Consider the following 42,634-nt stretch of genomic DNA (forward strand, 5'->3'; position numbering starts at 1 on the left):
GCCGCCTTTGACATGATGCGGACGAAACTGCTCCGTCTCCTCAGGGAGAATAACTGGACTTCGGTCGCCATCACGTCTGCCACACCGGCGTGCGGCAAGACGTGCATTGCGCTCAACCTTGCATTCAGCCTCGCCAATCAAAGTGATTGTCGAACTGTCCTCGTCGATCTTGATTTGCGGCGGCCGCAGATAGGCAAGTCCCTTGCCATCAAAAATCCAGGCTCGATCGAGAGCTTTCTGAAGGGCGATGCCGGCCTACGCGAGACGTTCTTCCGATACGGCGACAACCTGGCACTTGCGCCAAATCGACAGCCGGTCCAGTTTCCGGCGGAGCTTCTTCAAAGCGCCGTGGCAGCCCACTCAATACAAGACATGCGCCAGGAAATTGAACCAGACGTGGTTCTGTATGATTTGCCACCTATGCTGTCGACCGATGATGTGCTTGCGTTCCTGCCGAATGTCGACGGTGTCATCCTCGTTGCCGCTTCAGATCAAAGCACGATCAGTGAGGTGGACATTTGCGAGCAGACCCTGCGCGAGAAAACGAACGTCCTAGGCGTCGTCCTGAACAAGAGCCAGTATAGTCACGAACAGTATGGCTATTAGCAAAGAGGTTCTGGATAGTCCCGCCTCATCTCGTTGCTGGAGACCGCCTCGCCTCAACCGCCCTGTAATTTGAAAGGCGGCTCGGCCAGTCCGTTTGCTGCAAGCTCGTTGAGCCTTGAGGCAATTTCATCGGTTCCCCGCCCTTCAGCATAATGCATCAGACCACCGCGCCAGCGCGGAAAGCCATATCCATGGATTTCCACAAGGTCGATGTCCTCAGCTCTTAACGCCACCTTCTCGTCGAGGATCTTTGTGGCCTCGTTGACCATCGGCAGGACGATGCAGTCGATGATGCTGGCTTCATCCCACGCTCTCTGCGGCGTTTCCCGGGCTTCCCCGGCAATAATGTCGGCGACGATTTCCGAGTGTCTGGGCGTGCGATCGCCCTTCGCGTAGTCGTACCAGCCGCCACCGCTTTTCTGGCCAAAGCGTTCCAGAGCACAAAGCCGTTCGGCGATCGGCGCGAAGGGCGTCTCGCCGCGGGCACGCGCCGCCTTGCGTTGGAAAGCGGCAATATCAAGGCCGCCGAGGTCCTGGGCCTCGAAGGGGCCCATGGGCAGCCCGAAGCTGCGCATCGCTGCATCGACCGCCTGTGGTGTCGCACCCGCCAGCAACAGCCGTTCGGCCTGCGCGCGCGTAACTTTCAGGATCCGGTTGCCGATAAAGCCATCGCAGATGCCGGCGCGCACAGGAATCTTGTTCAGTATCCGGGCAAGTGCAAAGCCCGTTGCAAGGGTTGCGGGCGCGGTATGAGCGGTCGGTACGATCTCCAGCAGCTTCATGACATGTGCCGGACTGAAGAAGTGCAACCCGAGGAAGCGCTCCGGGTGCCTGATGCCTGCCGCGATCTGCTCGGGATCGAGGTAGGACGTATTCGTGGCAAGCACCGCATCGGCGCGACAAACCGTCGAAAGCCTGCTGAAGACCTCGCGCTTCACGTCGAGATCCTCAAACACTGCTTCGATGACCAGGTCGGTTGCAGAAAGCTGGCTGTAGTCAGTCGTGCCTGTTACGCCACCCAGGCGCTCGGCCGCAACGTCTGGACTGATCTTGCCGCGCTTGAGCGAGCCTTCGAAGATCGAACGCAGGTTGGAAAGGCCGCGTTCAATGGCAGCCTCGTCGCGCTCCACCAGCGTCACCGGCAGACCCGCATCGCGAAGGGCGGCCGCAATACCTGCGCCCATCGTGCCGCCGCCGATGACGGCGGCAGAACGGATCTTTCGGGGCTCGACCCCTGAAAGTTCAGGTGGCCTGGGCGCTGCCCGTTCTGCGAAGAAGACGTGGCGCAAGGCTGCAGCCTGGGGTGAGCCGCGCAATTCGAGAAATGTCTGCCGCTCGAATGCCATCGCAGTGTCGAAATCGGCCTCCGCCGCCTTCCTCACGCAGGCGAGCGCACGAAGCGGTGCGTCCTCGCGCCTGGCGCGGGTGGCGACCGCCTTTGAGGTCGTTTCCCAGAACGTCGCGTCGACGGCCGGCACGCCGCGCTGGCGCAGTGGAAGTGGCAGGGACTGATCCACGGCAGAACGGGCAAAGTCGACCGCCCCCTTTTCCAGATCACCCTCGACAATGGCATCGATCAGCCCCTGAGACCGCGCCTTCGGCGCTGCCACGGGCGTACCTGTCGTAATCATCTCGGTTGCAAGCGCCGGTCCGATCAGCCGTGGCAGACGCACGGTACCCCCGGCACCCGGAACAATGCCGAGGCGGACTTCGGGCAACCCGACGCTTGCCGACGGCACGGCTATGCGAAAGCGGCAGCCGAGCGCCACTTCGAAGCCGCCACCGAGCGCGCTGCCATGAATCGCAGCAACCCAAGGCTTGGCTGCCGTCTCGATACGAGCGACGAGGTCGGGAAGGTGAGGGGGCATCGGCGGCTTGCCGAATTCGTTGACATCGGCGCCGGCAATGAACGTCCGTCCGTCGCAGATCAGCACCACTGCGCGTACCGAAGGGTCGGCGTCCAGCGTCTCGGCCGCATTCCACAGGTCCTGCCGTACTGCCTGCGACAAGGCGTTCACGGGCGGGTTGTCGATGGTGACGACGGCAATGTCGCCGTTGCGTTCGATGGTTACGGTCATAATGTCAAATTCCCAGATAGGCTTCGCGAATTCGTTCGTCGGCAATCAGGTCCTGAGCTGGTCCCGACATTGTAATACGGCCGGTCTCCATCACATAGCCGCGGTCGGCAATCGACAGTGCGCCAAAGGCGTTCTGTTCGACGAGCAGCACAGTGACGTTGAGCGCACGCAGGCCCTTCACCACCTCGAAGATCTGGGCGACGAGGATCGGCGCCAGTCCCATGCTTGGCTCGTCGAGCAGCAGGCAGGAGGGGCGGGCCATCAGGGCACGCGCAATCGCAAGCATCTGCTGCTGACCGCCGGACAGGCCCCCGGCCGCCAGATTGCGTTTTTCGCGCAGCACCGGGAACATGACGAATGCCTCCTCCATGTCCCGTTCGACCTTGTCGTCGGAGAAAAGGAAGGCGCCGAGGCGCAGATTTTCCTCGACGGAGAGATTCGTGAAGATCTGCCGTCCCTCGGGCGATTGCGCGAGGCCGCGCGCCGGGCGGCGATAGGCTGGAACACTGTTCAGGCTCTCGCCGCGAAACACAATGGAACCTGACGACACCGGCTGTATGCCGGAAAGGCAACGCAGAAGCGTCGTCTTGCCAGCGCCGTTCGCACCCACAACAGTGACGATTTCGCCGGAGCCGACCTCAAGATCAATGCCGTGCAGGACCTCGATGCGGCCATAGCGAGAGCGCAATCCTTCAACCGTCAACATCAGCCGCCTCCACCGCTTGCGCGCCAAGATAGGCTTCGATGACCCGCGGGTTGCGGGCGACCGCTGCCGGTTCTCCTTCTGCAATCTTCTCGCCGTGATCGAGCACCACGATATGGTTCGAAATGCGCATCACCATCTTCATGTCGTGCTCCACAAGCAGAATGGAAACGCCCTCAGCCGCGACCTCGGCGATCAGGTGATCGATCTCATCCGTTTCCACGGCGTTGCAACCGGCCGCCGGCTCGTCGAGAAGCAGCACGCGTGGTTGCAAGGCAAGCGCGCGGGCGATCTCCAGCCGTTTCAGCGCTCCGTAGGACAGGGAGCCCGCGGTTCTCTCGGCTGCCTGGGCAAGGCCAACACGCTTAAGCAGTTCGCGGGCTCCGGCTTCCGAGGCCTGGCTTCTCAGGCGCGAGCCCGGGAGCCCGAGGAGATCGGCGAGAATTGATCCCCGTTCGTGCAGATGATGACCGACGGTGACATTCTCCAGCACCGTCATCGTCTGGAATATCTGCAGGTTCTGGAACGTGCGGGAGAGACCGCGTTCGGCGAGAAGATGCGGCCCGAGGCCAGTGACATCCTCCCCTGCGAGCAGGATTCGTCCGCGGCAAGGCAGGTAGACGCCCGAAATCATGTTGAAGAGGGTCGTCTTGCCGGCGCCGTTCGGTCCGATCACCGAGACGATTTCGCCCGCCTTCAGGGAAAAGCTCACATCATTGACGGCACGCAGGCCGCCAAAGTCGATCCCGAGGCCTTCGACTTGAAGCAGGCTCATTCTCCCCTCCCTCTGATCAGGCGCGCAAGGCTCGGAAGCAGGCCGTCGCGCATGAAGATCATCACGAGCATCATGATGAGGCCGAGCACGAGCTGCTCATATTCCTGAAAGACGGTCAGGACCTGAGGCAGCGTCGTCAGGATGGCGGCCCCGAGGATCGCCCCGACGACAGACCCCGCACCACCGAGAACCGCCATGGTGACCAACTCGATCGAATGCATGTAGCCGGCAACATCCGGGGTGATGAACTTGTTCTGCAGCGCCAGCAGGGAACCGGCAACCGACGCGTAGACTGCGGAGATCACGAAGGCCCTCAGCTTGTATTTGGCGACATCGACGCCGACGGTGCGGGCAGCGACCTCCGAGCCATGAAGGGCGCGCAGCGCACGCCCGGTCGGGCTGTGAAAGAGGTTGAGTGCGAGCCAGGCGCCGATCAGCATGATGAAACCGGTAAAGGCATACCAGAAGACCGGGTTCGACATGTCGAGACCGAGTGACTTCAGGAGCGGCCGCAATCCGAGGTCGGCAACGGCAATGCCGTCAGGACCACCGGTCAATCCCGCTTCATTGGCAAGCACCATGGCAACCAGGGCTCCAAGTCCGAGACTTGCGACGGCCAGGTAGTATCCCTTCAGCCGCAGGATAGGCCGTCCGACCAGCCAGGCAACAAGCGCGGAGAGCACGGCGCCAAGGATGACGGCGAGGGCTGGATGCAGACCGATGTGAAGAGGCGCAAGCGCACAGCTGTAGCCGCCGATCCCGACGAAGCCGGCATGGCCGAGGCTGATCTGGCCGGCATATCCGGTGAGGATGACAAGACCCGTCACCGCAAGTCCGTTGACGAAGATCAGCGAGCCGACGCGGAAATAGTAGGAGGAGGGAAACAGGAATGGCAGGGCGACGACGACGAGCGTCAGCACAAGCAGCGTGGTGGTTTTCGAGGAGAGCTTCATCGTCATACCCGATCCGTGACTTTGCGGCCGAAGATGCCCTGCGGCATGGCGAAGAGGACGGCAAGGATCACGATGAAGGCAGCCGCGTCCTTGTATTGTGAGCTTATGTAGCCGGCGGTCATTGCCTCGAGGACGCCGAGAAGCAGGCCGCCGACGAGTGCTCCCTTGGGGTTGCCCATGCCGCCCAGCATGGCGGCGGCAAAGCCCTTGAGTGCCAGCGAGATGCCGACATCGTAGCTGGTCAGGGTGATCGGCGTGACGAGCACACCTGCCAAGGCGCCGATCGCGGCCGAAAGCGCGAAGCTCAGCGTCATGATGTAGCGCGTGTTGATGCCGACCAGTTGCGCGGCGATGCGGTTATTGGCTGTCGCCAGCACCGCGCGGCCGGTCAGCGTCTTGGTGAAGAACAGCCAGAGGCCAATGAAGACCATGAGCGCGCCGGCAACGACCCACAGGCTCTGCGGCAGGATCGTCGCGCCGCCGATTGCGATCGGCGTATCACCCGAAAAGGCGGGGAAGCGATGCAATTGCTTGTCGAAGGCGATCTGCGTCAGGCCGCGGATGAAGATCGAGGCGCCAATCGTGATGATGATCAGGGACACCACGGGGGCACCGCGCGCGGGCTCGATGGCAAGCTTGTTGAGCGCGACCCCGATCGCTGCCGTCACGAGGATGGCAAGGATCGCCGCCAGCGGCAGTGGAATGCCCGCCTGATAGGAAAAGACGGTGATCATGCCGCCGAGCATGACGAATTCGCCCTGGGCGAAGTTCACGACATCGGATGCGTTGTAGATGATGGTGAAGCCGAGGGCCACCAGTGCGTAGACCGCACCGACCGTCACCCCGGACAGCAGAAATTGCATGAACTCGGCCATTGCTGCCTCCCTTTGCACCGCGCCTGATCGGGAGCGTCACACGCTCCCGAAAGCACGGTTCAGCACTTAGTCGACGATCTTCCAGCTACCGTCACGGATCTCCAGCATGCGGAAGGCCGTGAGATCGAGGCCGAGGTGATCGTCGGCAGTCATGGTGACGGTTCCGGTCGTTCCGACGAGGCCCTTCGTCTGCTCAATGGCTTCGCGAATGGCTGCGGGATCGGCTTTGCCCGCACGGTTGATCGCGTCGACGAGGATGCGCAGCGCGTCATGCGCATAGCCACCGAAGGTCGATACCGGCTTGCCCGTCGCTGTTTCGAAGCTCTTCTTGTAGGCGGCAACGACCGCGCGCTGCGGATCGTTTTCCGGCAGGAGGTCGGCCACCAGCAGGGCGGTACCCGGCAGGCGAATGCCTTCGGCCGCACTCGCGCCAGCCAGATCGATGAAGCCGTTGGAGGCGACACCATGCGACTGATAAAGCGGCAGACCGACGGCGAGCTGTGCGTAGTTGCGGGTGACAATTGCCGGACCCTGGCCGAAGCCCGGGTTGAGGATTGCCTGCACGCCTGACGTGTTCTTGATGTTGGTGAGCTGCGGGGTCATGTCCGCATCGCTCGGCCCATAGGTTTCGTCTGCAACGACCTCAATGCCATAGTCGCCAACGATGGCCAGGCACTGCTTGTGCATGGAGGCGCCGAAGCCGTCGGACCCGGAGATCATGCCGATCTTCGTGAAGCCCTTCTTCTTCATGTCGTCGAAGATCTTTGCGCAGGCCATACGATCGGTATGCGGCGTCTTGAAGGTATAGGGCTTTACCGGGTCGACGATTTCGATGGCGCCAGCAAGCGAAATGAAGGGGATCTCGGCATCTTCGGCAACCGGGATGATTGCCATCGAGGTGCCGGTGGTGGTGCCGCCAATGACCGCGGTGACTTCGTCGTCCTCGACCAGACGCGTTGCGAAGGTGCGTGCCTTGTTCGGATCGCCGCCATCGTCGTAGATGACGAGCTCGAGCTTCTCACCGAGAACGCCGCCGGCCGCATTGATCTCGTCGACCAAGAGCTTCAGCGTCTTGGCTTCAGGGTCGCCAAGGAACGAGGCGGGTCCTGTTTCCGAGACAGTCGCTCCGATGCGGATGTCGGCAAGGGCTTCCCCGGCAAAGCCAAGCCCAAGCGCAAGCGCAAGCGTACCCGCGAGCGCGGTGGTCATCGCAAATTTCATGTCAGTCTCCTCCCAAGAGAACAAAGGTTAGGTCAAAGTCGTCACGCCGCCTTCGGACGGCGCCACATGACGGTGCGGAAGCGGTTGGCCACGAAGGCCGCGTCTGTCAGGCTGGCATTGCCGGCCGGGTTGGCGCCCGTGACGTGGAAATCACTGAACGCAGCACTCTGATTGACGAAGATGCCGCCGGTCAGATTGATCGAGAGATTGACGCCCGCCCTGGCGAAGGCGTCGATAGCAGCGTCGATGCGGCTGTTGTCGGTGTCATAAAGTGCTGCGGTGATCGCACCCTTGCGACGGGCGAGGCTTGATGCCTTTTCAATGCCCCCGGCAACATCCGCAACGGCGACAATGAAGGCGATCGGACCGAAGCGCTCTTCCTCATGCGCATCCGTCTTGTCGGCATCGACGGCAAGGACGAGGGGCGTTGCCGTGCGCGCATCGCCTGTCGTGAGCGAGGCAGAATCGCGGACCAGGGTTCCGAGGCTGCGGGCGGTCTCAATGCGCGATAGAGTAGCCGGATTGGCAATCGCGCCACAGACTCCTGCGGCCCGTGCCGGATCGGCAAGAAGGTCGTCGATGGCAACGGCAATTCCCTTTGCCACGTCGTCGAAGCTCTTATGGCCCTCATCGGTCTTAATGCCGCTCCTTGGAACGAAGATGTTCTGCGGGGCGGTGCACATCTGGCCGCTATAGAGCGAGAGAGAAAAGGCGATATTGGCGCACATGCCGGCAAAGTCATCGGTGCCGGCGACGACAATCGAATTGACACCAGCCTCTTCGGTGTAGACCTGAGCGTCTCCGGCATGCTTGCGCACCCAATCGCCGAAGCTGTTCGAGCCGGTGTAGTCGATGAGCTGCACCGCATTGTCCAAAACGAGATCGCGGGTGATTTCGGCGCCCGGCGCATCGGCCGCAAGAAGTGCGATATTGGCGTCAAATCCCTCTTCGGCAAGCGCCTGGCGAATGACCGAAACCGTGATCGCCAATGGCAGGATTGCGCCCGGATGCGGCTTGACGATGACGGTGTTGCCGGTCGCGAGGCTGGCAAACAGGCCTGGATAGCTGTTCCAGGTCGGAAATGTCTGGCAACCGATCACCAGCGAGATCCCGCGCGGCACGATCCGCCAGTGTTTTTCCAGAACGATCGGCTCGGCCTTGCCCTGCGGTTTGGTCCAGATGGCCTGAGCCGGCGTGCGGGTCATCTCTGCGAAGGCGTAGGCAACGGCTTCGAGGCCGCGGTCCTGCGCATGCGGTCCGCCAGCCTGGAATGCCATGGCAAAGGCCTGTCCCGTCGTGTGCATGACGGCGTTAGCGATTTCGAAGCTGATGCGATTGAGGCGGGCCAGAACTTCGAGGCAGATGCCGATGCGGGTCTTGACCGCCGCATCCGCCCATGCGGGTGCCGCAGCCTGCGAGGCGGCGATCAGCGTGTCTGCATCTGCAGCCGGATAGGTGATGCCGAGCGTCGGGCCGAATGGGGAAACTTCCGCGCCGAACTTCGCCGTCTCGGGATGGCCAGGCAAGGCAAAAGGCTTGTCGAGCCGGGCATTGTAGGATGCCAGGCCATCGTCCTTGGCGGTTTCGCCATAGATCTTGCCGCTTGGGATTTCAGGATAGGCCGACCAATAACCGCGTTCCTGCGCAGCCTTCAGGGCTGCGGCAAGGGTTGGCTGGTGGCGGTCGAAAAGGGCATCCATTCACATGTTCCTCTCATGCTGTGGATTTATAATTGACCGGCCGGTCGGTTTATGCAAGAGTTTTTTCATGAACCGCCCGATCCTGGCGGAACTGGAGGAAACATGTCCGAATCCGACACCGTCCAATCGGCATTTGCCGATGGCGTCCTTACGTTGACGCTCAACCGTCCAGACAAGCTCAACGCCTTCAATGAAGAAATGCACCTGGCGCTCAGGGCAGGCTTCGAACGTGCGCATCACGATGCATCCGTTCGGGCTGTGCTTCTGACCGGCGCCGGTCGCGGCTTCTGCGCGGGGCAGGACCTCGGCGACCGCGATCCGCGCAAGGGTGGGGCGGCCCCGGACCTCGGACGCACGATCGAGCTTTTCTACAACCCGCTGATCCGGCTGATCAGGACACTGGAAAAGCCGGTCGTCTGTGCCGTCAACGGCGTTGCCGCGGGTGCAGGCGCCAATATCGCGCTTGCATGCGATATCACTCTGGCGGCGCGCTCGGCGCGTTTCATTCAGGCCTTTGCCAAGATCGGCCTCGTACCCGATTCCGGCGGCACCTGGAGCCTGCCGCGCCTGCTTGGCGAAGCGCGCGCCAAGGCGCTGGCACTGACCGCCGAGCCGCTCGACGCGGAAACGGCGGCAAGCTGGGGGCTGATCTGGAAGGCGGTCGACGATGCGGCACTCCTCGATGAAGCCAGGACCCTTGCCACCAAACTCGCTTCCGGACCGACAAAGGGTCTCGGCATGACCAAGCGCGCGATCCAGGCAGCGGCAACCAATTCGCTCGATGAGCAGCTTGAGCTTGAACGTGATCTGCAGCGCGAAGCTGGACGCAGTGCCGACTATGCCGAGGGCGTCGCCGCCTTCCTGGAAAAGCGCAAGCCGGAGTTCAAGGGACAATGACCGACAGGATCATTCTCACGGCCCAGGAGCTTGCGAACGCCTGCGCAGACGCCATGTGGCGCGACGACAATGCCTCCCGTCACCTTGGCATGGCGATGGATCGTGTGGCACCCGGCATGGCGGTCATTTCGATGGTCATAAAACCGGAGATGACCAACGGCCATGGAACCTGCCACGGCGGATACATCTTCACGCTGGCCGATTCCGCCTTCGCCTTTGCCTGCAATACCTACAATCAGCGGGCCGTCGCGCAGCATTGCTCGGTTACCTACATCGCACCGGCCTTTGCCGGTGACCGCTTGACGGCAACCGCGCGGGAGGTTTCACGGCGCGGGCGTGGCGGCATCTACGATATCAACGTGACCAATCAGAACGGCGAGCACATTGCCGAGTTCCGTGGCCATTCGCGCACCGTCAAGGGCACCCTTTTGCCGGAAGAGGCGTAAAGCCGCCGGTCATTCATCTCGGAGGAGAGACAGACATGGAAGACCTTTCACCCCGCCCTGGCGACCTCGACGCGATAGAAACAGCATCGCGTGACGAGATCGCCGCACTTCAGCTTGCCAGGATGAAGTGGTCACTGAGCCATTCCTATGAGAATTCGCCCTTCTACCGTGCGCGTTTCGACGAAGCGGGCGTCCATCCCTCGGATCTGAAGTCGCTGGCTGATCTCGCAAAGTTCCCCTTCACGACCAAGAAGGATCTTCGCGATACCTATCCCTTTGGCATGTTTGCCGTGCCGCGCGAGAAGCTGACGCGCATCCATGGATCTTCGGGCACCACAGGCAAGCCGACGGTCGTCGGCTATACGCAGAAGGACATCGACGTCTGGGCAGATATGGTGGCGCGCTCGATCCGTGCTGCCGGTGGCCGGCCTGGAGACATGGTCCACGTCGCCTACGGCTACGGTCTCTTCACGGGTGGCCTTGGCGCCCACTACGGCGCCGAACGGCTTGGCTGTACCGTCGTGCCGATGTCGGGCGGCATGACAGAACGTCAGGTCACGTTGATACAGGATTTCCGGCCGCGCATCATCATGGTGACGCCATCCTATATGCTTTCGATCCTCGACGAGTTCCACAGACAGGGCATCGACCCGCGCGAGAGCTCGCTGGCGGTCGGCATCTTCGGCGCCGAGCCCTGGACGAACGCGATGCGGCAGGAAATCGAGCAGTCGTTCGACATGCACGCGGTCGATATCTATGGCCTCTCCGAAGTCATGGGTCCCGGCGTTGCCAGTGAGTGCGTCGAGACCAAGGACGGGCTGCACATCTGGGAAGACCATTTCTATCCTGAAATCATCGACCCGGCGACGGGCGAGGTCCTTCCCGATGGCGAAATGGGCGAGCTCGTCTTCACGACTTTGACCAAGGAAGGCCTGCCGATCATCCGCTACCGCACGCGCGACCTGACACGGCTGCTGCCCGGCACGGCCCGCTCCATGCGGCGTATTGAGAAGATTACCGGCCGCTCCGACGACATGATGATCCTTCGCGGCGTCAACGTCTTCCCGACCCAGATCGAGGAGCAGATTCTGAAGTGTCAGGGGCTTGCTCCGCACTTCCAGATCGAGCTCAGCCGCGCCGGTCGCATGGATCAGATGACGGTTCATGTCGAGTGCACGCCTGAGGCTGCGGACGAAATTGCACGCGCCTCCTCGGCAAAATCCCTTGCCCACTACATCAAGAGCGTCGTTGGTGTTACCACGAAGATCGAGATTCGCGACCCTGGTGGAGTCGCACGATCCGAGGGCAAGGCAAAGCGGGTCGTCGACAACAGGCCAAAGGAATAAGGCTACTGCTTCCCGGCGTGACGATCATTCCGGGAAGCTGAAATTCACGAGCCCTTCGGCTCATCGCGTGGGGGCGCGGAGGACAAACAGGAACGCAGGATAATATGGCACGAACGCGCGCGATCGATTTTGAAGAGAAACAACGCAGCCTCTTGAGCAGCGCCGCTGCCGTCTTTGCGGAAATGGGAATGGAGAAAGCCTCCATGGCCCACATTGCCTCGCGCAGCAACGTTTCCAAAGCCCTCCTCTATCACTATTACCCGAGCAAGGATGCGTTGATTTTCGATATCATTCGCAACCATCTCGAGGAACTGGAAGCTGCCGTTGCTGCCGCAGACGAACCCAGTGTGACGCCTCAGGAGCGACTTCGGCTGCTGGTCCGGCAAGTCCTGGAGAATTATCGCGATGCGGACAACGAGCACAAGGTGCAGCTGAACGGCACGAGTGCGCTGTCGCAAGAACAGCTGGACGAGTTGCGCGCCATCGAGCGCCGGATCGTCAAGCGCTTCTCCAATACCATCATCGAGATCAACCCCGACCTCAACGCCAGCAAGCCTCTGCTGATGCCAGTGACGATGTCGCTCTTCGGCATGATGAACTGGGTCTACATGTGGTTTCGCCCAGGCGGCCAGGTCAGCCGTGACGAGTATGCAGATATCGCCACGACCCTGATCCTCGAGGGCGTCAAGGCGGTCCGCTAGGGCCCGCGGCGTTTCGCCTATTGCGCTTCGATCGCGCATAAGGCCCCTTGAGATGATCATGACCGGCGGGCCGAGCCTGAAGCTTGATCATTTCGGTTTGGGAGCAATGAGATTGCCGAACTCCATCGGAAAGGGGAACAGGATCGTCGAGCTCTTCTCGCTTGCGATGACGTTCAAGGTGTTCAGATAGCGCAGCTGCATGGCCTCTGGCTGCCTGGCAAGCACTTGGGCCGCTTCGAGGAGCTTTGCCGCCGCCTGCTGTTCACCCTCGGCATTGATGACTTTTGCGCGGCGCTCGCGCTCGGCTTCCGCCTGGCGGGCAATCGCGCGGATCATCGATTCGTTGATGTCGACATGCTTGATCTCGACAGTGGCGACTTTGATGCCCCAGGCATCCGTCTGGGCGTCAAGGATTTCCTGAATGTCCAGGTTGAGCCGGTCACGTTCCGCCAGCATCTCGTCGAGATCATGCTTGCCCAGGACCGAGCGCAATGTCGTCTGGGCAAGCTGGCTTGTCGCCATCATGAAGTCCTCGACCTGTATCGTCGACTTTCCGGGATCAATGACCCTGAAGTAGATCACCGCGCTGACACGGACCGAGACATTGTCATGAGAAATGACGTCCTGGCTCGGCACATCGAGTACTCGCGTGCGCAAGTCGACCCGGATCATTTGCTGGACGTAGGGGATCAGGAGTATCAGGCCGGGTCCCTTGACGCCTGTGAAGCGGCCAAGCGTGAAAACGACGCCGCGTTCGTATTCCCGCAGGATCTTGATCGCCGATGCAATGATCACGAGCAAGATAAGGATCGCCACAAGATAAAAGGCAAGATCTGCAAACATAGCCATGACGTTCTCCTGCTCTCTTCAGGCCGCTAGCTCTTGTCGGGGCGTCTCTCGACCTCGAGCGTCAGACCGTTGCGGGCGATTACCTCGACAGCGTCCCCGGCGGCGAGCACCTCGGTGGAAATCGCCTTCCAGCGCTCGCCATGCGTGATGACGTAGCCTGTAGGCCCGGCCCAACTCTCGACCTGGCCCGAAATACCGATCATCTGCTCAGAGCCCGTCGCGACTTTGCGCCACCGCGAGGCAAATGCCAGGCGTGCAACGAGCAGGCTGAAAACGAGGCTGGCAAGAGCGATTGCGCCAAGTAACGGGCGCGAAACCTGAAGGCCCGGCATATCCGTATCAAACAGAATGGTTGCGCCGAGGATCATGGCTACCCCGCCGCCGATGCCCAGAGCGCCGAAGCTTGGCGAATGCATCTCGGCCACCGTCAATCCGACGCCGAGGATGATGAGCCCAATGCCGGCAAAACTCACCGGAAGCAATGCCAGGGCATAGAGACCAAGAAGGAGTGAGATGCCGCCGATCGTTCCGGGAAACATCGTCCCAGGCGCAAGAAACTCGAAGATGAGGCCATAGATACCAACCATCATCAGGATGATTGCGATGTTTGGATCGGTAATCACCGAAAGCAGGCGTGTTCGCCAGTCCGGCTCGAATTCCTGCACCGCCAAACCGGCGGTATCAATTCGCATGTCTGTCTGACCGACCCGCACCACGCGCGCCTGTGTCTGCGCAAGGAGATCTTTGACATCCACCGCCGTGAAATCAATGACATGTTCGCGCACCGCAGCGGTCGATGAAAGGCTCGCGCCTTCCCGCACGGCCCGCTCTGCCCAGTCGGCGTTGCGATTGCGCAGTTCCGCAAGCCCGCGAATATACGCCACCGCGTCGTTGATGATCTTCTTTTCGCTGGCACTGGCTGGAGGCTCGACTTGCTTGTCATTTTGCTTGTTCGGTTCTTTCCCGGGGTTTGCATCGCCGCCAAAAGGGTTCACCCCGAGCGCGATCGGTGTCGCTGCTCCGAGGTTCGTGCCTGGCGCCATCGCCGCAATGTGGCTTGCATAGAGAATATAGGTACCCGCGCTGGCAGCCCTTGCGCCGCTCGGTGCGACGAAGCCGGCGACTGGGACGGGCGAGGCAAGGATGGCACGAATGATGTCCCGCATGGACGTGTCGAGGCCACCGGGCGTGTCCATCTCAAGGATAATCAGGCTGGCATGTCCGCCGGCACGCTGAAGGCCCCGTATGACATAATCTGCCGTTGCAGGTCCGATGGCGCCGTTCACCTTGAGGACGACCGCAGCGCGATTGGATTGCGCCGACGCCGCCAGCGTGAAGATGCCTGGAGCTAAGAGCAGCAAGAACAACGAGATCAGGATTGGCGGCACCCACCGCCAACGCTTCAAGCTCAGCGCTACCACTTGCGGAACGCTCATGATTTTCCAGTATATCCCAGAAATCACAAAGAGCCAGAAATCACAAAGAGAAAGAAAAGCGTCGCAGTCCGGGGCGAACAGCTTGAATGTCTTCGAGGGTATCGAGGATCGTTTTGCTCTCGATTTTCAAGGGTATCCGGATGTGAAAAACTTCCCGATCGGGGTGATTTTTATGCCGTCGGACACACGCTTCCCGATCGGTAAGGATTGCGTTGATCTAACGGAAATCTTCCTGTACGGTAAGCCACCTCAGGAGATGCTCGATGTTCAGGTCCGCACGCGATTTCGGCGCCGCCATCCGGGAAAATCGGAAGGCGCTTGGCTGGACACAGACCGAGCTTGCCGCCCGGTCCGGCACCGGCGAGCGCTTCATCGTCGAGCTCGAATCCGGCAAGCCAAGCTGCCAGCTTGAAAAGTCCTTGATCGTGGCGCGCACTGTCGGCATCGAGATCGGCGATCTCAGGACGGCCCAAGCCGCCCCGGCCTCGCCTGACGATGACCTGGACTTCCTGCCGACCTTCGGTGACGGTCGATGACGACGATCTTCTACGAAGCCCTCCCCGTCGCCCACCTGACCTTCGATGGCGAGTGGCGACTGGACTATGACCCGAGCTGGGAAGCGCGCCGCTCGGCCTTCCCAGTGTCGCTGACCATGTCGCTCCGTTCAGGCCCAGTCGGTGCTGAACGGCTCCTGCCCTGGCTTGCAAATCTGCTCCCGGAAACGCACCTCGCCGAAATCGGCCAGCGGCTGAAGGTCTCGCCCCAGGACATCGTTGGTCTGCTCGGCCACATCGGGCGGGACACTGCGGGTGCATTGTCGATTGGTGCGCCCCGTAAGCCGGGCATTCATCTGCAGCCCGTGCCGGATGCGACGGCACTGGAGCGCATCCTGGACGAGCTTCCGGCAAGACCCTTCCTGGTTGGAGAACGTGGCGTCTCCATGTCTCTTGCGGGCGTGCAAGAGAAGCTACCGGTCTTCGTGGATGAGGGTGGCGCCATCTCTATTCCGATCGATGGGACACCCTCAACCCATATTCTGAAGCCGGGTTCAAAACGGCTTGCGGGCAGTGTCGAGAACGAAGCCTTCTGCCTTACCCTCGCGCGCGCCTGTGGACTGGGGGCCGCCGAAGCAACGACCGGTGTCGCGGGTAACCGGCGCTATCTGCTTGTGAAGCGCTATGACCGCTTCACCGATCCGCAAGGCGAGACTCGTCGACTGCATCAGGAGGATCTTTGCCAGCTAACGGGCAACTTCCCATCGCAGAAATATGAGCGCTCCTCCACCGGACGCGGCGTGACCCTGAAAATGATGTTCGACACCGCCAGCGATCTGGTTTCGCCTGCCGAGCGCCTGACGCTGCTCGATGCAGTCATATTCAACGTGCTGATTTGCAATTCGGATTCCCATGCCAAGAACTATTCCATCCTGATCGGTGCTGGCGGGTCAGCGAAGATGGCGCCGCTCTATGACCTGATGTGCGCGGCTGTGTACCGCCAGGTTGACCAAAGTTTGCCGCAGGGGATCGCCGGCCGGTTCAACGCTCCGGACCTACGGCGAGCGGATTGGCAGGCCCTGGCAGACGAGGTTGGATTAAGCGGTGCATCGACGTTGAGGCGCGTTGTGGAACTTGCCGAGCGTGTCAGCGCCGCGTGCGACGACGTAGCGCCGCAAGTCGAGGCTCTGGCTGGCGATCCGGTGAGAGTCCTCGAGAAGATTATCAATTCCGTCCGAAAGCGGTGTCGGCGAATACGGGTCCAATGTCGCGGATAGCCAGTAAACCACGGAGGGCGGAAATTATTTCCGCTTCTCTTGCAAATATTGCGCTCACACAACTGCCGATTCTTCCGTAAATGAGACGGTACGGTCGCTGTTGCGGCAAGAGACTGTAATCGGGCCGTCAGCCGACTATCACTATCAAAGGATAGGTCCAGGAGGGAAACCAAGGACTATCCCGGCACTCTCGTCTTGGACTTCGTGGTGCGCTGGGGTAACGTCCGCGCGACACAAATCATCAAAGACCCATGGCAGCCAAGACGACACTTAATGCGAAGAACCTTGAAGCTCTCGGCGTGCAACGCCTCGCCGAGCTTCTCATGGAAATCAGCACCGGCAGCGCTGCGCACAAGCGTCGGCTTCGTATGGAGCTTGCTGGCAACCATAGCAGCGCCGAAGTTGCCAGGGAGGTTCGCAAGAGGCTTTCCAGCATTGCACGCGCCAAGACCTTCGTTGGTTGGCGAAAGGTGAAGGCGACCAGGACCGACCTGGAGACCCAGCGCAAGTCGATCGTCGAAACCGTCGCGCCCAACGATCCCGCAGGAGCGTTTGAGCTAATCTGGCAGTTTTTTAGCGGTTGCGGATTCTCTATTTCAGCGATCGGACGATGGCAGCGGCTCGTTGATCCAGAGCTTCCATCAAGCCTGCACCGACGCCGGCGCGATCGCCAAGGCGGCGAATATCGATGCCGATGTCCTGGCCGAGAAGATATTCAAGGCAGTTCCAAGCAATGCTTACGGCCAGTTCGACCGGCTGATTGCTGCAATGGTGGCGGCGCTGGCGAATGAAGGATTGGAGCGTCTCAAGGCTCTCTTTGTCGGCTGGTCGAACGAGCCCAAGGAGAAGCCGGCCAAGAAAGATCAGAAGGTCATCGGCTGGAGCAGCGCTGGCCCCATCTACGTGGACGAGGTTTACGGCAATCACCAGGATCTGATCATTCGTATCGCGCTCCATGAAATAGCCGACGCCCAGGGTGATGTGGATGCCAATATTGCGCAGCAGCCGGAAAGGGCACATGGAGCGCCGATGGTCGCGGCTGACATCGCCAACCGTCTGGTCTCGGCGGGACGGGCTGAGGAAGCACTGAAAGCCCTCGAGAAGGTTGATGCGAAAGGCCGGGCGGATGTCCCCTTCGAATGGCAGCTTGCCCGCGCCGAGGCACTGGAAGCGCTGGGGCGCAACGACGAAGCCCAGGCGTTTCGCTGGGGCCGAACTGACCGAACGTGGTGTGATGGTCCATCGAGCCACTATCGGTCGATTTCTCCAACGGCTTGGGCTGAGCAATAAAAAGAAGCCCACGACCTGAGAGCGCAACGCAGAGGGCCGGCGCTCCGCGGGATCAGCGCGATGCCCTAGCTATCTCGATACCAGCCAGTTGGCAGAACGGTGGCTTGAATAGCCCGGCAGTCGCTCGGCCACTGCGGGCGGTCAACTCCTCATAGAGCCCCCCGGCGCGCCACCTCCGCCTCGACGACTGATTGCACCGGGGGAATGGCCTCGTCTAACCGGTGAAGCCGTAATGCCGGCGAACCAGATACGCAGGACGCTGCTTCGATTCCATATAGATGCGACCGATGTATTCGCCCAGGATTCCCAACCCGATCAACTGGAGGCTGCCCATGAACAGAATGGCGACGAGCAGCGAGGCGTATCCGGGCACATCCACGCCATAGATGAGCGTCTTGAAGGTGATGTAGAGCGCGTAGAGCAAGGTGGTCAGCGTCCCGACACTTCCCACCCACGTCATCAGCCTGAGTGGCACGGTGCTGAAACTTGTGATGCCTTCCAGCGCGAAGTTCCAGAGCTTCCAAGCGGAGAACTTGGTCTCGCCTGTCTGGCGCGCAGCGCGCTTGTAGTCGATTACGGCGGTCCTGAATCCGACCCAGGCGAACAAACCCTTCATGAAGCGTTGCCGCTCCGGGAGACGTTTGATCGCAGCCACGACCGCGCGGTCCATCAAGCGGAAATCGCCGACATTCTCGGGAATCTTCGTGTCGGACATCCGGTTGTGAAACCGGTAGAACATTCCTGCGGTCTTCCGCTTCAAGTACGTGTCCATGGTGCGGTCCGCACGCCTCGCCAGCACGACCTCGTAGCCCGCTTCCCATTTTTCGATCATCTTCAAGATGAGTTCTGGAGGATCCTGAAGATCTGCATCGAAAGGAATGGCCGCGTCCCCGTTCGAGAAATCAATGGCGGCGGTCAACGCAGCCTCTTTTCCAAAGTTTCGGGAGAGCTCGATGACCCGAAAGCGATTGTCCTCCTGCGACAGCGCGATCAATTGTTCCAACGTATCGTCCTGGCTCCCGTCATCCACGCAAATGACTTCAAAGTCGTATGCCGGGGCTTTCGCCATGACGTCAGCAATTGCATTCCGAAATCGATTGATACCGTCCGCTTCATTATAGAACGGGACAATGATGGATACGCATTTTTTCCTATTCACAATTCCCTCCAGTTAAACCTCCCACACTCAGATATGCACGGGTCACTGCGTACGCATCACAGCCCGCGGCGCGTTTGTGCTCCTGAAATCACGCGACTCGACAACGCAACCGTACACTTCCATCGATCCGGGCAGAACTGATCTACACTCGTAGCGTTCTGATTCCGGCAAACGGCCGGTCGACAACCATCGAACAAAGCGATACGGAGGACTTATGAAGATCAGAAACAATCGGCCACATTTTATATTTCCTGCATGCTTTTTTGTTCTCATATGGTTGGCGACCTATAGCGTTGCCGTCATGAATGGTGACGATGTAGTTCACTATGCGTCGTCGCTGCAGAGCTCAATGCTTCCGAAATTCAGCGGCGGATGGACTCCAAATAGAGTCGTTGACAACTACGGAAGAAGCATCTTCGCCTCGACATTCAATTTTCTGTTCTTTGCCACGAATGGAGTTGCAAAGGTTAGCTTCTTTAGCTTCTACAAGCTTTTCTCAGCAAGCGTCTTTGCACTCTTCTCCACCGGAGTGCTTGCTTATTTCCTTCGATCATTGCCTCTCGACCCGAGAAACAAGGTTTTTTCATTTGTCTTTTCGCTGATCATTGCAGTTTGCATTTTCAAATTATTACCCTGGAAGAACCAAGTCCATTTTATCTGCTACCAGTTGCCGGCATTCTTGACATTCGTCCTGCTCGGGATGACAGCAGGCATCAAGGATGACGGCGCGAGCATCGAGAAAACCTCGTGCCTGTTGTTGCTGTCCTATGTCTGTTCGTTCTCGCTCGAAGCATTTTCCGCGGCAATTTTCATATTCAACGCAATGCTGCTCGGGTTGCATTTGCACAAGAACGGATGGCAGGCGCCTGCGGTCATGTCGCAGGTCAAAATTGGATCGCGATCGATGATCGTGCTGACCAACATACTCTTCAGCTTGCTTGCTCTTCTCGTCACGATCTTCTTTTCCGAAAGAGCAACGGTGGTGACCGGTGCGGGGCCCAGCGAAGGGTTCACGTTCGGTCCCGCTTCCAAGCTGGCACCGGTTGGGCTGGCACTTTTTCTTATTGGCGGGAGTGCCATTGCATTATGGCGTGGGAGAAAAAAGCTGGAAGATGCCGAGCATCGGAGCAGCGTGCTTTTTTGCATTCAGACAGCTCTGGTCGTGCTCGCGGTGACGTTTCTGATCTCTCTCAAGACACGGGTGAACTATCTGGCGATAACAGAATATCCCTGGGGCGACCTCATGCTGGTAGGGAAAATAGCTGTCCTGTATTTATTTGCACTCGTCGTTTCGCGTGTCGCCTCCAAGCACCGCACAGTTCAACCTATCCTGACGTTACTTCTCGTCGTCTTGTTTTCCAAGTTACAGCACGGCTCATTTCAGGAGATCGAAAAAGGGAATGCGTTTTCACGGCAGGTCGAGGCCGCCTATGCGAGGGCTACGCTGGGCGATAACGCCACGCTCAAGACAGGACTCCAGCTGGACGCAATTCCGATGCAGATCAGACCGCTTCCAACAGCTTCATCGCCGGAGTGGTTCATCAAAGGCTATGAAACGGTGTTCAAGAAATACTATGGGGTGAAGTCGCCGATGTTCGAGTAGATGCCGCTCGGCCGGTGACGGGCCGACTGCTCGCGATGGTCGTGCCGCAGCGCTCGCGCTCCTGTTCAATCGGCCTTTTGCATCTATGGAATACGACTGGTCTGCCCCTGCAAAGTGATCCTTCTTGAAGTCAGTCGAAGAAGGACATTGAAATGGCAGCGAAAAGACACAAGGCGGAAGAGATCGTCACCAAGTTGAGTCAGGTTGACGTGCTGAATGCTCAGGGCAAATCGATGGCGGAAGGCGATCCGCTCGATGTTGCACTAGCAAAGCCTTGTTCGAAGAACAAGGGTCGGCCCCTTGGGTCCTCCTCAAGATCCATTCCCGAGGGCATGGTGTCCGGGTTTGGACAACCGAGCGTTCCGCACTACGATTTGCACCAAGAGGCTCGCAATCAAAATGGCACGGCGAAGGATGCGGCCCCGGCATTTCCGTCGGAGGCTGAGATGAACGTACTCGGCGGGATCCATGCAGTATAACCGCAGTTTCTACAGGGTTATCTCTATCTCAAGTAGCGTTCGCACATCCGGCTGACATAACACACTGAGCGCCAAGTGCATCGCAATGTTTCAGGCTTCTGATTTCCTTGCCTTCGGCTGTGTTGGGGATGTCCTTATCCTGAAAATCCCTCGCCTTTTTGGGAAGCATTCCTGCTCAATCACCGAATTTCAGCCGTTCCAGGACCAATGGATCATATTCGGGTGCCTGGATCCGTCGCCGGTCTTCCTCCGGCTCGCTGAGTGGTTCGGCCGGTTGAAGCTTGTCTCTGGCCTCCAGGGCGAGGCGTTGGTAAACGCCGGTGCCCTGGCGCTTCCAGGCGATTTCCTTTTCACTGAGCTCGCGGATGACCCTGGCCGGCGAGCCGACCGCCAGGCTGTTTGCCGGGATGTCGGCCCCTGCCTTGACGAAAGCCATGGCGGCAACGATCGAATTTTCGCCGATGACAGCCTCGTCCATGACGACCGCATTCATCCCCACCATGGCATTGCGACCGATCCGGCAGCCGTGCAGCACGGCGCCGTGCCCGATGTGGCCTTCCTCGCCGATCACCACCTCGACATTTGGGAAACTGTGCACGACGCAGGTCTCCTGGACGTTCGAACCGCGTTCCATGACGATGCGCCCGAAATCGCCGCGCAGCACGGCGCAAGGCCCGACATAGCAGGCCGCTCCGATGATGACGTCGCCGATCACCACCGCGGCAGGATGGACGAAGGCCGCCCGATGGATAACAGGCACGACGCCATCATAGGAATAGACCATAGCCATCTGATCAGTCCCTTGTCTTAGTCTCTTGTCTTGGCGACCATTGTCAAAACATCGTATTGGGCGACCGTCGCACCGTTCTGATTGGTCACATTGCAGTCCCAGCGCACCTCGCCGTGCTCGGCGCCGATGCGCGGATTGATCTCCTTGCAGGTCAATTTCACCTGCAACGTATCGCCCGGATTGACCGGCGTGAGGAAGCGCAGGTTGTCGACGCCGTAATTGGCGAGAACCGGGCCTGGGGCCGGGTCGACGAAGAGGCCGGCAGCAAATGAGACGATCAGGTAGCCATGGGCAACGCGACCATCGAAGAACGGATTGGCGCGGGCGGCTTCCTCGTCCATATGGGCGTAGAAGGTGTCGCCGGTGAAGTTGGCGAAGTGCTCGATATCCTCAAGCGTGACGGTGCGTGTTCCGGTGACAAGCTGGTCGCCGATCCGCAGTTCGGCGAGCGACTTGCGGAAGGGATGTTCGCCATCCTTGCGGACCTCGGCATCCGCAACCCAGCGGCCGGTGACCGCGGAAAGAAGCGTGGGCGAGCCCTGGACCGCGGTACGCTGCATGTAATGCTTGACCCCACGAAGTCCGCCCAACTCCTCGCCGCCGCCGGCACGTCCCGGGCCGCCGTGCACGAGACCCGGCAGCGGTGAGCCATGGCCGGTCGAGGTCTTGGCGCTGACCCGGTTGCCGATCAGCACGCGGCCGTGGAAGGGCGCCATGCCGAGAACAACCTCTTCGGCAAAACCCGGATCATTGGTGAAGACCGACGATACCAGGCTTCCCTTGCCGCGACGGGCAAGGTCGACAGCCTCCTCGGCGCTGTCATAGGGCATGACCGTGCTGACCGGGCCGAAGGCTTCGACGTCGTGAACAGCCCGGGCGTCCCAGGGTTTGTCGCAGTATAGCAGCACTGGATTGAGGAAGGCTCCGGCCTCAGCGTCTCCGGAGACGACCCGGGGATTGTCCGGATCGCCGGCAACGATCTCTGCATCGGCAAGAAGATCGCGGATGCGGGCGCGGACCTCGTCGCGCTGGGCAAGGCTTGCGAGCGGGCCCATGCGGACGTTTTCATCGGCGGCATTGCCGAGCGCCGTCTTGCCAAGACGATCGCCAAGAGCGGCGACAAGAGCGTCGCAATAGGCGCGGGGTGCGATGACGCGGCGGATGGCCGTGCACTTCTGGCCGGCCTTCGCCGTCATCTCGCGGGAGACTTCCTTGACGAAAAGGTCGAACTCCTCGGTGCCAGGGGCCGCGTCGAGACCGAGGACAGAGGCATTGAGACTGTCGGCCTCCATGGTGAAGCGGACCGAATTCTCGATGATTGCCGGATGCGTCTTCAGCTTGCGGCCGGTCCAGGCCGAACCGGTAAAGGTGACGGCATCCTGTCCGTCGACATGATCAAGAAGATCTCCGACGGAGCCGCAGACAAGTTGCACGGCGCCTTCGGGAAGCAGGCCCGTCTCGACCATGCGGCGCACGACCAGTTCGGTCAGATAGGCCGTCTGGCTCGCCGGCTTGACGATAGCCGGCATGCCGGCAAGCAGGGTCGGCGCCAGCTTCTCCAGCATGCCCCAGACCGGAAAGTTGAAGGCATTGATGTGAATGGCGACGCCCTGCAGCGGCGACAGGATGTGCCGGGCGGCAAACGTGCCGTCGCGTGACAGGCTTTCAACGTCGCCATCGACAAGCACGCGCGTATTCGGCAACTCGCGCCGTCCCTTTGAGGCATAGGACAAGAGAGTGCCAATGCCGCCATCGATATCGATCCAGCTGTCTGCCTTCGTCGCACCGGTGGCCGAGGAAAGGGCGTAGAATTCTTCCTTCCTCTCCATCAGCGCCTGGCCAAGTGCCTTCAGCATGGCGGCACGCTCATGAAACGACATGCGACGCAGGGCCGGGCCAGCCTTCTTGCGGCCGTAGGCCAGAGATGCGGCAAAGTCGACGCCGGTGGAATCGATCAATGCAACCGGTACGCCTGTCGAAGCGTCGAGGAGTTCGGCGCCATCCTTCGTGCCGGGAACCCAGCGGCCATAAACATAGCTTTCGAGGCGGCGCGGCGGGTTTACCAGGACGTTCATCGTCTTATCCTTCCGGTCAGTTCAGATTGCGCGCAGCAAGCTGCGCATCAACGGCCGCCTGCCATTCGGATAGCAGCGTCTCGTTGGGTGTGTGGCGAAGGCCGAAGCGAGCCAGCGTTTCGTAGCGCGCCGAGCCGGAGAGCCCGAAGCTTGCCGCAACGCGCGGGCGCCAGTAGGCGATTGCCTTGCGCGCTGCCGTTGCTCCGTCTTCCGTCTCGGCAATTTTCTTCAGTCCCTCGATGCCGAGTTCGGTGTGATGCGCCTCGCTGGGTAGAATGGCGCGGAACACTTCGGCAAGTGGCTGGTAGGAAACGCGGGCAAGCTCGCGCAGCTGGATGGTGCTTGCGGTACCCATCAGCACGTTCATGACAACCGCGTCGATCCAGCCATGCAGGGGATAGTGGAAGACCGAAAGGCGCATGTCGCCGCCCTGACGCACCCCACCGATATCGGCGTCGCGCTCCAGCCGGGCGTCCCAGGGATGGTGGACGGCGTAACGGCCGGTGTCGGCGCCGAAGCTGCCCATGATCTCGAGGACCCGACCGGCATGGTCGGTCTTTTCAAGCACGATCTTGGCAGACGCGATGCGCTCCTTGATCCCTGGCGCGTCGTTGATCGTGTCGGCAAAGCCGGCTGCACCCGCAAGCTCGCTATCGACGAAACTTGCCATCAGGCGCAAAAGCTCGCCGCGATAGCGTGGGGTCACATTGTCAGGCGACGTCAGCACGCCACCTTTCAGCAGGTATTCCTCGATCGGCATCGTATCGGACATTGGCTAATCCTCCCTCGCTTTCGCGCCTTATTGGTCGTAGCTGACCACGACCCGGTCGCTCAGCGGATAACATTGGCAGGTCAGAACATAGCCCTGGCGCACTTCGTAATCCTCGAGCGCATGGTTGACCTCCATCTCGGTCTCGCCTTCGATCACCTTGGCCCGACACGTGGAACAGACACCTGCCTTGCAGGCGTAGGGCGCGTCCATGTTGTTCTCGAGCGCGGCTTCGAGCAGGGTTTGCCCCTGCTTAGGCATCTTGAAGACACGGGTTGCACCGTCGAGGGTGACGGTTGCCTCGCATGCCGCGTGGCGATCCGCAGAGGCAGCGCTTTCGCTCTTTCGGCGCGCCCGGCCTGGCTGCGAGGACGCAAAGAGCTCGAACTTGATCTGCTCTTCGCGCATTCCGTGGTCGCGAAGGGCCGCCGCGATCGTCAACATCATCGGTTCCGGACCGCAGATGAAAGCGGTGTCGACGGATTTCAGGTCGATCCAGTGCCTGAACAATGCTGCGCACTTTTCGGTATCAATGCGCCCCGTGAAGAGGTCGATATCCTGGGCTTCGCTTTCCAGCACGTGCAGGATGGACAGCCGACCGAGATAGCTATTCTTCAGATCGTCCAGCTCCTCGCGGAACATGATCGAGCTGATCTGCCGGTTTGCGTAGACGAGCGTGAAGCGCGAATGGGGCTCACGCGCCAAGGTGGTCTTGATGATGGAGAGCACCGGCGTGATGCCGCTGCCGGCGGCAAAACCGATGTAGCTCTTGGAAACCTCGGGCTCGATCGCCGTGAAGAACGCGCCCATCGGCGGCATCGCTTCCATCGTGTCGCCAATCTTGAGCTCTTCATTGGCCCAGGTCGAAAAGCAGCCGCCGTCGACCCGCTTGATGCCGACCCTCAAGATACCTTCGTCGCGGCCGGCACAGATCGAGTAGGAGCGGCGCAGTTCCTCGCCATCGAACTGGCGGCGAAATGTCAGATACTGGCCCTGCGTGAAATCGAACGCACCGCGGTCCTCGTCCAGCGGAGCAAGGGTGACGACCACGGCATCGCGCGTCTCGCGCTTGACGTCGGTGACCTGAAGGGAATGGAAACGTGCCATATTGCGGACCTCACTAGGCAAAGGGTCAGATGCACTTGAAATAATCGAATGGTTCCAGGCAGTCGGTGCAGCGATAGCTCGCCTTGCAGGGCGTCGAGCCGAACTGGCTGATCTTTTCTGTGTTTGCCGATCCGCAGCGCGGACAGGCGATCGTCAGATTGGAGCGGCCAGAGAGCCGATCGACACGCTGGCGCAGGATCCCGTCGATCGCGGTGCCATCGACAGGCGGCGCGATGCCATAGGCCTTGAGCTTTTCGCGACCTTCGGCGCTGATCCAGTCCGTCGTCCAGGCCGGCGAAAGCTGGCGTTCCAGCCGCAGCTTTTCGATGCCCTTCTCATGCAGCGCCCGCTCGATATCGAGATTGATGATCGCGGTTGCCGGACAGCCCGAATAGGTCGGCGTTACCGTCACAACCAGCGTGTCGTCATCGAAGGCGACATCCCTGATAATGCCGAGATCGACCAGGGAGATCACCGGAATCTCGGGATCCGGAACCTCTGCAAGCCACTGCCAGACGTCTGATGTCGAAGGCAAAGTTACGGCCGTCATGACCGCCTCCTTCCGTTACCAGGTCGCGCCCGGATAAGCGCGCTGCAGGAATTGCAGATCGGCCAGGATGAAGCCCATATGTTCGGTATGAAGGCCGCGCTTGCCGCCCTTGTGCATGAAGCCATCGGAAGGCTTCTTGAGCGTTGCCTCGGACAGGGCCTCGCCGACAAGCTCATCCCAGGCGGGCTTCAGGCTTTCCGGCTCCGGTGCAATGCCGGCAGCAACAAGCTCCGCGTCCAACGCGTCGCCGATGAAGAGTTCACCGGTATAGGCCCAGAGATCGTCAAGCGCTTCCTGCATGCGCCGATGGCTTTCGGCGGTACCGTCGCCAAGGCGGATGATCAGATCGCGGCTGCGATCGAGGTGATAGGCAACTTCCTTCGTGGCCTTTTCGGCAATCTCGGCAATGCGCTTGTCGGTCGAGCCGCAAAGCGCCTTCAGCATCAGGAAATGCCAGGCGTCGAACAGAAATTGACGCATCAGCGTCTTGCCAAAATCGCCATTCGGACGCTCGACCAGCAGGACGTTGCGGAAGTCGCGCGCATCACGCAGATAGGCAAGATTGTCGGCGCTGCGGCCCCGGCCTTCGACTTCGCCGGCAAGACCGAGCCAGAGTTGTGTCTGGCCGATCAGATCGAGCGCGGTGTTGGAAAGCGCAATGTCTTCCTCGAGCGCCGGTGAATGCCCGCACCATTCGGAAACGCGATGACCGAGGATCAGCGCATTGTCGCCCATGCGTGTCAGAAACTCGAAAAGTGCCGTCTGGCTGACGGCCGTGTTGGAGGCAGCGCTCATCACATATGCCCCACTTCTTCGGGAACGTCGAAGAACGTCGGATGACGATAGACCTTCGAATTCGAAGGATCAAACAGTGGTCCCTTGTCCGAAGGCGCGCTGGCGGTGATGTCGCTCGAGCGTACCACCCAGATGCTCACGCCTTCGTTTCGGCGGGTGTAGACATCACGTGCGTTGTTGACGGCCATTTCGGCGTCGGGCGCATGCAGGCTGCCGACATGCCGGTGATTGAGGCCGTGCTGGCCGCGGATGAAGACTTCCCAAAGAGGCCATTCGCTGGACATGGACATTTCTCCCGTCTTGCGTTTCTCACGGGCCATGGCCCGGAAATCGCGTATTGTTAAGACTTGCGACTGCTTGGAGCGGACGCCGAGGCGTCCGGACGCATCATTCGGCTGCGGTGCGCTGAGCGGCGCGACGCGATGTCATCTTCTCGGCGTGGGCAACGAGACCATCCCGAAACCATGCGCCATCGTTCCATGCCTTCTGCCGGGCGCCGAGGCGTTCGGCGTTGCACGGACCGTTGCCGGCGATGACGGCGAAGAACTCGGTCCAGTCAGGTTCGCCGAAGTCGTAACCGCCCTTTTCCTCGTTCCACTTCAGATCCGGGTCCGGAACCGTCAGGCCGAGATATTCCGCCTGCGGCACTGTCTGGTCGACGAACTTCTGGCGCAGCTCGTCGTTCGAATTCTGCTTGATCTTCCAGGACATGGACTGGGCTGAATGCACGGATGCGTCGTCTGACGGACCAAACATCATCAGCGATGGCCACCACCAGCGGTTCAAGGCGTCCTGGACCATGTCCTTCTGGGCGGGCGTGCCCTTGACCATCTTCATCAGGATGTCGAAGCCCTGGCGCTGATGGAAGCTTTCTTCCTTGCAGATGCGGACCATGGCGCGGGCGTAAGGCCCGTAGGAACAGCGTTGCAGCGGTACCTGGTTCATGATCGCCGCGCCATCGACCAGCCAGCCGATGGCGCCGATGTCGGCCCAGCTCAGCGTCGGGTAGTTGAAGATCGAGGAGTATTTCGCCTTGCCACTGTGCAGCTGCTCGTACATCTCGTCCCGGCTGATGCCGAGCGTTTCGGCCGCGCAGTAGAGGTAAAGCCCATGGCCGGCCTCGTCCTGAACCTTGGCGAGCAGGATCGCCTTGCGCTCGAGCGTCGGGGCACGGGTGATCCAGTTGCCTTCGGGCAGCTGGCCGACGATTTCGGAATGCGCATGCTGGCTGATCTGGCGCATCAGTGTCTTGCGATAGCCTTCCGGCATCCATTCCTTCGGCTCGATCTTCTGACCGGCGTCGATGCGCTCCTGGAAGGCGCGTTCAACCGGATCCATTTCATCGAGCGTCTTGACGCGGGCGCTGTCGGTCTTGACCATCTGTGCGTACATGGTTCGTCTCCTTTGCCTTGGCGCGTCAGACGCGCTCGAGAATGATCGCGATGCCCTGGCCGACGCCGATGCACATGGTGCAAAGCGCATAGCGACCGCCCTGGCGATGCAATTGGTAGGTTGCCGTCGTGACCAGCCGGGCACCGCTCATGCCGAGCGGATGGCCCATCGCGATGGCGCCGCCATTTGGATTGACATGGGGCGCATCATCCGGGAGGTCCAGATCGCGCAACACGGCGAGCGCCTGGGCGGCAAAAGCCTCGTTGAGCTCGATCACATCCATCTGGCCGATCGAAAGACCGGCACGCTCGAGCACCCGCCGCGCGGCCGGTGCCGGGCCGACGCCCATGATGCGCGGTTCGACGCCGGCGGCCGCCATTGCCACGATACGCGCCTTTGGCGTCAGGCCCTGTGCCTTCGCGGCCGCTTCGCTTGCAACGACAAGAGCGGCTGCACCGTCATTGACGCCTGATGCATTGCCGGCGGTAACACTGAGATCAGGGCCATTGACGCCCTTCAATCTGGAAAGCTGGTCGATCGTCGTGCCCGGACGCGGGTGCTCGTCGCGATCGACAATGATGGGGTCGCCCTTCTTTTGCGCGACCTTGACGGCGACCAGTTCGTCCGCGAAGAGGCCAGCCTCCTGAGCAGCCGCCCAGCGGGCCTGGCTGCGGGCCGCGAAAGCGTCCTGGTCGGTGCGGCTGACGCCAAAATCGGCTGCCACATTGTCGGCCGTCTGAGGCATCGAATCGACGCCAAAGCCCGCCTTCATCATCGGATTGACGAAGCGCCAGCCGATCGTCGTGTCGTAGATGGCGTTGGAGCGGGAAAAGGCGCTGTCTGCCTTCGGCATGACGAAAGGCGCCCGGCTCATGCTTTCAACGCCGCCGGCAATCACGAGGTCACAGTCGCCGGCGCGGATTGCTCTTGCTGCCATTCCGACGGCATCCATGCCGGAGCCGCACAGGCGGTTGACGGTTGTTGCGGGGACACTGACCGGCATGCCCGACAACAGCACGGCCATGCGGCCGACATTGCGATTGTCTTCGCCCGCCTGGTTGGCGCAGCCGTAGATCAGATCATCGACCTTGCTCCAGTCGACGTCAGGATTGCGTTCCATCAGCGCAGTGAGGGGGAGGGCGGCCAGATCGTCTGCGCGAACCGTCGCCAGCGCGCCGCCATAGCGACCGATGGGTGTGCGAACGGCATCACAGATGAATGCTTCCGACATGCGCGATTTCCTCCTGCTCTCGCAAAGCCGATCAATTCAGTATTGATTAACCGACCGATCGGTCATGTTATTAGCATGCGATATGTCACAGAGCAATGCATTTTTGTGGAAAGTTTGTGATATTTAATATTCTGCAGGAAAAACCTTAGCACGAAAGCCGCGCCGGCGGCCGAAAAGCTGATCGTAAGATTGCTAGAAAGCCTCGTGGGCCAGCATCTCCAGCCGTAGGACCGTCGCTGCGGTCGAGGCGGACAACGGGCCCGAAGCCGTGACGAAGGTGCGGGCCACGTGGGCATCTGCGGCCGGAGAAAGTTGTCTGTAGGCCCGCGCAAACAGCTGCCGCGCTGCCTTTCCCGGCCAATCGTCGGAGAGTGCGCCTGAGGGCAATCTTGGATCATGCAGATGAACGGCGCGGAAGCGATGCACGAGCAGGAGGCGGATGGTCAGCGCTAGGGAAGGCGAAAAACTGACGGAGGCAGCCGGGCTGAGCAGAGCGCCGAACTGCGCCAGAAAAACCGCATAGGCTTCCGCATGCACTGTCAGATCCCAGTACTCGGAGGCGAATTCTTGCAGGGCCTTTGGATCTTGTGGCGGTTCTGCGCGGAAAACCAGGGAAGGCACTGTCGCGGTCACCGCCCTTGCAGGGCCGACCGCCAGGCGGTCGTTGAGACGCGCGTGGCCAGCGCGCTTCAGCGCCTGCATGGCGTCTTCGACCGCTGGCCCCGTTACATGGACGAACTGCCACCCGCTATCCTCGGGAGCAGAAAACAGCACGCGGGCCGCTGCCGCGAACTCGCTACCGGCGGACCGTGACAGCCGGTAGTAGCTGCGCCGCCCCTCTCTTTCTCCCGTAAGCTGGCCGGCGGCAACGAGCCGGGAGACTGCGGTGCGCACCAGCGTCTCGCTGATGCCAACGTCCGCGCAGGTCTCGATCAGGTTGCCGATCCAGGCAATGCCGCCGCGCGGCTCGACGACGTCACCGTAGATGGTCACGATGAAGCTCGCTGCCTTCAGCGGGCTTTCATCCAGAATGCGTCGTATCAACTCGCTTGCCCGAGCATCTGCCGGATTGGTCGCTGCCGTCACCGATTCCTCCCTGGATGGTGACAGTGCGACTAGCATATTGTCGAGGCCGCTGCATCCCCACGGGACGCGAGGCGCTGAGGCGGAGCCATCAGGCATCCGCCAACAAGGAGACCGCTGACGTATTAGGGTTCTCTGATTGCGCTGTCGAGCCCTCGCAAGATGGGATAGAGGAAGTAGGAGATGACGGTGCGACGCCCCACCATGATCTCGGCTGAAACGGTCATGCCGGGAAGCAGTCGCACGGGCTCCTCCGAACCTTTGAGCCTTGGATCTGCAAGCGGTATGCGTGCCTTGAAGTAAGGCGCTGGCGACTGGGTCGCTGCCTCCTGCTGGGACGGGGTGAAAGCGTCACGGCTCACCGTCCTGACCGCTCCGGACGCGGTGCCGAACTTCTGGAACGGATAGGCGTCGAACTTGATCCGTGCATCCTTGCCCGCCGTGATACGTCCGATGTCACGCGTATTGACGTTGACCTCTGCCTCAAGCGGGACGTTGAGCGGAACAAGCGTCAAGATCGGCTCTGCCTCCCGAACGACGGAGCCGACGGAGCGCGCCGCAAGGTCAAGCACGACGGCATCAGCCGGCGCAGACAGGACCACCATGTCGCGGCGAAGCTCCATCTTCTTCAGTTCTTCGGCGGCAGTGTCGCGTTGGCTGCGCAGGTCGACAAGCTGCTCCATGGCTGCGCGCCTGAAGTCTTCGATAAATGCCTGTCGGTCCGCCTTGAGCTTGGCGAAGGTATGCTCGGCCTCATCGGCCCTGCCCTGGACGGCCGAAAGACTGGTCTCGACGTCAAGGCGGGCGTCACGCGACCCCAGAAGCGTTATCAGGGATCCGCTCTCGCGATTATAAAGCCGCTCCCTGGCGCCCTCGATCTGGGACAGCGTTTCGCGTCGATTGGTGAGGACTGCCTCCTGGTTTCGGCTGGAAGCAATCGTCGCCGCCTGGGCCGCGATCTGCTGATCGTAGTTCTGCAATTGAGCCATGTAATAGGCGCGGCGCTGTCCGAACAGCTGCATCTGAAGCAGCTCGTCGCGCGATCCGCCCGCCGTCTGGGTGTAGTCGGCACCGGCAAGCTCTGCTTCCAGACGCTTCACCTGGGCGTCGAGTGCAACAAATTTTGCCCGCTGCTGATCGGCGTCAGCCTGGCTGAACGTCGCGTCAAGCGTGGCAAGCACCTGGCCCTTCTGCACGATCGCGCCGGCCGCCACATTGATCGTTCGGATGATTGATGTTTCGAGCGGCTGCACGACGATGGTCGGCTCAGTCGTGATCAGTTTGCCCGGAGCAACGACGACCTCGTCAATCGATGACACCGACGCCCAGGTGATGGCCGCTGCAATCAATGCGGTGATGCCGTAGAGCGTCATGCGGGCGACCCTTGGCGGAGCGCGCTCTTCCAGTTCCACGGCATCCGACTGGAACTCCGCAATCGCTGATGGCAGCGAGCGCCTGAGGGCCGGCTGCGTGACCGGGGCGGTCGTTGGAACAGGCAGGTTCTCCCCTGGCTTTTGAGCGCGCGCGTTCATGCTACCTGCCTCATCTGCTGTGACCAAAGGTGACGATATGTCATGCAGCGTGTGACCAGCTGATCATGCCTGCCGATATCGGCGATCTTGCCGCGTTCGACGACGAGAATGGCATCGGCGTCGACCAGCGTGGAGAGCCGGTGAGACACGATGACGACCGTTCTTCCTGCCGCAATCTGGCTGAGGTTCTGACGAATGATCGTCTCGCTGTCAGGGTCGAGCGCGCTGGTGGCCTCGTCGAGAATCAAAAGTTTAGGGTCGGTGATAAGTGCTCTGGCGATTGCCAGACGCTGCTTCTGACCGCCAGACAGGTTCGACGCGTTTTCTTCCAGCATCGTGTCGAAACCCCGCGGAAGCCGCTCGATGAACTCCTCGGCGCCCGCAATGCGTGCCGCTTCCATGATTTCCTCGATGCTTGCATCGGGTTTTGCTGCCGCGATGTTTTCGCGAACGGTTCCGCGGAAGAGGAAGTTGTCCTGCAGCACGACGCCTGTACTCGTCCTCAGATGCACGAGGTCGATCTCGCGGCTGTCATAGCCGTCCATCCGCACAATGCCCTGCTGGTTCTGATAGAGACCCTGGATCAGCCTGGTGATCGTCGTCTTGCCCGAACCGCTCTTGCCAACGACACCGAAGACGGAGCCGGCGGGAATGCTGAAGGAGACGTTGTCGAGCGCCGGCGGGCCGTCCGGCCCGTAGCGGAACGTCACCTTGTCGAATTCGATGTTGCCTCGAAGGCGCGGGCGGATACCACGACCCCGACCGGCCTGTTCCGGGCGCTGGTTCATGATCTCGCCGAGCATACGCACCGAAAGTGCAACTTCCTGGTACTCGTGTACCATCGTCACGATCTGGACAAGCGGGCCAGAGACGCGACCAGCCAGCATGTTGAATGCAACCAGCGCACCAATCGTCATCGCGCCATTGAAGACATCGAGCGCGCCAAGCCCGATGATGGCGACACTCATCAGCTTCTCGAGAAGTCCGGTCATCGATTGAGCAGCCGTTGAGATCTTCTCGACACGGAACCGGACGGAGATCGATTGCGCCGAATAGTCGTCCCAGGCGCGTCGCTGGCGGGGTTCAAGCGCCAGCGACTTGACGGTGCGCATGCCGTGGACGGTTTCGACGAGCAAGGCCTGTCGGTCGCCTTCGGCCTTGTAGAGTGCCTGAAGGCGGCGCTGGAAGGGGCCGACAAGGAGCATGACCACGAGGCCGACAAGGGCTGCAAAGCCGATGACGACGAGCGTCAGCTTCACGCTGTAGAGAAGCAGGATCGGAATGAAGACCAGCAGCGAGACGCCGTCGAGAAGTGTCAGAAACAGGCGGCCGGTCAGAAACTCGCGGATCCTGCCGGTCTGCTGCATGTGCTTGACAAGGACACCTGCCGATGCCTGCTCGAACAAGGCAATGGGAAGATTGAGCAGATGGCCGAAGGTGCGCGTCGCAATGCGGATATCGATCCTGTTCGTGGCATAGAGCAACAGGTATCGGCGCAGGAAACTGAAGGCCGCATCGAAGACAAGCGCAATGGCGATGCCGATCGTCAGGACCGTCAGCGTTGCGTAGCTTTGATGGACGAGCACCTTGTCGATGACGAGCTGGAAGAAGATCGGCGTCATCAGGCCAAGGCCGTAAAGAACGATGGCGGCAAGGGCGACATCGCGGAAGAAACTGCGCTGCTTGATGATCTCAGGAATGAACCAGCGGAAGCCGAAGGGCTGGTCGGCATCATTGATGCCGAAGTTCCGCTTCATCATCACCACAGATCCGCACCAGGACCTGATGAACTGCTCCTGGTTCAGGAGAATGAAGTCAGGGCGCTCGGCGAGCGGGTCGAGAACCCTGATCTTTGCCTCTTCCTCACCCATGGCGGGGCCGGCAATGACGACCCAGTTGCCGTTGTCGAGTTCTGCCAGAACCGGGAAGGCTTCGCCCAACTGGAGCAGCGATGTCCAGGAGAGCTTGATCTGCCTTGCGCGCAGTCCGGCATCCTTGGCCATGCGCAGCAACTGCCGGATTTCGACCRGGCGTTCGTCGACTGCATAGTCGTGCTGCAGGCGCTCGGGCGACAGATCGACGCCGTGATGGCGTGCAACGAGAGCAAGGCAGTGTAGATTGGTGTGCAAAAAAGTACTCATGGCCCACCCGGGTGTCTGGGTTGAAGAAGTGGCGTTGGTCAGTTGAAGTTCGGCGATGCGTTTGCCGAGCTACCCGACGGCTGGATGATTTCGGCCTTCGGGCTTGATGGCAGATCGTTGATCCGGCGCACCGCACCGGCTTCGACCAATCCAACAAGGGCCTTCTGCATCAGATCGACTGCATTCGCGAAAGCGTCGACCGGCATGATGATGCGCTGACGGAAGACCGGCTTCGGGTTGTTGTTCTGATCGCGCTCTGTGGCCGACAGCGACATCAGATCGATGCGCACGATGGTGCCGGTGACAGTGATTTCGCCAATTCCGTCTGCATAGAGTTCATTGCTCATTGTCGTCTCCTCGTTTTGATGCGTGGTCATGGATGGTGATGCTGTGCCTGTTGCCAGGCCGGGAACGGATCCGTCAGATGTCTGCCGAGATCCGGGTCGAAGCTTGCTTCGTCTCCGATCAGGCAGTCGTCGAGCGCTGCGCTGATCGCCTTTTGATCAAAGCCCGCGCCGATGAAAACGAGTTCCTGGCGGCGGTCGCCCCACACGGCGTCCCAATACCGATCGAGCAACTGACGGAACTGCGGGTAGCGTGGCCAGTGCGCCCTGGATACGCTCGCCCACCAGAAGCCCTTGGTGTCCATCCGCCGCTGTGTGCCGGCAATCGAAAGAAGTCCGATTTCGCTCGGCCGTGTTGCCAGCCAGAAGTGCCCCTTGGCGCGAATGAGGCCCGGCCATTGCTGCGCGAGAAAGCGATCGAGTGCTGCCGGGTCAAAGGGGCGGCGTGCGCGATAGACGAAGCTCGTAATCCCGTATTCTTCGGTTTCCGGAACGTGATCGCCCCAGCCATAGAGCTCCTTGTGCCAGTACGGGTGCCGGGAGGACTTCGCCTCGCTGAAAAGCCCGGTATCGAGAATGGTGGAAAGCGGCAGGTGACCGAAGTCCGTCTCGATGACACGCGCATCGGGATTGAGCGCGGCAACGACCTGGCGCACCATCGCGCGTGTTTCCGCACTGACCTCCGAAACCTTGTTGATCACGACGACATCGGCAAATTCGATCTGCTCTACCAGAAGGTCGACGAGTGTCCGTTCGTCGTCCGCGTCGCGGCTTTCGCCACGATCACTCAGGAAGTCTGCGCTCGAATAATCGGCAAGAAGGTTGGCCGCATCGACGACGGAAACCATCGTATCGAGCCTGGCAACGTCGCAAAGCGCGCTGCCGTTTTCGTCACGGAAGGAGAATGTGGCGGCGATCGGCAGAGGTTCGGCAATCCCGGTCCCCTCGATCAGCAGGTAGTCGAAGCGATCGTCGGCGGCAAGCCGGCGCACTTCGCTCAGGAGGTCGTCACGCAACGTGCAACAGATGCAACCGTTGGTGAGTTCGACCAGCGTCTCATCGGTTCGCGACAGGTTGGCTCCGCCATCACGAACGAGCTCGGCATCGATGTTGATCTCGCTCATGTCGTTGACGATAACGGCAACCCGGCGTCCTTCCCGGTTACGCAATACATGGTTGAGGATGGTTGTCTTTCCCGCGCCGAGGAAACCCGCCAAAACCGTTACTGGGAGGCGCTTGTCGCCACCTGTCATTGATACTCCCCCACTCGCTGTTACGCTGCGAGCTGCTGCCTGAACGCCACGTCCACATAGTAGTTGGTGCTGTTGAATGAGCTCGTCGGGAACAACCCGCTGGAGCCATATGCATAGAGGCCGTTGCCACCGCTCAGCGCCGACGACATGGCCTGCAGATTGCCGTTGGTCGTGGTGTCACTGAAGTAGTTGCCCGTCGCCGAATAATTGCCGTTCGTGCTGTAGGAGACGACGTATGTCGTATCCGCATCGATTGCGACCTGCTGCGAAAGATTGACAGACTGCCAACCGCTTGCGCTCTCGTTGGTGAAGGTCGCGCTCGCCAGCAACGTGCCGCTTGCCGTCCAGAGATAGCCCGTGTGGGGTCCGGTATTGTCCTCACTCTTGTAGAAGCGAATACCGGTGATCCAGCCCGCTGCATCCGACTGGAACTTCATGCCGAGATTGACAGGGCTGTTGTCGTTGACTGAGATGATCGCAGGTGTCGTGCCGGGTGCAAAGACGTTCTGCTCGCTGCCCTGATTGGTCACGTTGAGCGAGACATTGGCCGTTGACGTCGCTCCTTGAGTATCTTGGACCGTGTAGTCAAAGCTTGCTGCACCGGTATAGCCGGCCAGCGGAGTGAAGGTGATCGCGCCGGATTGGTTGTCGAAAACGACCGTACCGTTGATCGCGTTGCCAACGCTTGCAACCGAGATCTGGTCGCCATCGGGATCGTTGTCATTGGCGAGCAGGCTTGATGCCTGGATGACAACAGGCGTTCCGACACTCGTCGAAATTCCATTGTCGTTGACGGCAACAGGCACAGCATTTTGCGACGACTGCTGATAAAGGACGTCCACCCAGTAGTTGGCCGAATTGTAGCTCGCGGTCGGGAACAGGCTTCCGTTCCCGTATGCGTAGACGCCATTTCCACCGCTCGTCGAACTGGACGGCGCAGTCAATACTCCGTTCGTATGGCTCGTCGTGAAGTAGTTTGGCGTTGCTGCATAGAAGCCGTTCGAATGATAGCTTGCGACATAGGTCACACCGGCAGAAATGGTCACCGGCTGCGAGAAGGTCACAGTTTGCCAGCCGCTTGCCGTTTCGTTGGTAAACGTCGCCGTTGCGAGAAGTTGACCGGTACTGCTCCACAGTGAACCGACGTGGGTACCGACGTCCTGAGCGCTCTTGTAGTAGCGTAGGCCGGTGATTTCACCGCGCTCGGATGCCACAAACTTGACGCCCAGTTCGACAGATGAAGGATCGTTGTCGGCGGCAATGCTTGGTGCATCGGAGCTGCTGAACAGACCCGCGCCGGTGGCCTGGGCTCCGACATTGAGAGAGACGGTCGCAGACGATGTTCCGCCACGACCATCAGAAATGGTGTAGCTGAAGCTTGCAGCACCGACATAGCCGGTCGTTGGCGTAAAGATGGCGGAGTTGGTTTGGCTATCAAACGTTACCGTGCCATTCGTCGCGCCATTTGCCCCCGTCACCGTCAAGGCATCGCCGTCAGGATCTGTGTCATTGGCAAGCAGACTTGCCGCGGCGATTGAAAGGGCTGTGTTGGAATAGGTCGTGAACCCGTTATCGTTGGCTGCAACTGGCGCGTTGTTGACCGTCGATTGGTTGAAGACGACATCCACCCAGTAGTTCGATGCCTGGTAGCTGGAGGTTGGGAACGTCGTGTTCGTTCCAAGGGAGTAGACGCCGTTGCCGCCGCTGCCTGCGCTCGACAAGCCGGTCAGCGCACCATTGGTATGATCAGTCGAGAAATAGTTGGTGGTTGCGACATAGCTGCCCGTCGTATGATAGGAAGCAACATAGGTCGTTCCGGCAGTAATCTGGATTGGCGAGGAGAACTTGGCTGTCTGCCAACCACTCAGGGACTCATTTGTGAATGTGACCGTGGCGATCAGCGTCCCGTCAGCAGTCCATATTGAACCGGTATGGGCGCCAGTATCGCCAGCGGCCTTGTAGAAGCGAATGCCAGTGAGCGTGCCGCTCGCCGAGGCGGCAAACTTCATGCCCAGTTCGATTGGAGCATTGTCGTTGTAGCTGGTATTGCCCGGACCTTCGCCGGCCTGGAACAGTGATTGGCCGACCGGTCCGTCCTCGACGGTCAGGCTGACATCGCCCTGATCAGTGCCGCCGCGGCCATCGGACAGCGTGTAGCTGAAGCTTGCCGGCCCTGTGTAGTTCGCATTGGGAGTGAAGATGACCGTGCCGTTCTGGCTATTCAGGGAAACCGTTCCGTTCAAGGCATTGCCAACGGCCGAGATGGTAAGCGCGTCACCGTTCGGATCGACATCGTTGGCGACGAGGGAAGCAATGGAAATCGTCAGTGTGCCATTGCGTGAGATCGAAAGGCCGCTGTCGTCGGTGGCAACGGGCACGCTGTTCGGCCCAGCATCGAAGACGACATCGACCCAATAGTTTGCCCCGCCAGAGTTGTTGCCGGGGAAGGTACTGGTGGAACCATATGTATAAACACCACCACCGTCGACCGCCTTCAGCGCGCCGTTGCTGTAGGTCGATCCCGTGGTGAAATAGTTCTCGGTGACAGAATAGAAGCCGTTGCTATGGTAGGAGGCGATATATGTCGTTCCAGCCGAGATATGAATCGGCGAGGAAAACATGACGGTTTGCCAGCCCGAGAGAGATTCGCCTGTCGATACGCCGGTTGCAAGCAGCGTTCCAGTGCTGGTCCAGAGACTGACCACATGTTCGCCGGTGTTATAAAAGCCCTTGTAGAATCGTATCCCTTCGATGGAGCCGCCCGTCGTGGACTGAAAGCGGACCCCGAGTTCGACGCCGTCGCGATCAATCGCAGTTTCCATCGCGGGTTTGGAGGCCAACGTCCAGAGGCTGTTTGTGTCCGGCAGGATGATGCTGACCTGCTTGCCAGCCGACGGTGTTTCCAGGTTGACACTGTCGTCCACGGCGCGTGACATGATCGTGTAGGTGCCGCTGGCCTGGACAACCCAGTTGTAGCTCCAGTTCTCGCGGCCGGTTGCCTTGAACCAATGCTGTCCGCCGTCGGTTGAGACTTCGATCCCGGCGATGATGCCTCCGCCGAAATCCTGGGCCGTTCCTGTTATGGTGACATGCTGCCCTTCGACGAAACTGGCACCGATGATTGGCGAAGTAATCGTCGATGTCGGCTTGATGTTGTCAGTGGATTGCGTGGCGAGGATAAGGCTTGCATCCAGCGTGGTTGGCTGGATCCCCATGTCTGCAAACATGTTGACCATGGCCTGCTGGACGTTGGGGTCGGTTGGTGTCTCTGCGCCCTCGTGTTGATCGTTCAGTCCCCACGACCAGAAGACGGTACCTGCGCCGAACACCAAAGCTCCGCTTTCGGCTCTGTACATCGTCAGGCTGTGGTTTACGACGGCATCGCCAACGCTAGTTCCATAGTCCCGGAGGTAGGTGTTCACTGCCACAGTGGAGAGCGAGAGGTTGATCAGCCCGTCCGGTCGGAACCCATTTTCGACGTCGGAATCCCATTCGTAGCCGAGCAGATTTTGTACGAGATTGTATGTTTCTCCGGGCTGCAGATTGGCAACATCGGTATTGCGCCAGAAGCGCAGGTTCGAATAGTCGTAAGGGATTGAAATGGTATCTGCGCGATAGCTGTCGACCGTGAACATGGTTCCGGTCAGCGAGTTTTCCGGTTCCTGACCAGGGTCGGCATAGCGTGGATCGCGCCAGGTGCCGGTGCCAATGTTGCTCGGATCGGTGCTGGTTCCCCAGGTCTCCTTGTAACAGACCATCGTCCGGTATGCCTGGCCATTGCCGTCAATGCTGCTTTCCCAACGCACCTTCCAATAGCACTCGTTGCCGCTCCAGAATGCAAGGTTGACGCCACTATCGCGTGCAGCCTCGACGTTGGCGCGCTGCTCGGCAGACCAGTATTCGTCATGACCGACCGACAGATAGGCCTGGTGGTTGAGCAGCAGGTTGCCATTTCGGGCAGCATCGACCCCCGTCACGTATGATACGTCGTAGCCGTTCTGCTCCAGCCATTGAATTGCTGAATGCTCGGCGCCGAAAATGTAGTCCCAGGTTCCGCCAACCGGGCTGGTATTGGTGATGATCGGCCGGTTGTAGCTGATCGCCGATGCACGCCCAATTGCGGTCAGGCCGCAACTGCAGTTTGGAGGCAGGTAACCGATCATGTCTGCTGGGTCGACGGGAACCTCTCCGTAGTAGAGGCTTGCTCCACCCCAGGCATTGTAGGCTTGCCAGGTCGTATCGGAGGTCTGGAAGAGAATGTCACTCGTCGAGGCGTCATCACGTACGACAAATGGAATGATGCTCGCGTCCTCGACGCCATCTTCACGGACCAGTTTGGCAATATAGACGCCGGAGACGGCGTCCGCTGGGATCTCCCAGCTTGCCGAGACCGACCAGTTGCCGCAGTCGATCAGACCGAGAGACATGTCGACGATCGGATGTGGCTGGATTTGCGCGGTCGTCAGCGACTTGTCGATCGACGCGACTTTGCGCGCGCCGTCTCCGCCGTAGTAACCGAGACGATAAATATCGATGCGGTAGTGGGTCGAATCCGTCGCTATCTTGAAGTCGACGGTCTGGCCGATATTGGAGCTGATTTCGGTTGCGAAGCCCTGAATGGTCCCGCCGCCGTCGCCATCAACGCCCCACTCACTTCTTGGGTTGCCCTGTTTCATGTTTTCGAGGGCGATCTTATTGAGCGTAGGAGCCGCGGCCACTGCAGCTGTGACGGCCAAAATCGTCGTCGTCGAAGCTGTTACGGCGAGGGTCGCCGGCGCATCCGAAGTCGCCGTTGCTGACGCAGATGACGTATCCTCAGCCGTTCCCACACTTGCGACCGAGAACCTCAGAACCGGAACACTCGACGTATCGCTCGCGTCCGAGACCGGAAGCACAACGTCAGGAGCAGCTGACAGAGCCGGCTCCAGCGACGTCGTGGTGATTGAAGTGGAAGGATCTGGTGGCAGCACGGTGCGTGGTTTGATCGTCTGCGGGTCGGGGGTGCCTTCGGTCGGCGTTGTGGCGGTGGTGAGCGCCAAGCTCGCTCCGCCGGTCGCGTCGACTGTGGAGGAGGCGCCTGAAGCCGGTGACGTTTGCGCCGCGCCTGGATCATTGGTCAAGGGAGACGCAGTGGTCGTCCCCGTGAGCGAGGTCACAGAGCCGACGGTGCTTAAATCGGCAACTGCGCTATCGCTGGCTGACGAACCAACTGTTGCGGTCACGAAAAGAGCGCTGCCGGTTGCTGTTGCGCTGTAAACATTCAACGAACCGCCATATCCGCTCAAATAGTCGCGGTCCTTGATGTTGATCCTCAGCATGACGAACGCCCTCACATTGCACTGCGACACATATTCAGGGAATTATCCTGTCACGTTTGCGGCGAGAGAGAACGACAGTAATCTGCGGTAAGTAGTATCGTAGGGCATACCCCGATAGGATTATCGATAAGCTATTGAACGGATTTTATTTAAGTTGGCTCTGTTCCACTGAAAGTAATACTTAAAGCAGTCAGCTCGAGTGAAGACTCCTTCGGGCGGACGCAGTTCGGTCCTGTGAGTTCCATAGGATCGGCAACCGTGCGGATACAAAGTTGCTTGCCGAGCGTGATGGTTCCGCATTTCGTCCGCTTAAGGTGGGGAGGCGTACGTCAGGAAACCTGCCTTTTAGCGCTGACCGATGGCGCCGACGTCCGACATACCTTCGTCTCCAACGTGCCTACCAATGACCTGGCGCGGCCGTCTCAACGCTGCAACGAAGACGCCGTGCCGGCTCATTCCCCTGCAGGGCCAGCATGTTCCTCGTCGAACGGTTGGAGGGACGGTGCGCGGTGAACGAACTATCCGGTCGCCGCGGATTTATGAGCTATGACGATAGTGGAGCCGTCGCGCGTCCGCTGAAATGAAAAGATCACATTGCCGCTTTGATTTGTGTAGATGTCTAATCGGGAGAAACAAGGTCAACGTGGCTCACGCCAAGTGCCTGGGCCAATTCGTAAAGGGTAACGACAGTGGGATTGCGTTTTCCGCGCTCTAGCCCACTGAGATATTGTTGGCTGTAGCCTGATCGCGTCTCAATATCCTCCTGCGTCAGGCCTTTCTCCCGACGTAGGCGAGCAAAGTTGCGACCGACCAATTTACGCATGTCCATGCGTGAAAGATCGCAATTTGCACACTATAAGTTTATCAACTATAGTATGTAAATTGACGACCATATGCAGGAAACGACGCGAACATGGAACTACGCCAACTCTCCTATTTCAAAGCGGTGGCCGAGGAACTGCACTTCGGCCGTGCGGCAGCCAGGATGCGTATTGCCCAGCCGGCCCTCAGCAATCATGTGATGTCGCTGGAAAGGGAGCTTGGCTGTCCGCTGTTCATCCGCTCGACCAGAAGGGTGGAACTGACCAGGGCGGGGGAGACTTTTTACGATCGCTGTGTGCGGATCCTGAGCGACATCGACCTGACCACCGAACTGACCCGGGCAGCCGGCGGCAGTCGCATCCGCCAGATCAGGATCGGCAGCATCTACCCGGCCACCATGGGCATGCTGCCRACCTTCCTTGCCAAGATCGCCCGCAAGTATCCCGATGTCCGCATCCAYATCGCGTCTGGCAATACCGGCGAGATCATCCGCGGCCTGGAGACCGGCCAGCTCAATTTAGGCTTCATCCGCCCGGTGGAAAAC

At 60.2% G+C, this 42,634-nt stretch carries 36 protein-coding genes and 1 pseudogene (1 of these 37 only partly in view); 11 read left to right on the plus strand and 26 right to left on the minus strand.

The annotated features are described in order from the left end of the window. A protein-coding gene (locus AC1DE4_RS06925) for a CpsD/CapB family tyrosine-protein kinase (RefSeq protein WP_477880720.1) crosses the window boundary here: on the plus strand, window positions 1–606 show its 3' portion. 141 nt of this gene lie to the left of the window's left edge; 606 of the gene's 747 nt are visible here — the last part of the coding sequence; its start codon lies beyond the left edge, outside the window; its stop codon occupies window positions 604–606. A gap of 53 nt (window positions 607–659) precedes the next feature. On the opposite strand, the gene AC1DE4_RS06930 is transcribed toward AC1DE4_RS06925, so the two are convergent. From AC1DE4_RS06930 to paaN, 7 genes are all read right to left on the minus strand, one after another. Then, window positions 660–2,684 carry a 3-hydroxyacyl-CoA dehydrogenase NAD-binding domain-containing protein gene (locus AC1DE4_RS06930; protein ID WP_477880722.1) on the minus strand — a complete coding sequence of 675 codons (2,025 nt, stop codon included), beginning with the start codon at window positions 2,682–2,684 and terminating at the stop codon, window positions 660–662. Between the two features lie 4 nt (window positions 2,685–2,688). Next, the gene (locus AC1DE4_RS06935; protein ID WP_169683635.1) at window positions 2,689–3,390 is read right to left on the minus strand and encodes an ABC transporter ATP-binding protein; all 702 of its coding nucleotides are present in this window, start codon (window positions 3,388–3,390) and stop codon (window positions 2,689–2,691) included. Continuing rightward, window positions 3,377–4,162, minus strand: coding sequence for an ABC transporter ATP-binding protein (locus AC1DE4_RS06940; protein WP_477880724.1), 786 nt, complete (start codon window positions 4,160–4,162; stop codon window positions 3,377–3,379). The genes AC1DE4_RS06935 and AC1DE4_RS06940 overlap by 14 nt, the downstream gene beginning before the upstream one ends. Beyond that, on the minus strand, window positions 4,159–5,115 hold the full coding sequence (locus tag AC1DE4_RS06945) for a branched-chain amino acid ABC transporter permease (RefSeq protein ID WP_477880781.1): 957 nt from the start codon (window positions 5,113–5,115) through the stop codon (window positions 4,159–4,161). Before AC1DE4_RS06945 ends, AC1DE4_RS06940 begins: the two co-directional genes overlap by 4 nt. Before the next feature lie 2 nt (window positions 5,116–5,117). Beyond that, window positions 5,118–5,990 (minus strand): branched-chain amino acid ABC transporter permease, encoded by an 873-nt coding sequence (locus AC1DE4_RS06950; RefSeq protein WP_018856760.1) that lies wholly within the window; start codon window positions 5,988–5,990, stop codon window positions 5,118–5,120. Between the two features lie 66 nt (window positions 5,991–6,056). Then, window positions 6,057–7,211 carry an ABC transporter substrate-binding protein gene (locus tag AC1DE4_RS06955; RefSeq protein WP_477880726.1) on the minus strand — a complete coding sequence of 385 codons (1,155 nt, stop codon included), beginning with the start codon at window positions 7,209–7,211 and terminating at the stop codon, window positions 6,057–6,059. Window positions 7,212–7,252: 41 nt separating this feature from the next. After that, on the minus strand, window positions 7,253–8,911 hold the full coding sequence (gene paaN, locus AC1DE4_RS06960) for a phenylacetic acid degradation protein PaaN (protein ID WP_477880728.1): 1,659 nt from the start codon (window positions 8,909–8,911) through the stop codon (window positions 7,253–7,255). Between the two features lie 102 nt (window positions 8,912–9,013). Here paaN and paaG point away from each other — a divergent pair, with 102 nt between their 5' ends. The 4 genes from paaG to AC1DE4_RS06980 all read left to right on the plus strand — a co-directional run bounded on the left by paaG (window position 9,014) and on the right by AC1DE4_RS06980 (window position 12,301). Next, window positions 9,014–9,808, plus strand: coding sequence for a 2-(1,2-epoxy-1,2-dihydrophenyl)acetyl-CoA isomerase PaaG (gene paaG, locus AC1DE4_RS06965; protein ID WP_477880730.1), 795 nt, complete (start codon window positions 9,014–9,016; stop codon window positions 9,806–9,808). Beyond that, on the plus strand, window positions 9,805–10,254 hold the full coding sequence (gene paaI, locus AC1DE4_RS06970; protein ID WP_477880732.1) for a hydroxyphenylacetyl-CoA thioesterase PaaI: 450 nt from the start codon (window positions 9,805–9,807) through the stop codon (window positions 10,252–10,254). The genes paaG and paaI overlap by 4 nt, the downstream gene beginning before the upstream one ends. Before the next feature lie 35 nt (window positions 10,255–10,289). Further along, window positions 10,290–11,600 carry a phenylacetate--CoA ligase PaaK gene (gene paaK / locus AC1DE4_RS06975; protein WP_025660532.1) on the plus strand — a complete coding sequence of 437 codons (1,311 nt, stop codon included), beginning with the start codon at window positions 10,290–10,292 and terminating at the stop codon, window positions 11,598–11,600. Between the two features lie 104 nt (window positions 11,601–11,704). Continuing rightward, window positions 11,705–12,301: a TetR/AcrR family transcriptional regulator gene (locus AC1DE4_RS06980; RefSeq protein WP_025660533.1), complete on the plus strand. Its 597-nt coding sequence runs from the start codon at window positions 11,705–11,707 to the stop codon at window positions 12,299–12,301. An 87-nt stretch (window positions 12,302–12,388) separates the two neighbouring features. On the opposite strand, the gene AC1DE4_RS06985 is transcribed toward AC1DE4_RS06980, so the two are convergent. Beyond that, entirely contained in the window at window positions 12,389–13,150 is a 762-nt protein-coding gene (locus AC1DE4_RS06985) for a slipin family protein (protein ID WP_477880734.1), read from the minus strand. Window positions 13,151–13,176: 26 nt separating this feature from the next. After that, window positions 13,177–14,586 (minus strand): NfeD family protein, encoded by a 1,410-nt coding sequence (locus AC1DE4_RS06990; RefSeq protein ID WP_477880736.1) that lies wholly within the window; start codon window positions 14,584–14,586, stop codon window positions 13,177–13,179. 263 nt (window positions 14,587–14,849) lie between these two features. Between AC1DE4_RS06990 and AC1DE4_RS06995 the strand changes: the two genes are divergently transcribed. The 3 genes and pseudogenes from AC1DE4_RS06995 to AC1DE4_RS07005 all read left to right on the plus strand — a co-directional run. Then, on the plus strand, window positions 14,850–15,122 hold the full coding sequence (locus AC1DE4_RS06995) for a helix-turn-helix transcriptional regulator (protein ID WP_018856771.1): 273 nt from the start codon (window positions 14,850–14,852) through the stop codon (window positions 15,120–15,122). Beyond that, window positions 15,119–16,357, plus strand: a complete 1,239-nt coding sequence (locus AC1DE4_RS07000) for a HipA domain-containing protein (protein WP_477880738.1) — start codon at window positions 15,119–15,121, stop codon at window positions 16,355–16,357. Before AC1DE4_RS06995 ends, AC1DE4_RS07000 begins: the two co-directional genes overlap by 4 nt. Before the next feature lie 251 nt (window positions 16,358–16,608). Continuing rightward, a pseudogene (locus AC1DE4_RS07005) lies at window positions 16,609–17,566 on the plus strand (DUF6880 family protein); the annotation flags it as partial. Window positions 17,567–17,861: 295 nt separating this feature from the next. Here AC1DE4_RS07005 and AC1DE4_RS07010 read toward each other — a convergent pair. Then, window positions 17,862–18,806, minus strand: a complete 945-nt coding sequence (locus tag AC1DE4_RS07010) for a glycosyltransferase family 2 protein (protein WP_477880740.1) — start codon at window positions 18,804–18,806, stop codon at window positions 17,862–17,864. Between the two features lie 214 nt (window positions 18,807–19,020). On the opposite strand from AC1DE4_RS07010, the gene AC1DE4_RS07015 reads away from it, so the two are divergent. Together AC1DE4_RS07015 and AC1DE4_RS07020 are read left to right on the plus strand one after the other, a co-directional pair. Continuing rightward, entirely contained in the window at window positions 19,021–20,409 is a 1,389-nt protein-coding gene (locus AC1DE4_RS07015) for a hypothetical protein (RefSeq protein WP_477880742.1), read from the plus strand. Between the two features lie 152 nt (window positions 20,410–20,561). Further along, on the plus strand, window positions 20,562–20,888 hold the full coding sequence (locus AC1DE4_RS07020) for a hypothetical protein (protein ID WP_477880744.1): 327 nt from the start codon (window positions 20,562–20,564) through the stop codon (window positions 20,886–20,888). 175 nt (window positions 20,889–21,063) lie between these two features. Here AC1DE4_RS07020 and AC1DE4_RS07025 read toward each other — a convergent pair whose 3' ends face one another. The 16 genes from AC1DE4_RS07025 to AC1DE4_RS07100 form a co-directional block, all read right to left on the minus strand. Beyond that, the gene (locus tag AC1DE4_RS07025) at window positions 21,064–21,678 is read right to left on the minus strand and encodes a phenylacetic acid degradation protein PaaY (protein WP_477880746.1); all 615 of its coding nucleotides are present in this window, start codon (window positions 21,676–21,678) and stop codon (window positions 21,064–21,066) included. A gap of 17 nt (window positions 21,679–21,695) precedes the next feature. Then, complete coding sequence (gene paaZ / locus AC1DE4_RS07030) at window positions 21,696–23,753, minus strand: phenylacetic acid degradation bifunctional protein PaaZ (RefSeq protein ID WP_477880748.1); 2,058 nt, start codon at window positions 23,751–23,753, stop codon at window positions 21,696–21,698. A 16-nt stretch (window positions 23,754–23,769) separates the two neighbouring features. Beyond that, entirely contained in the window at window positions 23,770–24,525 is a 756-nt protein-coding gene (locus AC1DE4_RS07035; protein WP_477880750.1) for a Phenylacetic acid catabolic protein, read from the minus strand. A 27-nt stretch (window positions 24,526–24,552) separates the two neighbouring features. Next, window positions 24,553–25,629: a 1,2-phenylacetyl-CoA epoxidase subunit PaaE gene (paaE, locus tag AC1DE4_RS07040; RefSeq protein WP_192305094.1), complete on the minus strand. Its 1,077-nt coding sequence runs from the start codon at window positions 25,627–25,629 to the stop codon at window positions 24,553–24,555. 25 nt (window positions 25,630–25,654) lie between these two features. Further along, on the minus strand, window positions 25,655–26,179 hold the full coding sequence (gene paaD / locus AC1DE4_RS07045) for a 1,2-phenylacetyl-CoA epoxidase subunit PaaD (protein ID WP_025660541.1): 525 nt from the start codon (window positions 26,177–26,179) through the stop codon (window positions 25,655–25,657). Between the two features lie 15 nt (window positions 26,180–26,194). Then, window positions 26,195–26,974, minus strand: coding sequence for a 1,2-phenylacetyl-CoA epoxidase subunit PaaC (gene paaC, locus AC1DE4_RS07050; protein ID WP_477880752.1), 780 nt, complete (start codon window positions 26,972–26,974; stop codon window positions 26,195–26,197). After that, entirely contained in the window at window positions 26,974–27,258 is a 285-nt protein-coding gene (gene paaB, locus AC1DE4_RS07055; protein WP_018856780.1) for a 1,2-phenylacetyl-CoA epoxidase subunit PaaB, read from the minus strand. Before paaB ends, paaC begins: the two co-directional genes overlap by 1 nt. 103 nt (window positions 27,259–27,361) lie before the next feature. Beyond that, the gene (gene paaA, locus AC1DE4_RS07060) at window positions 27,362–28,366 is read right to left on the minus strand and encodes a 1,2-phenylacetyl-CoA epoxidase subunit PaaA (protein ID WP_477880754.1); all 1,005 of its coding nucleotides are present in this window, start codon (window positions 28,364–28,366) and stop codon (window positions 27,362–27,364) included. Between the two features lie 25 nt (window positions 28,367–28,391). Beyond that, window positions 28,392–29,597, minus strand: coding sequence for a 3-oxoadipyl-CoA thiolase (gene pcaF, locus AC1DE4_RS07065; protein WP_477880756.1), 1,206 nt, complete (start codon window positions 29,595–29,597; stop codon window positions 28,392–28,394). 192 nt (window positions 29,598–29,789) lie between these two features. Next, window positions 29,790–30,683 carry a PaaX family transcriptional regulator C-terminal domain-containing protein gene (locus tag AC1DE4_RS07070; RefSeq protein WP_477880758.1) on the minus strand — a complete coding sequence of 298 codons (894 nt, stop codon included), beginning with the start codon at window positions 30,681–30,683 and terminating at the stop codon, window positions 29,790–29,792. A gap of 122 nt (window positions 30,684–30,805) precedes the next feature. Then, entirely contained in the window at window positions 30,806–32,212 is a 1,407-nt protein-coding gene (locus tag AC1DE4_RS07075) for an HlyD family type I secretion periplasmic adaptor subunit (protein ID WP_477880760.1), read from the minus strand. Then, the gene (locus tag AC1DE4_RS07080) at window positions 32,209–34,353 is read right to left on the minus strand and encodes a peptidase domain-containing ABC transporter (protein WP_477880762.1); all 2,145 of its coding nucleotides are present in this window, start codon (window positions 34,351–34,353) and stop codon (window positions 32,209–32,211) included. Before AC1DE4_RS07080 ends, AC1DE4_RS07075 begins: the two co-directional genes overlap by 4 nt. Window positions 34,354–34,391: 38 nt before the next feature. Then, window positions 34,392–34,700: a hypothetical protein gene (locus AC1DE4_RS07085; protein WP_025660548.1), complete on the minus strand. Its 309-nt coding sequence runs from the start codon at window positions 34,698–34,700 to the stop codon at window positions 34,392–34,394. A gap of 26 nt (window positions 34,701–34,726) precedes the next feature. Beyond that, complete coding sequence (locus AC1DE4_RS07090; protein WP_477880765.1) at window positions 34,727–35,950, minus strand: GTP-binding protein; 1,224 nt, start codon at window positions 35,948–35,950, stop codon at window positions 34,727–34,729. Between the two features lie 20 nt (window positions 35,951–35,970). Further along, window positions 35,971–41,268 (minus strand): DUF4082 domain-containing protein, encoded by a 5,298-nt coding sequence (locus tag AC1DE4_RS07095; protein WP_477880767.1) that lies wholly within the window; start codon window positions 41,266–41,268, stop codon window positions 35,971–35,973. Window positions 41,269–41,887: 619 nt separating this feature from the next. Next, the gene (locus AC1DE4_RS07100) at window positions 41,888–42,097 is read right to left on the minus strand and encodes a helix-turn-helix domain-containing protein (RefSeq protein ID WP_477880769.1); all 210 of its coding nucleotides are present in this window, start codon (window positions 42,095–42,097) and stop codon (window positions 41,888–41,890) included. 84 nt (window positions 42,098–42,181) lie between these two features. Here AC1DE4_RS07100 and AC1DE4_RS07105 point away from each other — a divergent pair. Beyond that, the coding region (locus tag AC1DE4_RS07105; protein WP_477880771.1) for a LysR family transcriptional regulator at window positions 42,182–42,634 on the plus strand (453 nt) is incomplete at its 3' end.

This window comes from Rhizobium sp. 10N414, assembly GCF_056394785.1.

Coding starts and splice junctions, on each gene's coding strand:
- AC1DE4_RS06930 (WP_477880722.1), bottom strand. CDS start 2,684: ATGACCGTAACCATCGAACGCAACGGCGACATTGCCGTCGTCACCATC.
- AC1DE4_RS06935 (WP_169683635.1), bottom strand. CDS start 3,390: ATGTTGACGGTTGAAGGATTGCGCTCTCGCTATGGCCGCATCGAGGTC.
- AC1DE4_RS06940 (WP_477880724.1), bottom strand. CDS start 4,162: ATGAGCCTGCTTCAAGTCGAAGGCCTCGGGATCGACTTTGGCGGCCTG.
- AC1DE4_RS06945 (WP_477880781.1), bottom strand. CDS start 5,115: ATGAAGCTCTCCTCGAAAACCACCACGCTGCTTGTGCTGACGCTCGTC.
- AC1DE4_RS06950 (WP_018856760.1), bottom strand. CDS start 5,990: ATGGCCGAGTTCATGCAATTTCTGCTGTCCGGGGTGACGGTCGGTGCG.
- AC1DE4_RS06955 (WP_477880726.1), bottom strand. CDS start 7,211: ATGAAATTTGCGATGACCACCGCGCTCGCGGGTACGCTTGCGCTTGCG.
- paaN (WP_477880728.1), bottom strand. CDS start 8,911: ATGGATGCCCTTTTCGACCGCCACCAGCCAACCCTTGCCGCAGCCCTG.
- paaG (WP_477880730.1), top strand. CDS start 9,014: ATGTCCGAATCCGACACCGTCCAATCGGCATTTGCCGATGGCGTCCTT.
- paaI (WP_477880732.1), top strand. CDS start 9,805: ATGACCGACAGGATCATTCTCACGGCCCAGGAGCTTGCGAACGCCTGC.
- paaK (WP_025660532.1), top strand. CDS start 10,290: ATGGAAGACCTTTCACCCCGCCCTGGCGACCTCGACGCGATAGAAACA.
- AC1DE4_RS06980 (WP_025660533.1), top strand. CDS start 11,705: ATGGCACGAACGCGCGCGATCGATTTTGAAGAGAAACAACGCAGCCTC.
- AC1DE4_RS06985 (WP_477880734.1), bottom strand. CDS start 13,150: ATGGCTATGTTTGCAGATCTTGCCTTTTATCTTGTGGCGATCCTTATC.
- AC1DE4_RS06990 (WP_477880736.1), bottom strand. CDS start 14,586: ATGAGCGTTCCGCAAGTGGTAGCGCTGAGCTTGAAGCGTTGGCGGTGG.
- AC1DE4_RS06995 (WP_018856771.1), top strand. CDS start 14,850: ATGTTCAGGTCCGCACGCGATTTCGGCGCCGCCATCCGGGAAAATCGG.
- AC1DE4_RS07000 (WP_477880738.1), top strand. CDS start 15,119: ATGACGACGATCTTCTACGAAGCCCTCCCCGTCGCCCACCTGACCTTC.
- AC1DE4_RS07015 (WP_477880742.1), top strand. CDS start 19,021: ATGAAGATCAGAAACAATCGGCCACATTTTATATTTCCTGCATGCTTT.
- AC1DE4_RS07020 (WP_477880744.1), top strand. CDS start 20,562: ATGGCAGCGAAAAGACACAAGGCGGAAGAGATCGTCACCAAGTTGAGT.
- AC1DE4_RS07025 (WP_477880746.1), bottom strand. CDS start 21,678: ATGGCTATGGTCTATTCCTATGATGGCGTCGTGCCTGTTATCCATCGG.
- paaZ (WP_477880748.1), bottom strand. CDS start 23,753: ATGAACGTCCTGGTAAACCCGCCGCGCCGCCTCGAAAGCTATGTTTAT.
- AC1DE4_RS07035 (WP_477880750.1), bottom strand. CDS start 24,525: ATGTCCGATACGATGCCGATCGAGGAATACCTGCTGAAAGGTGGCGTG.
- paaE (WP_192305094.1), bottom strand. CDS start 25,629: ATGGCACGTTTCCATTCCCTTCAGGTCACCGACGTCAAGCGCGAGACG.
- paaD (WP_025660541.1), bottom strand. CDS start 26,179: ATGACGGCCGTAACTTTGCCTTCGACATCAGACGTCTGGCAGTGGCTT.
- paaC (WP_477880752.1), bottom strand. CDS start 26,974: ATGAGCGCTGCCTCCAACACGGCCGTCAGCCAGACGGCACTTTTCGAG.
- paaB (WP_018856780.1), bottom strand. CDS start 27,258: ATGTCCAGCGAATGGCCTCTTTGGGAAGTCTTCATCCGCGGCCAGCAC.
- paaA (WP_477880754.1), bottom strand. CDS start 28,366: ATGTACGCACAGATGGTCAAGACCGACAGCGCCCGCGTCAAGACGCTC.
- pcaF (WP_477880756.1), bottom strand. CDS start 29,597: ATGTCGGAAGCATTCATCTGTGATGCCGTTCGCACACCCATCGGTCGC.
- AC1DE4_RS07075 (WP_477880760.1), bottom strand. CDS start 32,212: ATGAACGCGCGCGCTCAAAAGCCAGGGGAGAACCTGCCTGTTCCAACG.
- AC1DE4_RS07085 (WP_025660548.1), bottom strand. CDS start 34,700: ATGAGCAATGAACTCTATGCAGACGGAATTGGCGAAATCACTGTCACC.
- AC1DE4_RS07090 (WP_477880765.1), bottom strand. CDS start 35,950: ATGACAGGTGGCGACAAGCGCCTCCCAGTAACGGTTTTGGCGGGTTTC.
- AC1DE4_RS07095 (WP_477880767.1), bottom strand. CDS start 41,268: ATGCTGAGGATCAACATCAAGGACCGCGACTATTTGAGCGGATATGGC.
- AC1DE4_RS07100 (WP_477880769.1), bottom strand. CDS start 42,097: ATGGACATGCGTAAATTGGTCGGTCGCAACTTTGCTCGCCTACGTCGG.